The 54,163-nt window shown below is 65.5% G+C and carries 49 protein-coding genes and 1 pseudogene; 26 read left to right on the forward strand and 24 right to left on the reverse strand.

The window, feature by feature from the left end:
- The first annotated feature begins 392 nt into the window (after window positions 1–392).
- Together rhtA and NJF35_RS21490 are read left to right on the forward strand one after the other, a co-directional pair.
- A complete protein-coding gene (rhtA, locus tag NJF35_RS21485; RefSeq protein WP_225790422.1) occupies window positions 393–1,280 on the forward strand; it encodes a threonine/homoserine exporter RhtA in 888 nt (295 codons plus the stop codon).
- A gap of 191 nt (window positions 1,281–1,471) precedes the next feature.
- Window positions 1,472–1,753: a hypothetical protein gene (locus NJF35_RS21490; protein WP_225790423.1), complete on the forward strand. Its 282-nt coding sequence runs from the start codon at window positions 1,472–1,474 to the stop codon at window positions 1,751–1,753.
- Window positions 1,754–1,788: 35 nt separating this feature from the next.
- On the opposite strand, the gene NJF35_RS21495 is transcribed toward NJF35_RS21490, so the two are convergent.
- The 4 genes from NJF35_RS21495 to proX form a co-directional block, all read right to left on the reverse strand.
- Complete coding sequence (locus NJF35_RS21495) at window positions 1,789–3,597, reverse strand: aminopeptidase P family protein (RefSeq protein ID WP_253081662.1); 1,809 nt, start codon at window positions 3,595–3,597, stop codon at window positions 1,789–1,791.
- Between the two features lie 70 nt (window positions 3,598–3,667).
- Complete coding sequence (locus NJF35_RS21500) at window positions 3,668–4,639, reverse strand: DMT family transporter (protein ID WP_225790425.1); 972 nt, start codon at window positions 4,637–4,639, stop codon at window positions 3,668–3,670.
- Window positions 4,584–5,513 carry an ornithine cyclodeaminase family protein gene (locus NJF35_RS21505; protein WP_225790426.1) on the reverse strand — a complete coding sequence of 310 codons (930 nt, stop codon included), beginning with the start codon at window positions 5,511–5,513 and terminating at the stop codon, window positions 4,584–4,586. Before NJF35_RS21505 ends, NJF35_RS21500 begins: the two co-directional genes overlap by 56 nt.
- 49 nt (window positions 5,514–5,562) lie before the next feature.
- On the reverse strand, window positions 5,563–6,591 hold the full coding sequence (gene proX / locus NJF35_RS21510; protein WP_225790427.1) for a glycine betaine/L-proline ABC transporter substrate-binding protein ProX: 1,029 nt from the start codon (window positions 6,589–6,591) through the stop codon (window positions 5,563–5,565).
- A gap of 305 nt (window positions 6,592–6,896) precedes the next feature.
- Here proX and NJF35_RS21515 point away from each other — a divergent pair, with 305 nt between their 5' ends.
- Both NJF35_RS21515 and NJF35_RS21520 read left to right on the forward strand, forming a co-directional pair.
- A complete protein-coding gene (locus tag NJF35_RS21515; protein WP_225790428.1) occupies window positions 6,897–8,009 on the forward strand; it encodes a DUF3182 family protein in 1,113 nt (370 codons plus the stop codon).
- The gene (locus tag NJF35_RS21520; RefSeq protein WP_225790429.1) at window positions 7,993–8,763 is read left to right on the forward strand and encodes an alpha/beta hydrolase family protein; all 771 of its coding nucleotides are present in this window, start codon (window positions 7,993–7,995) and stop codon (window positions 8,761–8,763) included. The genes NJF35_RS21515 and NJF35_RS21520 overlap by 17 nt, the downstream gene beginning before the upstream one ends.
- Here NJF35_RS21520 and NJF35_RS21525 read toward each other — a convergent pair.
- A complete protein-coding gene (locus tag NJF35_RS21525) occupies window positions 8,742–9,122 on the reverse strand; it encodes an antibiotic biosynthesis monooxygenase (RefSeq protein ID WP_225790430.1) in 381 nt (126 codons plus the stop codon). The genes NJF35_RS21520 and NJF35_RS21525 overlap by 22 nt on opposite strands.
- An 86-nt stretch (window positions 9,123–9,208) precedes the next feature.
- On the opposite strand from NJF35_RS21525, the gene soxR reads away from it, so the two are divergent.
- Window positions 9,209–9,685: a redox-sensitive transcriptional activator SoxR gene (gene soxR, locus NJF35_RS21530; protein WP_225790431.1), complete on the forward strand. Its 477-nt coding sequence runs from the start codon at window positions 9,209–9,211 to the stop codon at window positions 9,683–9,685.
- A 92-nt stretch (window positions 9,686–9,777) separates the two neighbouring features.
- Here the strand turns inward: soxR and NJF35_RS21535 are convergent, their stop codons facing one another.
- A complete protein-coding gene (locus NJF35_RS21535) occupies window positions 9,778–10,761 on the reverse strand; it encodes a GlxA family transcriptional regulator (RefSeq protein ID WP_253081656.1) in 984 nt (327 codons plus the stop codon).
- A gap of 82 nt (window positions 10,762–10,843) precedes the next feature.
- On the opposite strand from NJF35_RS21535, the gene NJF35_RS21540 reads away from it, so the two are divergent.
- Window positions 10,844–11,401: a cysteine hydrolase family protein gene (locus tag NJF35_RS21540; protein ID WP_253081655.1), complete on the forward strand. Its 558-nt coding sequence runs from the start codon at window positions 10,844–10,846 to the stop codon at window positions 11,399–11,401.
- Between the two features lie 4 nt (window positions 11,402–11,405).
- Here the strand turns inward: NJF35_RS21540 and NJF35_RS21545 are convergent, their stop codons facing one another.
- The gene (locus NJF35_RS21545; protein WP_253091462.1) at window positions 11,406–11,969 is read right to left on the reverse strand and encodes a helix-turn-helix domain-containing protein; all 564 of its coding nucleotides are present in this window, start codon (window positions 11,967–11,969) and stop codon (window positions 11,406–11,408) included.
- An 84-nt stretch (window positions 11,970–12,053) separates the two neighbouring features.
- Between NJF35_RS21545 and NJF35_RS21550 the strand changes: the two genes are divergently transcribed.
- From NJF35_RS21550 to NJF35_RS21580, 7 genes are all read left to right on the forward strand, one after another.
- A complete protein-coding gene (locus NJF35_RS21550) occupies window positions 12,054–13,004 on the forward strand; it encodes a DMT family transporter (RefSeq protein WP_225790435.1) in 951 nt (316 codons plus the stop codon).
- Between the two features lie 150 nt (window positions 13,005–13,154).
- Window positions 13,155–16,070, forward strand: coding sequence for a monovalent cation/H+ antiporter subunit A (locus NJF35_RS21555; RefSeq protein ID WP_225790436.1), 2,916 nt, complete (start codon window positions 13,155–13,157; stop codon window positions 16,068–16,070).
- On the forward strand, window positions 16,070–16,414 hold the full coding sequence (locus tag NJF35_RS21560; RefSeq protein WP_225790437.1) for a Na+/H+ antiporter subunit C: 345 nt from the start codon (window positions 16,070–16,072) through the stop codon (window positions 16,412–16,414). Before NJF35_RS21555 ends, NJF35_RS21560 begins: the two co-directional genes overlap by 1 nt.
- Entirely contained in the window at window positions 16,411–18,090 is a 1,680-nt protein-coding gene (locus NJF35_RS21565) for a monovalent cation/H+ antiporter subunit D (RefSeq protein WP_225790438.1), read from the forward strand. The genes NJF35_RS21560 and NJF35_RS21565 overlap by 4 nt, the downstream gene beginning before the upstream one ends.
- Window positions 18,087–18,575 carry a Na+/H+ antiporter subunit E gene (locus NJF35_RS21570; RefSeq protein ID WP_225790439.1) on the forward strand — a complete coding sequence of 163 codons (489 nt, stop codon included), beginning with the start codon at window positions 18,087–18,089 and terminating at the stop codon, window positions 18,573–18,575. The genes NJF35_RS21565 and NJF35_RS21570 overlap by 4 nt, the downstream gene beginning before the upstream one ends.
- Complete coding sequence (locus NJF35_RS21575; protein ID WP_225790440.1) at window positions 18,572–18,850, forward strand: K+/H+ antiporter subunit F; 279 nt, start codon at window positions 18,572–18,574, stop codon at window positions 18,848–18,850. Before NJF35_RS21570 ends, NJF35_RS21575 begins: the two co-directional genes overlap by 4 nt.
- A complete protein-coding gene (locus NJF35_RS21580; protein WP_225790441.1) occupies window positions 18,847–19,212 on the forward strand; it encodes a Na+/H+ antiporter subunit G in 366 nt (121 codons plus the stop codon). Before NJF35_RS21575 ends, NJF35_RS21580 begins: the two co-directional genes overlap by 4 nt.
- A 68-nt stretch (window positions 19,213–19,280) precedes the next feature.
- Here NJF35_RS21580 and NJF35_RS21585 read toward each other — a convergent pair whose 3' ends face one another.
- The 12 genes from NJF35_RS21585 to NJF35_RS21640 form a co-directional block, all read right to left on the reverse strand.
- Window positions 19,281–19,487, reverse strand: a complete 207-nt coding sequence (locus tag NJF35_RS21585; RefSeq protein ID WP_225790442.1) for a hypothetical protein — start codon at window positions 19,485–19,487, stop codon at window positions 19,281–19,283.
- On the reverse strand, window positions 19,484–19,954 hold the full coding sequence (locus NJF35_RS21590) for a hypothetical protein (protein ID WP_225790443.1): 471 nt from the start codon (window positions 19,952–19,954) through the stop codon (window positions 19,484–19,486). Before NJF35_RS21590 ends, NJF35_RS21585 begins: the two co-directional genes overlap by 4 nt.
- 379 nt (window positions 19,955–20,333) lie before the next feature.
- On the reverse strand, window positions 20,334–20,528 hold the full coding sequence (locus NJF35_RS21595; protein WP_225790444.1) for a hypothetical protein: 195 nt from the start codon (window positions 20,526–20,528) through the stop codon (window positions 20,334–20,336).
- A gap of 187 nt (window positions 20,529–20,715) precedes the next feature.
- Window positions 20,716–21,120 (reverse strand): TraR/DksA family transcriptional regulator, encoded by a 405-nt coding sequence (locus tag NJF35_RS21600; protein WP_225790445.1) that lies wholly within the window; start codon window positions 21,118–21,120, stop codon window positions 20,716–20,718.
- A gap of 393 nt (window positions 21,121–21,513) precedes the next feature.
- Window positions 21,514–22,287 (reverse strand): enoyl-CoA hydratase, encoded by a 774-nt coding sequence (locus NJF35_RS21605; protein ID WP_225790446.1) that lies wholly within the window; start codon window positions 22,285–22,287, stop codon window positions 21,514–21,516.
- Window positions 22,288–22,300: 13 nt separating this feature from the next.
- Window positions 22,301–23,428: an acyl-CoA dehydrogenase gene (locus tag NJF35_RS21610; protein WP_225790447.1), complete on the reverse strand. Its 1,128-nt coding sequence runs from the start codon at window positions 23,426–23,428 to the stop codon at window positions 22,301–22,303.
- Window positions 23,429–23,437: 9 nt separating this feature from the next.
- Complete coding sequence (locus tag NJF35_RS21615; protein WP_225790448.1) at window positions 23,438–24,631, reverse strand: acetyl-CoA C-acyltransferase; 1,194 nt, start codon at window positions 24,629–24,631, stop codon at window positions 23,438–23,440.
- Between the two features lie 13 nt (window positions 24,632–24,644).
- A complete protein-coding gene (locus tag NJF35_RS21620; protein WP_225790449.1) occupies window positions 24,645–25,412 on the reverse strand; it encodes an SDR family NAD(P)-dependent oxidoreductase in 768 nt (255 codons plus the stop codon).
- A 12-nt stretch (window positions 25,413–25,424) separates the two neighbouring features.
- The gene (locus NJF35_RS21625; RefSeq protein ID WP_253091463.1) at window positions 25,425–27,071 is read right to left on the reverse strand and encodes an AMP-binding protein; all 1,647 of its coding nucleotides are present in this window, start codon (window positions 27,069–27,071) and stop codon (window positions 25,425–25,427) included.
- 90 nt (window positions 27,072–27,161) lie between these two features.
- Window positions 27,162–31,658: an NEL-type E3 ubiquitin ligase domain-containing protein gene (locus NJF35_RS21630; RefSeq protein WP_253091464.1), complete on the reverse strand. Its 4,497-nt coding sequence runs from the start codon at window positions 31,656–31,658 to the stop codon at window positions 27,162–27,164.
- Between the two features lie 88 nt (window positions 31,659–31,746).
- Window positions 31,747–32,766, reverse strand: coding sequence for an AraC family transcriptional regulator (locus NJF35_RS21635; RefSeq protein ID WP_253091465.1), 1,020 nt, complete (start codon window positions 32,764–32,766; stop codon window positions 31,747–31,749).
- Window positions 32,767–32,923: 157 nt separating this feature from the next.
- Complete coding sequence (locus tag NJF35_RS21640; RefSeq protein WP_225790453.1) at window positions 32,924–33,787, reverse strand: LysR substrate-binding domain-containing protein; 864 nt, start codon at window positions 33,785–33,787, stop codon at window positions 32,924–32,926.
- A 113-nt stretch (window positions 33,788–33,900) separates the two neighbouring features.
- Here NJF35_RS21640 and NJF35_RS21645 point away from each other — a divergent pair, with 113 nt between their 5' ends.
- Together NJF35_RS21645 and phnX are read left to right on the forward strand one after the other, a co-directional pair.
- A complete protein-coding gene (locus NJF35_RS21645) occupies window positions 33,901–35,007 on the forward strand; it encodes a 2-aminoethylphosphonate--pyruvate transaminase (protein WP_253081576.1) in 1,107 nt (368 codons plus the stop codon).
- 38 nt (window positions 35,008–35,045) lie between these two features.
- Window positions 35,046–35,873, forward strand: a complete 828-nt coding sequence (gene phnX, locus NJF35_RS21650) for a phosphonoacetaldehyde hydrolase (RefSeq protein ID WP_253091466.1) — start codon at window positions 35,046–35,048, stop codon at window positions 35,871–35,873.
- Between the two features lie 51 nt (window positions 35,874–35,924).
- Here the strand turns inward: phnX and NJF35_RS21655 are convergent, their stop codons facing one another.
- Window positions 35,925–36,482, reverse strand: coding sequence for an NADPH-dependent FMN reductase (locus NJF35_RS21655; protein WP_253091467.1), 558 nt, complete (start codon window positions 36,480–36,482; stop codon window positions 35,925–35,927).
- Window positions 36,483–36,637: 155 nt separating this feature from the next.
- Between NJF35_RS21655 and NJF35_RS21660 the strand changes: the two genes are divergently transcribed.
- Window positions 36,638–36,856: a hypothetical protein gene (locus NJF35_RS21660; RefSeq protein ID WP_225790457.1), complete on the forward strand. Its 219-nt coding sequence runs from the start codon at window positions 36,638–36,640 to the stop codon at window positions 36,854–36,856.
- On the opposite strand, the gene NJF35_RS21665 is transcribed toward NJF35_RS21660, so the two are convergent.
- The 4 genes from NJF35_RS21665 to NJF35_RS21680 form a co-directional block, all read right to left on the reverse strand.
- Window positions 36,840–39,101 carry an Orn/Lys/Arg decarboxylase N-terminal domain-containing protein gene (locus NJF35_RS21665; protein WP_253091468.1) on the reverse strand — a complete coding sequence of 754 codons (2,262 nt, stop codon included), beginning with the start codon at window positions 39,099–39,101 and terminating at the stop codon, window positions 36,840–36,842. The genes NJF35_RS21660 and NJF35_RS21665 overlap by 17 nt on opposite strands.
- 183 nt (window positions 39,102–39,284) lie before the next feature.
- Entirely contained in the window at window positions 39,285–40,028 is a 744-nt protein-coding gene (dnaQ, locus tag NJF35_RS21670) for a DNA polymerase III subunit epsilon (protein ID WP_225790459.1), read from the reverse strand.
- A gap of 138 nt (window positions 40,029–40,166) precedes the next feature.
- The gene (gene rnhA / locus NJF35_RS21675) at window positions 40,167–40,613 is read right to left on the reverse strand and encodes a ribonuclease HI (RefSeq protein WP_225790460.1); all 447 of its coding nucleotides are present in this window, start codon (window positions 40,611–40,613) and stop codon (window positions 40,167–40,169) included.
- 42 nt (window positions 40,614–40,655) lie between these two features.
- Window positions 40,656–41,414 (reverse strand): class I SAM-dependent methyltransferase, encoded by a 759-nt coding sequence (locus tag NJF35_RS21680; protein ID WP_253081582.1) that lies wholly within the window; start codon window positions 41,412–41,414, stop codon window positions 40,656–40,658.
- An 84-nt stretch (window positions 41,415–41,498) separates the two neighbouring features.
- On the opposite strand from NJF35_RS21680, the gene gloB reads away from it, so the two are divergent.
- From gloB to NJF35_RS21730, 10 genes and pseudogenes are all read left to right on the forward strand, one after another.
- Window positions 41,499–42,278: a hydroxyacylglutathione hydrolase gene (gene gloB, locus NJF35_RS21685; RefSeq protein WP_253091469.1), complete on the forward strand. Its 780-nt coding sequence runs from the start codon at window positions 41,499–41,501 to the stop codon at window positions 42,276–42,278.
- A gap of 100 nt (window positions 42,279–42,378) precedes the next feature.
- Window positions 42,379–43,797: a lytic transglycosylase domain-containing protein gene (locus NJF35_RS21690; RefSeq protein WP_225790463.1), complete on the forward strand. Its 1,419-nt coding sequence runs from the start codon at window positions 42,379–42,381 to the stop codon at window positions 43,795–43,797.
- 218 nt (window positions 43,798–44,015) lie between these two features.
- The gene (locus NJF35_RS21695) at window positions 44,016–45,845 is read left to right on the forward strand and encodes an extracellular solute-binding protein (protein ID WP_225790464.1); all 1,830 of its coding nucleotides are present in this window, start codon (window positions 44,016–44,018) and stop codon (window positions 45,843–45,845) included.
- Window positions 45,842–47,686 (forward strand): extracellular solute-binding protein, encoded by a 1,845-nt coding sequence (locus tag NJF35_RS21700; RefSeq protein WP_253091470.1) that lies wholly within the window; start codon window positions 45,842–45,844, stop codon window positions 47,684–47,686. Before NJF35_RS21695 ends, NJF35_RS21700 begins: the two co-directional genes overlap by 4 nt.
- Window position 47,687: 1 nt before the next feature.
- Window positions 47,688–48,761 carry a microcin C ABC transporter permease YejB gene (locus NJF35_RS21705; protein WP_225790466.1) on the forward strand — a complete coding sequence of 358 codons (1,074 nt, stop codon included), beginning with the start codon at window positions 47,688–47,690 and terminating at the stop codon, window positions 48,759–48,761.
- 1 nt (window position 48,762) lies between these two features.
- Window positions 48,763–49,782, forward strand: coding sequence for an ABC transporter permease (locus NJF35_RS21710; protein WP_225790467.1), 1,020 nt, complete (start codon window positions 48,763–48,765; stop codon window positions 49,780–49,782).
- A 1-nt stretch (window position 49,783) separates the two neighbouring features.
- Window positions 49,784–51,394, forward strand: a complete 1,611-nt coding sequence (locus NJF35_RS21715; RefSeq protein WP_225790468.1) for an ABC transporter ATP-binding protein — start codon at window positions 49,784–49,786, stop codon at window positions 51,392–51,394.
- Window positions 51,395–51,908: 514 nt separating this feature from the next.
- Window positions 51,909–52,178, forward strand: a complete 270-nt coding sequence (locus NJF35_RS21720; protein ID WP_225790469.1) for a DUF3077 domain-containing protein — start codon at window positions 51,909–51,911, stop codon at window positions 52,176–52,178.
- Window positions 52,179–52,532: 354 nt separating this feature from the next.
- On the forward strand, window positions 52,533–52,874 hold the full coding sequence (locus NJF35_RS21725; RefSeq protein ID WP_253081575.1) for a hypothetical protein: 342 nt from the start codon (window positions 52,533–52,535) through the stop codon (window positions 52,872–52,874).
- Window positions 52,867–54,163: pseudogene (locus NJF35_RS21730) on the forward strand (hypothetical protein); the annotation flags it as partial. The gene NJF35_RS21725 and the pseudogene NJF35_RS21730, both read left to right, overlap by 8 nt.

Below are 54,163 nucleotides of genomic sequence, written 5' to 3' on the forward strand. Positions count from 1 at the left end.
AAGTTTTTCGTTTCACTTCAACCACTTGACTCGCTGCGATCGCTCGTAGCGGGAGGCGAATCATACAGCGTTACCGCCTGCTGTCAACTGCCTTTTGCACCGCTGCCGATCTAGGGACCGAAGCCCTTCCGATACTACCTGAAGCGTTCAACTCGTTGAATATCAAGGAGTTTTTCGTTTCGACTACGTCGGAAGTGGGGCGCATTATAAGGGGATTCAAAACCCCGTCAACCGTTACTTTCATAAATCCTTAATAAACTTCAACAATGTGCCCGAGCGCATCACCAGCAAGCCCGCTTCCACAAGCACCGGGCCGCTGTCCCCACTTGCGAGCTGCCCCACCTATTGCGCACTATAGTGCTCACCCGATCCAAGGACAGCCCCCCCCTGAAATGAACACCCACCCCCGCAGCCTGGCCGCTACCCTCTTCCCCATCGGCCTGCTGCTGATCGCCATGGCCTCGATCCAGTCCGGCGCCTCCCTGGCCAAGAGCATGTTCCCCATCGTCGGCGCCCAGGGCACCACCACCCTGCGCCTGGTGTTCGCCAGCATCATCATGTTGCTCCTGCTGCGACCATGGCGGGTACGCATGACCGCCAACACCCTGCGCAGCGTGATCATCTATGGCATGGCGCTGGGCGGCATGAACTTCCTCTTCTATATGTCCTTGCGCACGGTCCCGCTGGGCATCGCTGTCGCCCTGGAGTTCACCGGCCCCTTGGCCGTCGCGATCCTCGCCTCGCGCCGGGCCCTGGATTTTCTCTGGATCGCCCTGGCCGTCGCCGGGCTGTTGCTGCTGATTCCGGTGGGCCAGACCGGCAGTGCCATCGACCTGCTCGGCGCCGGCTATGCCCTGGGTGCCGGGGTGTGCTGGGCACTCTACATCCTCTTTGGCCAACGAGCAGGCGCGGAGCACGGTATACAGAGCGCTGCCCTCGGCGTGGTGATCGCGGCGCTGTTCGTCGCCCCCATCGGGGTCGTCCATGCTGGCAGCGCGTTGCTCACTCCAGCTTTGATCCCGGTCGCCCTGGGTGTCGCCATCCTGTCGACGGCACTGCCCTACAGCCTGGAGATGGTGGCGCTGACGCGCATGCCGGCACGAACCTTCGGTACCTTGATGAGCATCGAGCCAGCATTCGGCGCCCTGTCGGGCCTACTGTTCCTGGGCGAGGTCCTGAGCCTGACGCAATGGCTGGCGATTCTCGCCATCATCAGCGCGTCGGTAGGTGCCACTCTGTCGATGCGACGGGAGAGCCCGCCTCCGGTAGCGGCCGATTGATATGAGAAATATTTTCATTTGAACCGCTATAAACCATTGTCCCCACTCGCCGGGCTGATTAAGCTGTCACACGACCATAATCTTTACGCTATCTACTGTGCCGAACACGGATGCAAGGAAAGTTTCAGGAAGAAACGAAGCGACGACATCGGGGTCAGGCATGCTGGTCGGCTCCGTATTTAAGGACAGGAATGAAACGTATTTTGCTCATCCTGGCCATCTTGGCCATTGCTGGATGCGCCGCCACCGCCAAGACCGAGGTGAAGCGGGGGAAAAAAGGCCTGCACATCAACTGCTCGGGGCTCTCCTCCTCGTGGGAGAAGTGCTACAGCAAGGCAGCCAGCGCTTGTGGCAACCGCGGCTACAAGGTCGTCGCCCGCTCCGGCGATGCGGACGAGGAGCCCGGGGACTACCTGTTCGGTATCAATCCCGCAGGCTATACCAGCCGCAGCATGATCGTCCTCTGCAAGTGACCCCGTAAAGTCGGTCGCTGCCCTCCCCGCCAGGCTCAAACCGGCGCGGTGCGCGTCTCCAGCCAGGCCAGGGCCTCGCCCTTGAGCAATGGCGCCAACCGTTCCCGCACCATGGCGTGATAGCCATTGAGCCACTGGATGTCCTGTGCCCCGAGCAACTCGGGCAGCAGGCAGCGGGTATCGATCGGACACAGCGTCAAGGTCTCGAAGGCCAGAAAGTCGCCGAACGCACTCTTGCCAGCCTCGCGGTTGACCACCAGGTTCTCGATGCGCACGCCCCAGGCGCCCGGGCGATAGGTACCAGGCTCGATCGAGCTGATCATGCCCGGCTGCATGGCGGTCTGTGGCAAGGTCGCCGCCTGGTAGGCGATGACCTGCGGCCCTTCGTGGACATTCATGAAATAACCCACGCCATGCCCGGTGCCATGCCCATAGTCGACCTGGTCGGCCCATATCGGCGCCCGGGCGATGGCATCGAGCAACGGCGAGGCAATACCGCGAGGGAATGTGGCCCGCGACAGCGCGATCATGCCCTTGAGCACCCGCGTGCAATCCTCGCGCTGTTCGCGGCTGGGATTGCCGATCGGCACCATCCGGGTGATGTCGGTGGTACCGCCCAGGTACTGACCACCAGAATCGATCAGCAGCAGTCCATCACCCTCGATCACCGCATGCGACTGCTCGGTGGCCCGGTAATGCGGCATGGCGCCATTGGCGTTGAAGGCCGCGATGGTGGAGAAACTCAGTGACACGAACCCCAGACGGCGGGCACGCGCCGCGCTCAGGCGTTCATCGACGGTCAGCTCGGTAATGACTTCCTTGCCCAGGTTCGCCTCGAACCAGGCAAAGAACTCGCACAGCGCGGCGCCGTCCTGCTCCATGACCTGGCGAACATGCACCAGCTCCTCCTCGCCCTTGCGCGACTTGCTCAAGGTGGTTGGGTTGAGCCCTTCGAGCAGTTGCACCTGCTCGTCGAGGTTGTCCAGCAGCCCACAAGTCACCCGTGCCGGATCCACCAGCAGGCGGCTGCCCGGTGTCAGTGCCGCCAGGGCCGGCCCAGCCTCGGCGTAATCACGCACCTCGATGCCATCGACTTGCAATACCTGGCGCAGATGATCGTCGATCTTGTCCAGGCCGACGAACAGGGTCGCTTGCGTCTGGCCGACCAAGGCAAAGGAAACGAACACTGGGTTATAGGACACATCGCTGCCACGCAGGTTGAACAACCAGGCGATGTCGTCGAGGGTGGCGATGAAGTGCCAGTCGGCCCCCTGCGCCTGCAATGCCTGGCGTAATCCGGCCAGTTTCTGCGCACGGTTGACGGTCGCATGGGGTGGCAGGTGCTGGTAGACGGGGTTGCCGGGCAGGGCCGGCCGCTCGTCCCATACCTGCCCCAGCAGATCCAGGTGAGTCAGCAAGCGCACCTGCCTGGCCTCCAGGCGCTCGCGCAGTTGGCGTGCCGAAGCCAGCGCCATGGCCGCGCCATCCACCGCCACGACGCCGTGGTGTTCGACATGCTCGCCGAGCCATTCCAGCGCGCCTGGCTGGCCAGGCAGCAGTTTCATCAGTTCGATGCCACTGCCCTCCAGTTCCTTCTGCGCCTGCTCCCAGTAACGGCTGTCGACCCACAGTCCAGCGAAGCGCGCCATCACCACCAGGGTGCCCACCGAGCCATGGAAGCCGGACAGCCATTGCCGCCCCTGCCAGTGGCCAGGCAAGTATTCGGACAGGTGCGGGTCGGCCGAGGGCACCAGCAGGGCATCCACCCCTTCCCTGGCCATCACCTCACGCACGCGCGCCAGGCGGGCCGGAACGCTTTCCTGAATCGGGGACTGACTATTCATGCGCACTCCTGCGGACACATCATCGTTGACCATTCCAGACCGTCGATAATGGAGTAGCGCGCATGCCCTGTCACCCCACCCCCTTCTGCCGCCGGACCGAAAACATCCCGCCCAGGACGACCAGCCCCGCGCCCACGACGAGGAACACATCGAGCAGTTCCCCGAACCAGACGACACCGATCAACGAAGCGAACACCAGCAACGAATAGTTGAACGGCTGCAAGGTCACCGCAGGCGCGAACTTCAGCGCCTGCAGCAGCAACAGTTGTGCTACCACCCCCGTCATCGAGAGCACCAGCATCAGGCCGAGCTGCACCGGGGAAGGCGCAACCCATTGGGGAAGGCCGATAGCGGTCGACGCGACGGCGCCCCAGAACCCCATGTACAGCATGTTCGTGGCGAAGGAGTCGGCCGTGCTGATCTTGCGCGTCAAGATGTTGAACGACGCGAACATCAAGGCCGCCAGCAGGGGGATCAACGAGGCCAGGCTGAACACCCCAATGCCAGGCTTGAGGATGATCAAGGTTCCGCCAAAGCCGACGATCGCCGCCAGGCACTGGCGCAGATTGACATGCTCACGCAGCACGACGGCGGCCAAGGCCATCGTCAGCAAGGGGAAGATGGCGTAGATCGCATGGGTTTCGGCGAGCCCCAGGTACCGCAACGCCAGGCCGAACACGGCGATCTCGAAGACGCCGAGCAATGAGCGCGCCATCTGCAGCCAGGGATGGGCGCTCCTGAGCGCATTGCCCACCCCGCCCTTCATCGACACGAAGCACACCGCGAACAACAGGAAGCACCAGTAACGCACCATGACCATCTGTGCGATCGGCAGGTCCTTGACCAGTATCTTGGTGATCCCGTCCTGGGCTGCGAACACGAACATCGAGAGCAGACACAGGCCGATACCGATCCGTGTGCCCCTCGCCTGGTCAACCGCACTCAGGCGTTGCGCCGCTGTATTCATCTTGCGCGACGCCCTGGTCTCAGCCCTTGAGGAGACGTAGCACATGCTGGCATACAGCCAGATCCAGGTGCGCACCACCGGCGTTCTTGTACAGCGTGATGTCGTCGGCCCTGCGCAAGATCGAAGGCGCCTGGCAGAGTTCGAACAGATCGGCCTCGATGCTGGCTTCGCTGATCAGGCCCGCTTGCAGCGGTACCTGCAGGTCGCCGGCCTCGAGCGCACTGTTACGGTCGTCCACGAACAGGCGTGCGGCCGCCACCGCAGCGCTGTCGGCCTCCCGCATGTCCGGGCGGAAGCCACCCACCAGGTCGATATGGCTCCCAGGACGCACATGCAGCCCCTTGACCAAGGGCTGCGCAGCGCTGGTGGCGCAGACGATGATGTCGGCGCGGCCAACGGCCTCGTCCAGTTGCGTGACGAGGCTGGCCTCGATGCCTCGATCCTGCAGTTGCGCGACGCTCTGCTGGAGTTTCGAGGCGGTGCGGTTCCATAGCAGCACCTGGCGGATACCGGGACGGATATGCAAGTAGGCCTCGACCAGCGCTCGGGCGATCGGCCCAGCCCCCAGCACCAACAGCACGGCGCTGTCCGGCCGGCTCAGGCGCTCGGCCGCCAGCGCCGAGTCTGCGGCCGTCTTCCAGGCAGTGATGGCCGGGCCATCGAAGATGGCGCTGATGGCCTTGGTACGCTCATCGACCACCACGAAGGCCGCCTGCTCCGAGGGCAAGGGTGGCCTCGCGTCGAGGTTGGCAGGAAAGATCGAGGCGATCTTCACCCCCGCGCCCTGCCCCGGCAGCACCACTCCCCGGCTGAACAGCCCATACTCGCTGTCGCCGAGGAAATAGGCGCCGCTGACCGGACGTGGCCCCAGGTGCACCCGGCGAAGCGCATCGAGCACGCCTCCCCAGCCCAGCACGGCGTTTATCTGTTCGGCGCCAATGATCTGCATGTGAGGGATTTCCCTGTATTGCTGGTAGATGAACGATGCCCCGGCAGGCTCAGTTGCGGGCCTGGGTGGCCGCGGCCCTTGCAGCCTGCAGCCATTGGTCGAACTGCTGGCGGTGAGCGGCGATCCACGCCTTGGCGTGGCGCTGGATGTCGGCGGGGCTCTTCTCACCCTGCTGCATCTTCAGGTTCTGCGCGCTCTCGTCGGCGGCGCTGATCTGCATCAGCGAGAGGAACTTCAGCGCCGCCGGGTTCTTGTCGGCGAAGTCCCGGTTCAGCACGGCTTCGACCTTGTCCACGGCAAAGCCCAGATTCTTGCCTTGGTAGGTAGTGTCGACCGCGTTGTCGCCACCCGGCAGGTCGGTCCTGGGCACCTCCAGCCAGACCACGTCGCGGCCTTCGACCAGCACACCGGCGACCCACTGAGGTACCCAGGTGTAATAGAGCACCGGCTTGCCCTCCTTGAAGCGCGTGATGGTGTCGGCCATCAGTGCGAAGTACGAGCCTTGGTTGACGTGCACGGTCTTCTCCAGGTCGTAGGCCTTCATGTGGTGGGCGATCACCAGCTCGCAACCCCAGCCCGGGTTGCAACCGGTCAGGTCGGCCTTGCCATCGCCGTCGGTGTCGAACAGCTTGGCGATCTCTGGCTTCTTCAGGTCGGTGATGTACTTGATGCCGTGCGCATCGGCGGTCTTCTTGTCGATCAGGTAGCCCTGCAACACACCCGGCAGGATGTCACCGGCCTTGACCATCTTCTGGTCGCCCCCGGCCTTCTCGTAGAAGCTTTCGTGCAGCTTGTCCCATAGGTTCACGGAGAAGTCGGCATCGCCGTAGCCGACCGCCAGCACCATGGTGGCGTATTCGGTTTCCTTGGGTTTCTGCACCTTGTAGCCCAGCTCGCGCAGGCCCTGCATGGCGATCTCGCCGCGAAAGCGCTCCTCTTCGACCGAGGGGAAGGCCGGCGTGATCTTCACCCCCTCCCCCGGCTTGTCCGCCGAAGCGCTGGCAGACAGGGAAGCCACGGTGAACAGCGCGGCTGACGCATAGCGAACGAAATGGCGGGTGAACCTGGACTCGTGCATCTTCGCGTACCTTTTCTTGTTATTGAGTGTGCGACGCAATGGACGGTAAGCCTCGGACAGCCTTGTGCCGCCCGGCGCGGGTTGCAAAGGGCGTCATCATCGGAGGGCTTGGCGCACTGTAGCCCCCTCTACAGCGCGGAAATAGGATGGGAGCGTCAATTTATGGTATCCCGGTGCACCAGGTTCACAGCCTCGAGCCCGGCAGGGCGCAGGCTCCGAACGCCGGCAACCACCGATCAATTGCGCTGAACTTCGCCGCCCGGGCGGCTTCACACCCCATACACCCACAGCGCAAAGGCACGCCCATGCCCCACTCCCGCGAGCCGAAAACCGCCGTCGTACTGCTCGATACCCGCGAGCACAGCCCGGACCATGAACATGCGGTCCACCTCAAGCTCGCCGACTGCCTGGCCCAACTGCTGGGTATCGACCGTGCAGAACCCACCAGGCCACCTACCGCCGCCGACCGCTACTACTACCTGCCGACCGACACCCTGGTCGACCCGCAGCGCTATCGTCGCCTGGGCATCCTCGATGAACAGGACCTGTTCGGCGGCCTGGTGGCGCACCCCTACATGGCGACCAAGGCGATTTCCCATCCCTTGCTCGCCGGCGCCAGCTTCCCTGTGGGTTGGACCGATGCCTTCGCCCACCAGGCAGGCGATGCCCTGCTGCGCGGCTATACCGTGTTCAGTCGGGTCGATGCGCGCCGCGCGGCGCAAGCGCTGCTGCGCGAGGGCCCCGTACGGGTCAAGCCGGTACTGGCCTGCGCCGGGCGCGGCCAGCAGGTCGTCGCCCATATCGACGAACTGGAGCCGGCGCTCGCGCAGCTCGACGACCAAGCCTTGGCCACCTGTGGCCTGGTGCTGGAGGAGCACCTCGACGACGTGCAGACCTTCAGCGTTGGCCAGGTCCACGTCGCGGGCCTGGTCTGCAGCTACTACGGCACCCAACAGCTGACCCACGACCACCAGGGTACCGAGGTCTATGGCGGCTCTGACCTGCTGGTGGTGCGCGGGGGCTACGAGGCGCTGTTGCAGTTGCCCCTGGAAGACCACCTGCGCCTGGCGATCACCCAGGCCATGACCTATGAACGCGCGGCGCAGCAGCACTTTCCCGGCTTCATCGCCTCGCGTCGCAACTATGACATCGCCCGCGGCCTGGATGCGCACCAGCACCTGCGCAGCGGCGTGCTGGAGCAATCCTGGCGCCTGGGTGGCGCCAGCAGTGCCGAAGTCCTGGCCCTGCAAGCCTTCGCCGACGACCCGGCGCTGCAGCGGGTACGCGCCTCGAGCCATGAAGTGTTCGGCCCCGTCGAGCTGCCCGCCGATGCCACACTCTTCTATCAGGGACACGACAGTGAACTTGGACAACTCAGCAAATTTGCGCGGATTCGCCACCATGACCATCGAGAGTGAAACCGTTGAACTGCAGGTCGAGGACGACCGCATCTGCGGCACCCTGGTGAGCCCTGGCAGCAAGATGCCAGGGATCCTCTTCGTCCACGGCTGGGGCGGCAGCCAGCAGCGCGACCTGGCCAGGGCCCGGCACATCACCGGGCTGGGCTGCGTGTGCATGACCTTCGACCTGCGCGGCCACGAAAAGACCGAGAGCCAGCGCCTGACCGTCACCCGCGAGCAGAACCTAGGCGACCTGGTTGCCGCCTATGACCGGCTGGCCAGCCACCCTGCGGTGGACCCCAGCGCCATCGCCCTGATCGGCAGCAGCTATGGCGGCTACCTGGCGACCCTGCTGACCCTCCAGCGCCCCGTGAAGTGGCTGGCCCTGCGCGTGCCGGCCCTGTACTGGGACGACGACTGGGACACCCCCAAACAGGCCCTCGACCGCCAGCGCCTGAACGTCTACCGCCAGCGCATCCTCGGGCCGGGCGACAATCGTGCCCTGGCAGCCTGCGCGGAGTTCGGCGGCGATGTGCTGCTGGTGGAGTCGGAGCAAGACGACTATGTGCCGCACAACACCCTGATGAGCTACCGCTCGGCCTTCGTCGGGGCGCACTCGCTGACCCACCGCATCGTCGACGGTGCCGATCATGCGTTGTCCAGCGAGGAAAGCCAGAAGGCCTACAGCTCGATCCTCGCCGCCTGGATCGGCGAAATGGTGATCGGCGCGCGGTTGGACCGCTACCCGCACTATGCGCCCTGGTATGCTTGAGACTCGCCGACCTGGCAGTGCAGGCCGCCATCGGCGCCGCGCACCAGGCTGCGCAGGGCCTGGTAGGCAGCGAAGTTCACGCCACGCGCCTGGTGCTGGCACAGCAGTTCGAGAAAGGGCTCCTCGACGAAGCGCTCCGCCGCCGCGGCCCATTCACGGCGCGACTGCCACTGCAGGTACTGCAGCACCCGGCAGCCATCGTCGCTGGCCTGGATGCTGACGGACAGCAGCCCGTCGCAGCGCGCAGCCAGCTCCTCGCTGCGCAGCACCAGCGCCTGGGCCAGCGCCTCCTGCCGGGATGCCGGCACCTCGTACTCGATCATCTGGGTGAACCACAGGGAATGGGCCTTGGCCGTCATGGACAGTCTCCTTGCTCCGGGTACTTGCAGCGTGTTGGCCAGGAGGGTAAAACCTCGAGTTAAGTCAAGGTCAAGGACTTTTTACCATGCCGAGCAAGACGCCCTCCTCCCACCCCCAGGACCGGTTGCTGAGCGTCGGCCAACTGGCAGCGCGCAGTGGGGTGGCGGTCACCGCCTTGCATTTCTACGAGGCCAAGGGGCTGATCCACAGCACCCGCAACGCTGGCAACCAGCGCCGCTATGCACGGGCCATGCTGCGTCGGGTGGCGGTGATCAAGATGGCTCAGCGCCTGGGTATCGCCCTGGCGGACATCGCACTGGCCCTCGACACCCTGCCCAAGGACCATACCCCCACCGCCGAGGACTGGGGCAGGCTTTCTGCCCGCTGGCGCGAGGACCTGAGCCGGCGCATCGATGAATTGACCCTGCTGCGCGACCAACTGGACGGCTGCATCGGCTGTGGCTGCCTGTCGCTGAAGGAATGTCCCCTGCGCAACCACCATGATCGCCTGGCCGACGAAGGGCCAGGGCCCCATCCGCCCGAACCGCCTGTTCACTCATAAGAGCGATACGGAACCTGTGGGAGATTACCCAGCCTTTGGGCTGCGCTGTCACGCAGAGAACTGATAGTGGCTTTACGCGGCCCCCAAATGCATCACCCCGCCACAGCGAACTGTCGCCGATAGTCACTGGGCGTAAGGCCGGTGATGCGCTGGAACACCTTGCGAAACGCCCCCGGGTCCTGGTACCCCACGCCCCAGGCGATCTGGTCGACGCTGCGCCGGGTGAACTCCAGTAGGCGGCAGGCCCGTCCGACCCGGACCTGCTGGCAGTACTCGGTCGGCCGCAGACCAGTGGCGGCGCGGAAACGACGCAGGAAGGTACGTTGCTCCAGGCCCGCGCAGCTGGCCATGGTCGCCAGGCTGGCCTCCAGCACACCGTTGCCCTGCAGCCAGTGCTGGACCTTGAGCACAGCCTCGTCGCCATGGTCCAGGCGGGGGTTGAACTGCGCGCCAGGCAATGCCGTGGCCATCGGCTCCACCGCCAGGTAGCGAGCGGTCTCCCTGGCCAGGGTCGCGCCGAGAAAACGCTCCAGCAGGCGCAAGCCAAGCTCGGTCCAGGCCATCAGCCCGGCGGAAGTCATGATGTCGCCGTCGTCCAGCAGCGGCTGACCGGCCTCGACCCGGACCTTGGGAAAGCGCTCTGCCAAGGCCTGGGCATAGTTCCAGTGGGTGCACGCCCCGCGCCCATCGAGCAGGCCGCTGGCGGCGATGAAGAACACCCCGATGCACACCGAGGCGAGCACCGTGCCCTGGCCGTGCCACTGGAGCAACTGGGCCCGATGTCGCTCGAGCAGCGGCGCTGCCGGCACCGACTCCAGGCTTGGCGGGATCACCAAGGCTCGGACCTGGTGGCTGGCCTGGGGCTGGCTGTCGTGGATCACCTGCAGGTGCCCATGCGCATCGACTTGCCAATGGCTCACGCGCAGCGGCGGCAGGTCGCCCGCGCCCAGCTCGGCGGCGACCCGATTGGCCACCCGGAACAGGTCGGTCAACCCATGCACCGCCGCGCTCTGGGCCCCCGGATAGACCAGCACGCCGATTTCCAGGGTGCCAGTGCTGTCAGTTCTTGCCGTCATTCTGTCGATCGCGCCAATCCCAGGGAAGATCGCCCAAGCCTATAACTATCCGCATCCAACCACTACTGCCACAGGAGGCAGCATGAGCAAGCAGGCCCTGGTCATCATCGACATCCAGAACGACTACTTCCCCGGCGGCAAATGGACACTCGACGGCGCCGACGCAGCGGCCGACAACGCCGCCCGGCTGCTGGCCGCGGCCCGCGAACGGGGCGACCTGGTGGTGCACGTGCGGCATGAGTTCGACAGCGCCGAAGCCCCCTTCTTCGCCCCGGGCTCGGAAGGCGCGCAGATCCACGCCAAGGTCGCCCCGGCGCCAGGCGAGCCCGTGGTGCTCAAGCACCAGGTCAATGCCTTCCGCGATACCGACCTCAAGGCCTTGCTCGACCAGCACGCCGTCCAGGCCCTGACCATCGTCGGCAGCATGAGCCACATGTGCATCGACGCCGCGACCCGCGCCGCCGCCGATCACGGCTACCAGGTCGCGGTGGCCCACGACGCCTGCGCCACCCTGCCCCTGGACTTCGCCGGCCAGCAAGTGCCGGCCGCCCAGGTGCAGGCGGCCTCCATGGCCGCGCTGGCCTTCGCCTACGCCCGGGTCGAGAACACCGATACCCTGCTCGGCGAATACGGCCGCTGAGCGCTCAGATCACCACGTTGCGCACGAAACGCGTGGGCTCGCGGGCGTCGTTGCGATAGGCGTACCGGCAATTGCTGGGGAACACGTGGAACTCGCCAGCCCGCAGGCTATGTTCACACCCTTCGATGACCAGCGTCAGGCAGCCCTCGGCCACGTAGATCTGCTCGCTCCAGCCCTCGGCATCGGCCTCGCTGACATAGCATTCGCCCGGTGCCAGGGTCCACTCCCACAGCTCGACTTCACGCCGGGCCAGGCTGCTGCCCAGCAGTACCGCCCGACTGCCGGGATGCTCGCCGGCCCAGGCCAGTTCGTCGATACGGCTGGAGTCGCGCTGCTCGGGGGCCTGGATCAGCGTGCTGAAAGCCACACCGAGCGCTTCGGCGATCAGGTCCAGGGTGGTGAGGCTGACGTTCTTCTCGCCGGCCTCGATGGCCACCAGCATCCGCCGGCTGACGCCGGAACGCTCGGCCAGGGCGGTCTGGCTCAGCCCGGCGGTATTGCGCAGTTGGCGAACGTTCTGGCTGACATGCTGGAGCACCGAGGCGCGGTAGGTGGAATCTTTGTGCACTATATTGCTCACGGGTAGGGGTTGCGCAGTATACTGCCCACTTTTGCGGCGATTGTGCGCCGCCCCCTCCGAGTGTGCAAGACCATGAGCCGATCCAACCCTACGCCGCAGCCGTCCGTTTCCTTCCGCCTGAGCAAGGCCGAGGTGGTGCTGGTGTTCATCACCATGCTCTGGGGCGGCACCTTCCTGCTGGTGCACAACGTCATGACCGTGAGCGGCCCGATGTTCTTCGTCGGCCTGCGCTTCGCCGCGGCGGCGCTGTTCGTCGGCCTGGTCTCGGCACGGGCGCTGGCGGGGCTGACCTTCACCGAACTGAAGGCCGGCATGCTGATCGGTGTAACGATCATGCTCGGCTACGGCTTGCAGACCATGGGCCTGCAGACCATCAGTAGCAGCCAGTCGGCGTTCATCACTGCACTCTATGTGCCCTTCGTGCCATTGCTGCAGTGGCTGGTGCTCGGCCGCCGCCCCGGCCTGATGCCCACCCTGGGGATCTGCCTGGCCTTCGTCGGCCTGGTGCTGCTGGCTGGTCCGGAAGGCGGGGCCTTGCACTTCAGCGAAGGCGAGCTGGTCACCCTGGTCAGCGCCGTGGCCATCGCCGGCGAGATCATCCTGATCAGCCGCTACGCCGGCCAGGTCGATGTGCGCCGGGTCACCGTGGTACAGCTGGCGACCGCCTCGGTGCTGTCGTTCCTCATGATCGTCCCGACCCAGGAGCGCCTGCCTGATTTTTCCTGGCTGCTGCTGACCAGCGCCATCGGCCTGGGCGCCATGAGCGCGGTGATCCAGGTGGCGATGAACTGGGCGCAGAAATCGGTATCGCCGACCCGGGCCACCCTCATCTATGCCGGCGAGCCGGTCTGGGCCGGGATCGTCGGGCGCATCGCCGGAGAGCGTCTGCCGGGCGTGGCGCTGCTGGGCGGCCTGCTGATCGTCGTCGCCGTGGTGGTCAGCGAACTGAAGATCCGCCGCGCCAGCGAAGCGTCGCCAGTGCAGGAAGAGGCCGAGCCTCGTGAGCGTGAAGCGGGCCTGTGAAGCGTCGAACAGCGACTATGCTCTGAAAAAAACTGTTATAAAAAAACAGCTTGTCACGCCACATTTGTAGGATTCTGCGACAGCTTGCGTGTTGGTGATCAACAGCTCGGCACGTATGATCCTTGGCAAATTTCTCCAGATTAGAACGCTATGTCATTGATAGTGCTATTGCTTCTGCCCTTCGTGGGCAGTTGCCTGGCAGCCGCCCTGCCGCACAACGCACGTAATGCCGAGTCCATTCTCGCCGGGCTCGTCGCCCTGGTCGGTACCGTCCAGGTCGCCCTGTTGTACCCGCAGGTCGCCCATGGGGGCGTCATCCGTGAGGAATTCCTCTGGTTGCCCAGCCTGGGGTTGAACCTGGTGCTGCGCATGGACGGCTTCGCCTGGCTGTTCTCCCTGCTGGTGCTGGGCATCGGCACCCTGGTCTCGCTCTATGCGCGCTACTACATGTCGCCGCAGGACCCGGTGCCGCGCTTCTTCGCCTTCTTTCTGGCGTTCATGGGCGCCATGCTCGGCCTGGTGATCTCCGGCAACCTGATCCAGCTGGTGTTCTTCTGGGAGCTGACCAGCCTGTTCTCCTTCCTCTTGATCGGCTACTGGCACCACCGCGCCGACGCCCGCCGCGGCGCCTACATGGCGCTGATGGTCACCGGTGCCGGCGGCCTGTGCCTGCTGGTGGGCGCGCTGCTGCTCGGCCACGTGGTCGGCAGCTACGACCTGGACAAGGTCCTGGCAGCCGGCGAAACGATCCGCCAGCATGCGCTGTACCCGGTGCTGCTGCCGCTGATCCTGATCGGCGCCCTGAGCAAGAGCGCCCAGTTCCCCTTCCAGTTCTGGCTGCCCCATGCCATGGCGGCGCCTACCCCCGTCTCCGCCTACCTGCACTCGGCGACCATGGTCAAGGCCGGGGTATTCCTGCTGGCGCGCCTGTGGCCGGTGCTGTCGGGCAGCGAGGAGTGGTTCTGGATCGTCGGCGGTGCCGGCGCCCTGACCCTGCTGCTGGGCGCCTTCGCCGCCATGTTCCAGAACGATCTCAAGGGCCTGCTGGCCTACTCGACCATCAGCCACCTGGGCCTGATCACCCTGCTGCTCGGCCTGAACAGCCCGCTGGCGGCAGTGGCCGCGGTGTTCCACATCCTCAACCACGCCACCTTCAAGGCCTCGCTGTTCATGGCCGCCGGCATCATCGACCACGAGAGCGGCACCCGCGACATCCGCCGCCTGAGCGGGCTGTTCCGGCTGGTGCCGTTCACCGCCACCCTGGCCATGGTGGCCAGTGCCTCGATGGCCGGGGTGCCACTGATGAACGGATTCCTGTCCAAGGAGATGTTCTTCGCCGAAACGGTGTTCATCTCCTCCACGGCCTGGGTCGAGGCCACCCTGCCGGTCATCGCCACCCTGGCCGGTACCTTCAGCGTGGCCTACGCGTTGCGCTTCACCGTCGACGTGTTCTTCGGCCCCACCGCCCAGGACCTGCCGCACATCCCCCACGAGCCACCGCGCTGGATGCGCGCGCCAGTGGAACTGCTGGTACTGACCTGCCTGGTGGTGGGCATCTTCCCGGCCCAGTCGGTCGGCCCGCTGCTGGCCGCCGCTGCCCTGCCGGTGGTCGGCGGCACCCTGCCGGAATACAGCCTGGCCATCTGGCACGGCTGGAACGCCCCGCTGATCATGAGCCTGATCGCCATGAGCGGCGGCATCGTGCTCTACCTGCTGCTGCGCAAGCAACTGCGCCGCGGCCGCTTCCCCCATCCGCCGCTGATCGAGCGCTTCAACGGCAAGCGCCTGTTCGAACAGGGCCTGGTGCGCCTGATGCTGCTGGCCCGGCGCATCGAGGGGCTGCTGACCAGCCGACGCCTGCAGAGCCAGCTGTTCATGCTGGTGGTCGCCGCGTTCCTGGCCGGCCTGCTGCCCATGCTGTACAGCGGCATCACCTGGGGCGATCGCCCGAAGATCCCGGGCTCCGGGGTGTTCGTCGCGCTCTGGCTGATCGCCATCGCCTGCGCCATCGGGGCTGCCTGGCAAGCCAAGTACCACCGCCTGGCGGCGCTGATCATGGTCAGTGTCTGTGGCCTGATGACCTGCATCACCTTCGTCTGGTTCTCCGCTCCGGACCTGGCCCTCACCCAGTTGGTGGTGGAGGTGGTGACCACAGTGCTGATCCTGCTCGGCCTGCGCTGGCTGCCACGGCGTATCGAAGGCGTATCGCCCCTGCCCGGCAGCCAGGACCGCGCCCGTCTGCGGCGCCTGCGCGACCTGTTGCTGGCGGTGTTGGTCGGCGGCGGCATGGCGCTGCTCTCCTATGCCATGCTGACCCGGCCGACGCCCAACGACATCTCGTCCTTCTACTTGAGCCGGGCCCTGCCCCAGGGCGGCGGGACCAACGTGGTGAACGTCATGCTGGTGGACTTCCGCGGCTTCGACACCCTGGGCGAGATCACCGTGCTGGTGGCCGTGTCCCTGACCGTGTTCGCCCTGCTGCGACGCTTCCGCCCTCCGAAGGAAAGCATGCAGTTGCCTGCCCAGCAGCGCCAGTTGGCGCCAGACCTGGTCACCGACCTGATCAACCCGCGCCACGCCACCGACACCGCGCTGGGCTTCATGATGGTGCCGGCCGCGCTGGTGCGCCTGCTGCTGCCGATCGCCTTCGTGGTGTCGATGTACCTGTTCATGCGTGGCCACAACCAGCCGGGTGGCGGCTTCGTCGCCGGCCTGGTGATGTCGGTGGCGTTCATCCTCCAGTTCATGGTCGCCGGCACCCAGTGGGTCGAGGCGCAGATGAGCCTGCGCCCGCTGCGCTGGATGGGCACGGGCCTGCTCTGCGCGACCCTGACCGGCGGCGGCGCGATGGCCCTGGGCTATCCGTTCCTGACTACCCACACCGCCCACCTGCACCTGCCGCTGCTGGGTGACGTGCACGTGGCCAGCGCACTGTTCTTCGACGTCGGCGTCTACACCGTGGTGGTCGGTGCCACCCTGCTGATCCTCACCGCCCTGGCGCACCAGTCGGTGCGCGCCCACCGCCCGGGCACCGCGCCCAAGTCCAGCCAAGCAGGAGCCGCCTGATGGAAGAAGTCATCGCAATCGCCATCGGTGTCCTGGCCGCCTCCGGGGTCTGGCTGGTCCTGCGCCCGCGCACCTACCAGGTGATCATGGGCCTGTGCCTGCTCTCCTACGGCGTCAACCTGTTCATCTTCAGCATGGGCAGCCTGTTCATCGGCAAAGAGCCGATCATCAAGGACGGCGTGCCCCAGGACCTGCTGCACTACACCGACCCGCTGCCCCAGGCCCTGGTGTTGACCGCCATCGTCATCAGCTTCGCCATGACCGCGCTGTTCCTGGTGGTATTGCTCGCCTCGCGCGGCCTCACCGGTACCGACCATGTCGACGGCCGGGAGCGTGAGGAATGAGCGGGATGAACCAACTGATCATCGCCCCCATCCTGCTGCCGCTGGTGACCGCGGCCCTGATGCTGCTGCTCGGCGAAAAGCACCGCCCGCTCAAGGCGCGCCTGAACCTGCTGTCCACCCTGGCCGGTCTGTGCATCGCCATCACCTTGCTGCTGTGGGTACGCAGCCAGGGTCAGGCCGAGTCGATCGGCGTCTACCTGCCGGGCAACTGGCCGGCGCCCTTCGGCATCGTGCTGGTGCTGGACCACCTGTCCGCGCTGCTGCTGAGCCTGACCGGGATCATCGGCGTCAGCGCACTGTTGTTCGCCCGAGCCCGCTGGGATGGCGCCGGCGCCAGCTTCCATGCGCTGTTCCAGATCCAGCTGATGGGCCTGTACGGCGCCTTCCTGACCGCCGACCTGTTCAACCTGTTCGTGTTCTTCGAAGTCCTGCTGGCGGCCTCCTACGGCCTGCTGCTGCACGGCTCGGGGCGGGCACGGGTCAAGGCCGGCCTGCACTACATCGCCGTCAACCTGTTCGCCTCGTCGCTGTTTTTGGTGGGGGCCGCCATGCTCTACGGCGTGACCGGCACCCTGAACATGGCCGACCTGGCCCTGAAGATCCCCCTGGTACCGGAGGCCGATCGCGGCCTGCTGCACGCCGGCGCGGCGATCCTGGCCATGGCCTTTTTGGTCAAGGCCGGCATCTGGCCGCTGAACTTCTGGCTGGTGCCGGCCTATGCCTCGGCCAGCGCGCCGGTCGCGGCGCTGTTCGCCATCATGACCAAGGTCGGCCTGTACGCGGTGCTGCGCCTATGGACCTTGCTGTTCTCCGGGCAGGCCGGCGCCTCGGCGCACTTCGGTGGGCAGTGGCTGGTCTATGGCGGCCTGGCCACCCTGGCCGTCGCGGCGATCGCCATTCTCGCCGCCCAGCGCCTGGAGCGCCTGGCCGCCCTGAGCATCCTGGTTTCCGCCGGCACCCTGCTGGGGGCCATCGGTTTCGGCCAACCGATCCTGACCGGCGGTGCGTTGTTCTACCTGGTGAGCTCGAGCCTGGCCCTGTGCGCCCTGTTCCTGCTCGCCGAGCTGATCGAACGTTCGCGCTCGGCCAACGAGGCGCCGCTGGACGATGAGGAAGACGCGATCCCGCCACCGCTGGAATCGCTGCACCCGCCCAAGGGCATCAACCTGGACGACGAGCAAAAGGCAGTGATCGGCCAGATCATTCCCTGGACCATGGCGTTCCTCGGCCTAAGCTTCATCGCCTGCGCCCTGTTGATCATCGGCATGCCGCCGCTGTCGGGCTTCATCGGCAAACTGAGCCTGATCAGCGCCCTGTTCAACCCACAAGGCCTGGGCATGCCGGCCGGACAAGCGCTGTCGCTCTCCGGCTGGGGCCTGGTGGCGCTGTTGATCCTCTCGGGCATGGCCTCGATGATCGCCTTCGGGCGAGTGGGCATCCAGCGCTTCTGGAAACCCGAGGAGCGCCCCTCGCCCCTGCTGCGGCGCTACGAGTGCCTGCCGATCGTGATCCTCCTGGGCCTGTGCATGGTCCTGAGCGTGCGGGCCGAACCGCTGCTGCGCTACACCCAGGACACGGCAGCCAGCCTGCAGGCACCCGACGCCTATATCCGGGCGGTGATGGCCACCCGCCCGGTACCCGGCCCTACCACGCTCGACGAACAGGTGCAGCCATGAGACGACTGTTCCCCGCCCCGCTGCTGTCCCTGTCGCTGTTCGCGCTGTGGTTGCTGCTCAATCTCTCGGTCAGCCCCGGCAACCTGCTGCTCGGCGCTGCACTGGGCTTTCTCGCCCCGCTGCTGATGGCGCCGCTGCGGCCAAAGCATGCCCATGTGCGGCGGCCCTTGGTCGTCGCCCGCTTGATCTGCCTGGTCGGCCTCGACGTGATCCTTTCCAACCTGCAGGTCGCCCGTGGCGTGCTGTGCGCCAAGCGGCGCCCGCCGCGCTCTGCCTTCGTCCACATTCCCCTGGCCCTGCGCGATGCCCACGGCCTGGCGGCGCTGTCGATGATCACCACGGTGGTGCCCGGCACGGTCTGGTCGGAGCTGGCCCTGGACCGCAGCGTCCTGCTGATCCATGTGTTCGACCTGGAGGACGAAGCGGCCTTCATCGAGCATTTCAAGAACACCTATGAACGCCCGCTGATGGAGATCTTCGAATGACAGGCCTGCTTGCCAATGCCGTCCTCGCCAGCCTGTTCATCTTCGCCAGCGCCATGGCCCTGGCGCTGGTCCGGCTGTTCCGCGGTCCCTCCGCCCAGGACCGAGTCCTGGCGCTGGACTACCTGTACATCCTGGCCATGCTGATGATGCTGGTGCTGGGCATCCGCTATGCCAGCGACACCTATTTCGAAGGCGCCCTGCTGATCGCCCTGTTCGGCTTCGTCGGCTCCTTCGCCCTGGCCAAGTTCCTCCTGCGTGGCGAGGTGATCGAATGAGCGAAACCATCGAACTACCCTTCTGGCTGGAGCTGGCCACGGCCGCGCTGCTGCTCACCGGCAGCCTGTTCGCCCTGATCGGCGCCATTGGCCTGGTTCGCCTGAAAGACTACTTCCAGCGCATGCATCCACCGGCACTGGCCTCGACCATCGGCGCCTGGAGCGTCTGCCTGGCGTCGATCCTGTATTTCTCATGGCTCAAGCAAGGGCCGGTGCTGCATGCCTGGCTGATCCCCGTGCTGCTGTCGATCACGGTGCCGGTCACCACCTTGCTGCTGGCCCGGGCGGCGCTGTTTCGCAAGCGCACCGCGGGCGAAGATGTGCCTGCGGAGGTCAGCAGCGGGCGCAATGGTGGGAGCTGAACGATGTGGGTGTGGGCTTAGGACCGCCAATAGGCCAGCCCTGGCACTGCAACGATGCGCTGGCAACCCTATCCCTGGCTCAGGCGCTGCAATTCGCGCCGCACCATGGCCGCATATTCGGGCGGGCTGAGCCGATACAGCTGGCCGGCTACCCAGGCCAGCCAGGTGCTGCCCAGCGCCTCACGCTGCGCCAACAGTCGCTCGGCCAAGGCGGTCGCCTGGGCCTGGTGCCGGCGATGGAAGGCCGCCCGCCCCACAGGCAACTCGTCGCTCATTCGCTGGCCTTGAAGGTGGTCAACTCGCCCTTGCGCCACTTGGCGACCTTGCCCGTCACCGCCTTGAGCAGTTTGCCCAGGCCTTCCTGCACCTGCTGCCGGGCCGCGAACACCAGCATCACGCCGTGGCCTTCACGGAACACGATGCCCTCACCCTCCGGCACCGAGACGAAGGCATAGTCGCCAACACCGTAGACATTCAGCTTTATTTCACGAAAACGCAGCTCCAGCTTGCCACCTTCACGGCTGGGCAACACCGCGGCGCGGAAGTGATCGCCCACCTTGAGCTCCAGGCGCTGCTTGTCATCGACCACCAAGGCACTGCCCGTATCGATCTCAGCCATGTACAGGCCATCGGGTCCCTGCTCGGTGACATACACGAAACGCCCTTGGAACAGCTTGACCAACTTGGCCCGCAAATCGCCCAGGGCAAACAATGCGTGGGTATCCAGAGTACTGACTGCCAATGAAGAGTTCCTCAAATCGGTTACACGCGCCCACCCGAACGCCGGGGAGACACACTCATTTCAAGTCGTTGTCTGAAAAGACTAATGAAGCGATGCGCGAAACGTCTGTGCAGGCAGGCGACGCGACAGGCAGGAATCGTTACTCCAGCGTGCCAGCCAAGGCCTCAAGACGGTTTTTCGGCTGTTTCCCAACCGGGACACGTAATAACTGACAACCGAACTGCCAGAAAAGATGCAATAGAAAGTTCCAGGCCCCTCGGCAGAATGGGTCCGGTATTCATCAGCGCATTACAGGGGAAGGAATATGCACGAAAACACCGAAATCCGTCGAGAGGCCCAACACATTTCTTGCCTCTGGCACGCAACCTAGGGCCTCGACTCAGGCCGCCTGCCCTTTTTCCAGCTGTGCCAACCAGGCCGCCTGGCACTCCAGTGCCTCCCCGCGCGTGGCGAACGCCGTACCACGGCGCTCGCCATCGACCAGCACGACCCAGCAGACGCGCTTGCCCAGGGCCTGCAGGGTGGCAGGCACGCCAGAGCCAATCATCACGGCGACATCGATTCGGCTACTCATCATCCCCTCCGGAATTTAATTAGCTGCCTAACTATGTCATCATCATACGCCTGCCCAGATCGCGGAAAAATCCTACTTGGGTATAGCTGTATTGCATCCACGGCAATAAAGGCCGAAGCCTGATGCAGGCATCGGAAACGCAAAGGCCCCACGGATCGCTCCGTGGGGCCTGGCACCGGGGTGTCGGTCAGATCTGGCGCTGGTGGCGGTCGAGCTGCTCGTGACGCTCCTGGGCTTCGATGCAGTACTTGGTGATCGGGCTGATCAGCAGGCGCTGCAGGCCGATCGGCTCGCCGCTGTCGTCGCACCAGCCGAAGCTTTCATCGGCGATGCGGCCCAGGGCCATCTCCAGCTGCGGCAACAGGCGCTGGTCGCGCTCGATGGCATTGACCAGCCAGTGGCGTTCTTCTTCCACCGAAGCCACGTCGGCCGGATCCGAAGGGGTATCCAGGCTCTCGATGGTATTGCGGCTCAGCTCGATGCGCTCCTGGGTCTCGACTTTCATCGCCTGCAGCAGCTCAGCGAAGAACGCCAGTTGATCGGCGTTCATGTAGTCATCGGCCGACATGGCCAGCAACTGTTCCTTGGTCATCGATTTCTCTATGAAAATATGTGCATTTGGGCGATTCGGGTGCCGCCGGCGATGGCTCGCCGGCAGCGGAATTCTTCAAGCGCCAACCGGCACTTTTCTACAGGGGGCGGCAGTCTAAGACGCTGCGTCGCATGGGGCAACAGGCACGACGGGGGAATTTGACCGAAATGGCCTGGATTCCGCCCATCGGCAGTCTACGGGGCGGCGAATGGGCGTGGGGTAAGCGTGCCTTGGGCTTTCTCGCCCCGCAGGGGAGCGCAGCCCTTTCGCGACACAAGGCCGCCCCACATCTACGGCGCTGTTCTACAATCGAGCGCCATAGATGTGGGGGCGGCCTTGTGTCGCGACAGGGCCGTGTAGCGGCCCCAGTGTTCATTTACCCGCGCCGTGACCTCAACGGTCCTTGAACTGCGCCTCACGCTTGGCGATGAAGGCGGCCATGCCTTCCTTCTGGTCCTCGGTGGCGAAAGCGGCGTGGAACACCCGGCGCTCGAAGCGCACACCCTCGCTCAGGGTGACCTCGAAGGCGCGGTTGACGCTTTCCTTGACCATCATGCTCACCGGGATCGACTTGCTGGCGATGGTCGCTGCGACCTTCAACGCCTCCTCCAGCAGTTCGGCCTGGGGCACCACGCGGGCCACCAGGCCGGCGCGCTCGGCTTCCTCGGCGCCCATCAGGCGACCGGTCAGGCACAGCTCCATGGCCTTGGCCTTGCCCACCGCGCGGGTCAAGCGCTGGGTACCACCCATGCCCGGCAGCACGCCGAGGTTGATCTCCGGCTGGCCGAACTTGGCGTTGTCGGCGGCGAGGATGAAGTCGCACATCATCGCCAGCTCGCAGCCACCGCCCAGGGCGAAGCCGGATACCGCGGCGATGATCGGCTTGCGCCGGTTGGCGATGCGGTCGGCGTCGCTGAACAGGTCATCGACATAGATCTGCGGATACTTGAGCTCGGCCATCTCCTTGATGTCGGCACCCGCGGCGAACGCCTTGGCAGAACCGGTGATGACCACGCAGCCGATGTTCGGATCACGTTCGAGCTGGTCCAGGGCCTGGTTGATCTCGCCGACGATCTGCGCGTTCAGGGCATTGAGCGCCTGGGGCCGGTTGAGGGTGATCAGGCCGACCTTGCCGTGGATGTCCAACAGGATGGTTTCGAATGCCATGCAGACTGCTCCTTCAAAGATTGCGCGCAATGACCATGCGCTGAATGTCGCTGGTGCCCTCGTAGATCTGGCAGACCCGGACGTCGCGGTAGATCCGCTCCAGCGGGAAGTCGCTCAGATAGCCATATCCGCCGAGGGTCTGCAAGGCGTCCGAACAGACCTTTTCGGCCATTTCCGAGGCGAACAGCTTGGCCATGGAGGCTTCCACCAGCGCCGCACGCCCAGCGTCGCGCAGCGCCGCGGCATGCAGCACCATTTGCCGGGCCACGGCGATGCGCGTGGCCATGTCGGCCAGGCGGAAGGCCACGGCCTGGTGTTCGATCAGCGGCTTGCCGAAACTCTGCCGCTCGTTGGCATAGTCGCGCGCCACCTCGAAGGCAGCGCGGGCCATGCCCACCGACTGGGCAGCGATGCCGATGCGCCCACCTTCGAGGTTGGCCAGGGCGATCCTGTAGCCCTCGCCCTCATCGCCCAGGCGGTTGGCCACCGGCACGCGCACCTCGTCGAAGACGATCTGGCAGGTGTCGGAGGCATGCTGGCCAAGTTTGTCCTCGACCCGCGCCACCTGGTAGCCGGGCGAGTCGGTCGGCACGATGAAGGCGCTGATGCCACGCTTGCCGGCATCCGGGTCGGTGACGGCGAAGACGATCACCACGCCAGCGTTCTGCCCGGAGGTGATGAACTGCTTGCTGCCGTTGAGCACGTAGTGGTCACCGTCCAGACGCGCCCGGGTCTTCAGGCTGCTGGCATCGGAGCCGGCCTGGGGCTCGGTCAGGGCGAAGGCACCGAGCATCGCGCCGCTGGCCAACGGGGCGAGGAAGGTCGCCTTCTGCTGGTCGCTGCCAAAGCGCAGGATCGGCACGCACCCCACCGAGTTGTGCACGCTCATGATGGTCGAGCAGGCGCCGTCGCCCGCGGCGATCTCTTCAAGGGCCATGGCATAGGCCACGTAGCCGGTGTCGCTGCCGCCCCACTGCTCCGGCACCAGCATGCCGAACAGGCCCATATCGGCCATTTCCCGGATGGCCTCGCGAGGGAAGCTGTGCGCCTTGTCCCATTGCTCGGCGAACGGTTTCAGGCGCGCCTGGGCGAAGGCGCGAACGGCGTCGGCGATCTGTTGTTGTTCGTCAGATACCAGCATGGTCTCACCTCAATACAGGCATTCGACGGCCATGGCCGTGGCCTCGCCACCGCCGATGCAGATGGCCGCCACGCCACGGCGCAGGTTGTTCTGGCGCAGGGCCGAAAGCAGGGTCACCAGGATCCGTGCACCCGAGGCGCCGATCGGGTGGCCCAGGGCGCAGGCGCCGCCGTGGATGTTGACCTTCTCGTGGGGCAGGTCGAGGTGCTTCATCGCGGCCAGGGTGACCACGGCGAAGGCCTCGTTGATCTCGAACAGGTCCACCTGCGACAGGTTCCAGCCGACGCGCTTGACCAGCTTGTCGATGGCTCCGATGGGGGCGGTGGGGAACAGCGCCGGTGCGTCGGCGAAAGCCGCATGGCCGTGGATCACCGCCAGAGGCGTGAGGCCACGCTGCTCGGCGTGCGAGCGGCGCATCAGCACCAGCGCCGCGGCGCCGTCGGAAATGGAGCTGGAGTTGGCCGCCGTGACCGTGCCGCCTTCGCGAAAGGCCGGGCGCAGTTGCGGGATCTTGTCCAGGCGCGCCTTCGGTGGCTGCTCGTCATCCTTGACGATGCGCTTGTCCTTGCCTTCGGTGACTTCCACCGGGACGATCTCGGCGGCGAAACGGCCGCTGCTGATCGCCTCCTGGGCGCGGGTCAGCGAGGCGATGGCGAACTGGTCCTGGGCCTGGCGGCTGAAGCCGTTGGCCTGGGCGCAATCCTCGGCGAAGGTGCCCATCAGGCGACCCTTGTCGTAGGCGTCCTCCAGGCCGTCCATGAACATGTGGTCGATGATCTTGCCATGGCCCATGCGGTATCCGCCACGGGCCTTGTCCAGCAGGTAAGGCGCGTTGGTCATGCTTTCCATGCCGCCGGCTACCACCACCTCGGCACTGCCGGCCAGCAGCAGGTCATGGGCCATGATCGCCGCCTGCATGCCCGAGCCGCACATCTTGTTCAGGGTGGTGCAGGTGGTGTGCTTGTCCAAGCCCGCGCCCAGGGCGGCCTGGCGCGCCGGTGCCTGGCCGAGGCCGGCCGGCAGCACGCAGCCGAACAGCACCTGCTCGACGCTGCCGGCGTCGATGCCGGCACGCTCGACCGCGGCACGGATGGCGGCGGCGCCCAGTTGCGGGGCGCTCAGGCTTTTCAGGTCGCCCTGCAGGCCACCCATGGGCGTGCGCACGGCGCTGACGATGACGATCGGGTCGTTGGCGAGAGTCATGTTCGCTTACTCCTTACTTGGCAGCCATGCGCAGGGCACCGTCGAGGCGGATCACCTCGCCGTTGAGCATGCTGTTCTCGATGATATGACGGGCCAGCGCGGCGTACTCCTGCGCACGGCCCAAACGCGGCGGGAACGGTACGCCGGCGGCCAGGGAGTCACGCACCTCCTGGGGCATGCCAGCCATCATCGGCGTCTCGAAGATGCCTGGGGCGATGGTCATCACGCGGATGCCGAAACGCGCCAGCTCCCGCGCCACCGGCAGGGTCAGGCTGGCGATGGCGCCCTTGGAGGCGGCATAGGCAGCCTGGCCGATCTGCCCGTCGTAGGCGGCGATGGACGCGGTGTTGATGATCACGCCGCGCTCGCCCTCCTCGTCGGCCGCGCCTTCGGCCATGGCCGCCGCCGCCAGGCGCAGCAGGTTGAAGCTGCCCAGCAGGTTGACATTGATGACCTTGGCGAAACTCGCCAAGCCATGGGGTCCTTGTTTGCCCAGAACCTTCTCGGCGCCGACGATGCCGGCGCAGTTGACCAGCCCGTGCAGGCTACCGAACGCGCTGACGGCGGCATCCACCGCCGCCTGGGCGGCCTGTTCGTCGCTGATGTCGGCCACGGCGAAACGCGCCTGTTCACCCAGCTCGCGGGCCTTGGCCTCGACTGCCGCAGCATTGAGGTCGACCAGCATCACCTTGGCGCCGGCCTCGACCAGCATCTGCGCGGTGGCAGCGCCAAGCCCGGAGGCCGCGCCGCTGACGATGAAATGTTTGTTGGCTATCTGCATGATGTTTTTCCTTCAGGCGCTGGCGCGCGGGGCCGGCGCGTCCTGTTGTTTGGCGATTTCCTGGTTGCGCAGGATGAAGCGTTGCAGCTTGCCGCTCGGGGTCTTGGGCAAGTCGCTGACGAATTCGATTTCCCTGGGATAGGCGTGGGCATAGAGGCGCTGGCGGACATGCTGGCGCAGGGTCTCTTCCAGCTCGGCGCTGCCGACATGGCCCGGGGCGAGCACCACGAAGGCCTTGATCAGCTCGGTGCGCTCCGGATCGGGCTTGCCGATCACCGCCGCCTCGATCACCGCCGGGTGCTCGATCAACGCACTTTCCACATCGAACGGCCCGACCCGGTAGCCAGAGGTGGTGATCACGTCGTCGCTGCGGCCGACGAAGCTGATGCTGCCGTCATCGTTGAGCTCGACGGTATCGCCGCTGAGGTAGTACTTGCCGACGAAGGCCTTGGTCGGCAGCCCGTGGTAACCCGCGAACCAGCACAGCGGCGATTGCTCGCGGTCCACCGCGAGGATGCCCGGCTGCCCGGCGGACAGTTCGTTGGCCTGCTCGTCCAGCACGACGATGCGGTGGCCGGGAATGGCGAAGCCGGCCGAACCCAGGTGGACCGGGTGCTTCAGGCCATGATGGTTGCACAAGACCATGCCCAGTTCGGTCTGGCCGTAATGGTCATGGATGGTCACCCCCAGCTCGTCGGCGAACCAGCGGATCACTTCCGGGTTGAGCGGCTCGCCGGCGCTGCTGACCACCCGCAGGCGGCCCTTGATCGGTGTCGAGAACTCGCTGCCGGCGGCGATCAGCAGACGGTAGGCGGTAGGCGATCCGGCCAGGTTGCTGATGTTCAGCTTGTCGATGATCCGCGCGCAGCTCTCGACGTTGAACGGCCCGTCGTAGAAGGTGGTGGCGTGGCCCAGGGACAACGGGCCGGTGACGGCGTAATAAAGCCCGTAGGCCCATCCCGGGTCGGCCAGGTTCCAGAAGTTGTCCTCGGGACGCAGGTCGATGGCATCGCGCATGTAGCCCTGGAAGGCGACGATGGCCTTGAGCGGTACCTCGAGTGGCTTGGCAGGCCCGGTGGTACCCGAGGTGAACATCAGCAGGAAGGGATCGTCGCCCTTGCGCGGCACGGGCTCGCATGTGCTGTCAGCACTCTCCAGCGCCTGGTGGAAGTCCAGCTCGCCAGCGCTGGCCCCGACGGTGATGAGGGTCGGGCACCCCGTGACCTGGTCGAGCTTGTGGCGGTTGCCGCGGTCGGTGACCACCACGCGCGCATGGGACTGTTCGAGCCGGTGCTCGATGGCCTTGGGGCCGAAGGCGGTGAACAGCGGCTGGTACACCGCACCCAGGCGCCAGGTGGCAAGGATGGTCACCAGCAGCTCTGGAGTGCGTGGCATGAGGCCGGCAACTCGGTCGCCGGGGCCTACGCCTTGCTGGCCAAGCACATTGGCGAAGCGCGCCGCCAGCCCTTGCAGTTGCTCGAAGGTGTAGCGTGCGCTGTTACCCTCGCGGTCTTCCCAGATCAGCGCGACCCGGCCACTGCCGGCATGGCGGTCGCAGCATTCGACACAGGCATTGAGCGCGTCCAGCGTGCCATGCAGTGCCGCCTCGACGGCACTGCGATGGTTGAACGAACGGACGGCCTCGGCGTAATCGCGCATCGTCAGACTCCTGGTTTCTTATTGTTGGAGTGGCACCCTCGGTCTGACGATGTTCGCGCCGGTCGGCGCTGGGGGCAATGGCCAAAGCTGTCAAACGGCTTGAGCGAATTGGCCTGCCTCGGGCACGCCCTCCTCCAGGGCCTCACGGGTCAGTTGCAGGACCAGGCGATGCTCGGCCGATTGCCGCTCCATCATCAGTACCTGCCATCGATCCGTGTAGTCCTGGCTCGTCAGGGCCGTGCTCAGGCTGTCGAGCTCGGAACCCCGCGCGGCGAAGTCCTCGCCGATCGCAGCGAAGGCTGCCGCGTGCCGTCGCTCCAGGTAGGTACGCCAGAAGTCCCGTTCAGCGATGCTTTCGGCCAGGGCATCGGTCGCCTCCGCGCCCCGGACCGAGGCGAGCGCTGCCTGCTCGAGTTCGGGAGTGATTTCGGCAAGGCGCTCGAACCTCATCGTACGCGGCTGGGAAGGCAGGTCGAGGGCATGGGCCAGACGTACCCGGTAGCCGAGGATGACCTCCAGGACATCGGTATCCGGGTCGCTCGCCAGCCGCTGCGCGGCATCCTGGTGAGCGAAGCCTTCCAAGGCCTCCAGGCGAAACAGACGCCGCCCCAGGTCCAGCAATCCTTGCCCCGATCGTCCGGCAGCGCCCTGCAGGTTGGCGTTGTGCACCAGGATCTGCAGTTGCACGCGGCTGAAGCGCTCCGCGGTACTGTCATGGCAACCCAGTTGCTCGCGAGCGTGGGCGAACACCGCCTGGCGAAGGTCGGTATCCTGTTCCACGGCGTCAAGCACACCCCAGACTTGCTCGGTGAGGTAGGCCCTGGCGTGGGTGAAGTCGCTGGTTTGGGTGAGATTGGCCAGCAACTGCAGCAGGTCCGTGCTGTCGGGGTCTTGCACCAAGCGGTTCCACAGCGCCGAACGTGCCGCGAACTGGCCGGGATCGCCGACGGCAAGCCACAGGCTCCGGGCGCTGGCCACGTCCACTTCGCTGGCCCGGACAGCGTCATACGGGTCGCTCGTATACAACCGCGCGTACTCCTGGTGCGCCAAGGGATTGCGCAGCAGGTTGAAGCGGCTTCTGAAAGACCAGGGCGCTTGCAGCAGCTCAGGTGGCAATGTATCGATCTCGTTGTCGCTGAGGTCGACGACCGTCAACAGCCTGCACCGCTCCAGCCCCCTGGGCACGCTGATCAACCGGCAGTGTTTCAAACGCAGTACCGACAGGTTGGGCAACGACTGGAAGCGCAGTGCCGCTGAACGCAAAGGGTTGCGACTCAGGTCGAGCACGCGCAGGTTCGGTAACGCAGACAAGGCATCGGCGCCAGAGGGGCTCATGCGGATTCGATTGGACATCAGGCGCAACGTACGCAATTGGGTCAGTTGGCCAATGGCCGAGGGGATGGAGGTCAAACGGTTGTTGCCCAGGCTCAAAGTGCGCAAGGAGGTGAAGCACTGCAGGAAACCCGCGGGAACCTCTTCCAGCGCCGCCCCCGCCATCACCAATTCGGTGATATGGGAAAAGTCGCTGCCCGCCGGTAATTCCGGCAACTGGCCAATGTGCCAACCGCTCAGCTCCAGGGTCATGTCGCTGGCCAGCCCACCGGCCCCCTCGTAGCGCCACGCCGCCAGCAGGCGAGCCGCGAACTGCCGCCGCGAGGCATACCGCTCCGCTGTGCGCCCATCCGCCATCCACTGCGACAAGGCACTTTCGAGCTGCGCGTAGTTGCGCTCCTGGGCAAGCAAGCTCTCGAAAGGCGAGCCACTTTGCAACAGCAGCCTTTCCAGGTAGCGATCGACCTCCCGGTCATTGAGCCGTGGGTAAAGGGCACGGATGCGGCCCCTGAGCACACTGGTAGAGGTTTCCCGTCTCGATACATTGCCGCCGAGCGGATAACCCACGCGCCCATCGGGCAGGCGCTTGCCGGGGCTGAACCAAGGCGTGCCGTCGCGCCAGCCAAGCAGGTTCAGAATATCCTTGCGTTCGCCGGGCAAGCCTTCGATCAGCTTCAACCGCAAGCCTTCTGCCGGGTCGTCGCCAGAAAGGCCCAACCGCTGCAGGTCGGTCGGGCGCAGCAGTGCCACCAATGCCTGGAAGATGCCCGCAGGCTCGCCTACCTGCGCTTCATGCTCCAGCCCATGGCTGTCGTAAAGGTGGAAGCGGCCTTGCCGGTGAACCAGGACCACGCGCCCCTCGGGTGCGCCTTGAGGGTTCAGTACGGCCAAAAGACGGCCACTCTCCGACCCTTCACGCAACTCGAGGTTGATCGCGCGCGGCCATCTGGACAGTCGCCGCAGCAAGGCGATGACCAGTTCCCCGGTGCCATTGGTGTAGGTGCTGCGCAGGAACAGGCCCTCCAAGGCGCGGTTCACCCTGGCCAGCCGCAGCAGGGTCCGTGCCTTCCTGGCGACCGCCAGAGGCACACGTGCCTCGACCTGGGCCACTTCGCGCAGAGCGGGATCCACGTCACGTACCGCCTCCCGGGCATAGCGCTCGGGGAGCCCGGGGAAATCGCGCCGAACCAGCGTCACCAAGGCGTCTTGTGCCGACAGAGGCGCCGCCAGGTGCTCCAGCAATTCACCTCGCAGGTGCGAGGCGTCCTCCCGTAGCCAGGCGCCCAGTGCCTGCTCGTCCAGCCCTTGCGCTTGCGGATGCGCCACGCACCACTGGCGAATGGCCGGATCCTGGATAGCTCCGCCGGATTGATCGAGGGCATCGAGCTCGCGGCTGATCCGGGCATCCGCAGCGAATCGCAGCAAGGTGTCACGCAGGTTGAACGGCGCAGGCCGCATCTCCACCAGCACACCCCGCAATTCCTCCTTGTCGACGCCCGCCACACGCAACACCTGCTCGGCCCGGGCTGGAGCCAAGGGCGGGTCCTGCGGCCACAGGCGATCGAGCATGTCGGCACGGTCATCCCACTGCCTGGGCTGCTCGAGGCGAAGACGCCAGGCACGCTCGCCATTGAACGCGAGCTGCGGCCCGAAGGCGTCGTCGCCTCGCGGATGGCGCAAACGCCAGGCCTGGTGCTCGTCGGGGCGATGGGCCTCGTAGTAGCATTGGTCCACACGCAGCCAGCGGCGCGTATCGCTGGCATAGAGCCCATCATCCCCAAGGGTGGCGTCTTCCGGGGTCGACGCGTAGACCTGCAAGTCACGATGCCACAGGCGCGATGACTCCTCCCCGGTGCCCACCGGCTCCAGCGCATCGACGAAAGCACTGCGGGCGAACCCGCGCGCCACCAGGCTCACACCAGCGACCGTCGCCGCCGTGACGACGACGGCCTCCGCGACCCCGAGCATATGCTCCAGCGCCTCGTGCTGGTGCCCCTCATGCCAATCGACGGCCCCTTCGTAGACGTGGCCGAGGGTCTGCACGACCAACTCGCCGAACAGCACCATGCCCACCGCAGGAATGGCCAGACCGGCCAGCCCCAGCGCGACCAGGCCGATCTCCTTCCATTGGTTGAGCCGTGCTTCGGCGGCGAGATGATCGGCATCCGCGCTCGAAACGAGCTGCAGGCGGACATCGTCCTCGATGCGTTTGACCTGGCTTGCCGCCAGTGTGGCGAAGATATCGCCATGGACCACCGTACCTTCCAACTGCAGGTCGGGCTCATCGTCGAGCAGGCGCTTGTCGAGCGTCCCCAGGAACCCTGGGCGGTCCTTCAAGGCGATCAGTCGTGCGAAACGTTGGCGGCCATCCGCCTTGAGCAACTCGGCCGCCAGGAAATCGTTCATCCCTGACACCGAGTCGAAATGGCGAAGGGGCTGTTCAGTGTCACTCGGCAGGTAGAGCACGACCCCGAGACTATCCCCATCGGCACTGCGCAACTGGATCTTCAAGCTCTGCGCAACGGAGGCCCCCAACATGTGCAGCTCACCGGCATACGCCTGTGCGAGCCCTTCCTCCTGGCCAGCCCCATCGTCCAGCAACCGCCGCAAGGCGGCCAGGTGCACCGTCTCGAGCTGTGCCTTGAGCGAGGCGAACTCGCATGCCAGGGCGAAGGCCGTACGCTGGTGGCGGGCCAGGGCCCGCTGGGCCACCGGGGTGAACAGACGCTCGAGCAGGTCGTGGTACTGCTTGCCCACGTCCTCGGCATGGCAACGTTGCGTGAAATCCTCCAGCGAGCTGAAAAGCACGGTCTCTTCGCCCTTCTTGACAAGGCCGCTGCCCTCGTAGAAAGGGTTGCCCGAGGGAAAGCCCTGCATCAGTCGCAACAACGCCGGGAAGCGGACATAACGCGGCTCATCCTCGGGCAGGCCACCGCCCGGGCTCACCGTGAAGCGACGCCTTACATCCAGCCATTCAAGATCATCGAGGGAGAACCCCGGCGGGATATCGGCCGCCAACAGGGCCGTGAACCGCTGGGCAGCGAACTGCCGTGGCGATACCAGGCCGGCGGTTGCCGCCGCCACCTGCGCCTGGCTATGGCGGTGGGCCTCGAAGCAATCGCGCAATGCATTGATCTGTGCGGCGGATGCGCGTTTCAACCAGTCCGGCAGTTTCGCGGCGATGAAATCATCGGTGGCGGAAGCCAGCTTGCTGGCAAGCGCTGGCGGAAGTGAAGGTGGAGTGGGTTGCGTCATGTCTGCATCCTCGCAGGTCGAAGGAGGCTCGACACTGATGCAATCGCCCACTGCGCAGCAGAGGGAAAGGGAACATCCTCGGCCAGGCCTAGGGCGCAGTCCCCTGCAGGATCACATGACGGTAGTGGCCAGGATTGCAACCGAACCACTTGCGAAAGGCCTTGTAGAACGAGCTGCTGTCGGCGAAGCCGAGACGCTCGGCGATCTCGGTAAGCCCCAGGTCGACATCGGCCAGCCAGGCGATGGCCAACTCGCGCCGCACGCTGTCCTTGAGCCCTTGGTAGGTCTGGCCTTCCTCGCCCAGGCGACGGCGCAGGGTCGAGACCGAGATGCACAAGGCGCTGGCCTGGCCTTCGGCATCGGGCCAGGCGCCTGGGTCGGCGCGCCGCAGTTGCTCACGGATGCGCCAGGCCAGGCTGGCCGGGTCGCGGTACTTGACCAGGATGTTGCCAGGCGCCTCGGCGAGGAAACGCTGCAGCTCCTCCTGGGTGCGCCGCAGCGGCAGGCCCAGGCAGTCGGCACTGATGATCATGCGTGTGCGTGGGCGGTCGAACTGCAGGTTCTCGGAAAACATCACCCGGTAGTCGTCGCAGAACGGCGGCTCGGCGCAACGCAGGTCGATGGCGAGGATCGGGATACGGCGCCCGGCCAGCCAGCAGGTCACGCCATGGATGATCATCCACAGGGTGAAGTAAGTGAAAGCGCGGCGCGGCGTATCGCGAGGCTCGCCGATGACGATCTCGGCCAGGCTCTGTTGGCGCACCAGGCTTGGCTGCAGGTCCTCGAGCATCAGCGAGAGAAACGCCAGGGCCGTTTCCAGGCCCTCGCCGAGGGTCGCTTGGGCCATGCTCGCACGGCACAGGAAGGCCAGGCTGCCACTGCGCAGGCCACGCGGGTCCATGGCGAAGAATTCGTCATTGCAGCGCCGCGCCAGCAAGCGCCAGAGCCGGGCATAGGCCTCGGCGCTCACCCGCGCCTCGGGCAGGTCGAGCAGGGATGCATCAATGCCCGCCCTGGCCAGCAGCGGCGCATCGGCTTGCCCCGCCGGGCGGGTCTGCAACAGGGCTTCACGCACCAGTTGCATTGAAATGGTGTCTTTCTCGCTCATCGGCCATCCAGCGCCAGTGGTTTCAGCCGGCCATCTTAGGCCCGCCATGGAAAAACGCCAGCCGGTGAGTGTTTTGGAGCCGTGCCATTTGGGGCCGCTTCGCGCCCCAGTGTCACTCATTGAGGCAAGTCCACTCACACACGCTCTTGCAGGCACCTCACAGGCTGGCAGCCAACCCCAGGAACGTCTGGATCAAGCGCAGTTCACGACGCCGCTCCAGGCAACCGATCATGTGCCGGTTGACCAGCCCATCGCCCGCCAGCGGCCGCGCCACCACCCGCGGATCATGGGCCACCTCCACCGACGAGACGATGCCGATGCCGAGCTGCGCCGCCACCGCCTCGGTGACCGCTTCGCGGCTGTCCAGCTCCAGCAGCACCCGCGGCTGCACCTTGGCCAGTGCGCAGGCCTGGTCGAAGGTCCGCCGGGTGATGGAGCTGGGCTCGCGCAACACCATGATCTGCCGGTCCAGCTCAGCCATGGGCAGGTCGCCCGTCTCGCTCGCCCAGGGATGCCCGACCGGCAGTTGGGCACACAGGCGCGACTCGCCCAGGCTCTGCAGGTACAGCCCCTTGCGCGGCTCGGCCTCGGTCAGCACGGCCACGTCGGCATGCTCCGAAAGCAATGCGGCCAGGGTCTCCTGGGCATTGCCCAGGCGCAGGTTGACGGTGATGCCCGGGTAACGCGCCCGCAGCAGGCCGAGCATCGACATGATCCAGTGCGGGCCATCAGCGGCGACTTCCAGGCGTCCGGTGAGCAATTGGCGATTGGCCTCGAGCATGGCCTGGGCCTCCTCGGCCAGGCTGAACATGGCGCGGGTGATGGCCGCCAGCCGCGTACCCTCTTCGGTAAGCTCGACCCGGCGCGCGGTGCGCCGCAGCAAGGTGATCTGGTAGTGCTCTTCCAGGGCCTTGACGTGCCCGGTCACCGCCGGCTGGCTGATGAACAAGCGCGCCGCAGCGCGGGTGAAGCTGCCCTCGCGGGCCACGGCATCGAAGGCACGCAACTGGAACAAGTTCATATCTATCGGCCTGACTTATGGCTGGCATAACGACAAACAATTTGAATGATGGGGCGGCAAATTGCAACTTACACACCGTAGATTCAGCCCACCCGCTTGCGAGGAAAAACGGAATGAGCAATGCCCCGATCCTGCTGACCCCCGGCCCACTGACCACCTCGTCCCGCACCCGCCAAGCCATGCTGGTGGACTGGGGTTCCTGGGACCGCGACTTCAACCAACTGACCGCCAGCGTCTGCGAGCAGTTGCTGGCCATCATCAACGGCAGTGCCAGCCACCACTGCGTCCCCCTGCAAGGCAGCGGCACCTTCGCCGTGGAAGCGGCGATCGGTACCCTGGTACCGCGTGACGGCAAGGTCCTGGTGCTGATCAACGGTGCCTACGGCCAGCGCCTGGCGAAGATCTGCAAAGTCCTGGGCCGCGCCTACAGCACCTTCGAGACCGCCGAGGATCAACCCACCACCGCTGCCGACGTCGACCGCCTGCTGGCCGCCGACCCTGCCGTGACCCACGTGGCTCTGATCCACTGCGAGACCAGCACCGGCATCCTCAACCCGCTGCCCGAGATCGCCCAGGTAGTCCAGCGCCACGGCAAGCGCCTTGTCATCGACGCCATGAGCTCCTTCGGCGCCCTGCCGATCGATGCCCGCGAGGTGCCGTTCGAGGCGCTGATCGCTGCCTCCGGCAAATGCCTGGAAGGCGTACCGGGCATGGGCTTCGTCTTCGCCGAGAAGAACGCGCTGGCCGCCGCCGAAGGCAACGCCCACTCCCTGGCGATGGACCTGCAGGACCAGCAGGCGTACATGGCCAAGACCGGCCAGTGGCGCTTCACCCCGCCGACCCACGTGGTCGCCGCCCTGCATGAGGCCCTGCTGCAGTACAGCGAGGAAGGCGGCCTGCCGGCCCGCCACCAGCGCTACGCCGACAACTGCAAGACCCTGCTCGACGGCATGGCCCAGCTTGGTCTGCGCAGCTTCCTGCCGGCCGAGATCCAGGCCCCGATCATCGTCACCTTCCATGCCCCGCGCGATGCCCGCTACCAGTTCAAGGACTTCTACGAGCGGGTCAAGGCCAAGGGCTTCATTCTCTATCCGGGCAAGCTGACCCAGGTGGAAACCTTCCGCGTCGGTTGCATCGGCGTGGTCGGGCCCGATGGCATGCAGGCCGCCGTCGATGCCGTGGCCGAAGTGCTGCGGGAAATGGAAGTACTGGACATCTGAATTTCGCCCTCGACCCGAACCCCAAGGAAATCGCGCACATGAACTACAGCAACCCCACCCAGCTGCAAGCCGCCATCCTCGACTGGGCCGGCACCGTGGTCGACTTCGGCTCCTTCGCCCCGACCCAGATCTTCGTCGAGGCCTTCGCCGAGTTCGATGTCGAAGTCTCCATCGACGAAGCTCGCGGCCCGATGGGCATGGGCAAGTGGGACCACATCCGTACCCTGTGCAACCAGCCGGAAATCGCCGAACGCTACCGCAAGGTGTTCGGCCGCACCCCGACCGACGATGACGTCACCGCCATCTACGAACGCTTCATGCCCTTGCAGATCGAGAAGATCGCCGTGCACTCGGCGCTGATCCCTGGCGCCCTGGAGACCCTCACCGGCCTGCGCAAGGACGGCCTGAAGATCGGCTCCTGCTCGGGCTACCCGAAGGTGGTGATGGACAAGGTGGTGGAACTGGCCAAGCAGAACGGCTATGTCGCCGACCACGTGGTGGCCACCGACGAAACCCCGAACGGCCGCCCTTGGCCGGCCCAGGCCCTGGCCAACGTGATCGCCCTGGGCATCGACGACGTGGCCGCCTGCGTCAAGGTCGACGACACCGTGCCGGGCATCCTCGAAGGCCGTCGCGCGGGCATGTGGACTGTGGCCCTGGTGTGCTCGGGCAATGCCCTGGGCCTGACCTGGGAAGGCTACCGGGCCCTGAGCGCGGAAAAACTGGAGAGCGAGCGCAAGCGCATCCACGCGCTGTTCGAAGGCTCGCGCCCGCACTACCTGATCGACACCATCAATGAGCTGCCCGAGGTGATCGCCGACATCAACCGGCGCCTGGCCAAGGGCGAGATGCCGCAGGCGTCGTAAGCGTCGCAAGGCATGCCGGGGCCGCAAAGCGGCCCCAGCAGCCTGAGCCAGTCAGACCGCGCGATTGAGCTTCACCCAGGCTGCGAACTTGTCGATGAACGCCTGCAGGAACGGCCGGGTCTTGTCGTTGAGCTTGCCGGAATCCTCGAACAGGCTGGCCGCCCCACCAATGTACGCCTCGGGCATCTGCATGCACGGCATGTCTAGGAACACCAGCGACTGGCGCACGGCATGGTTGGCACCGAAACCGCCAATGGCGCCCGGCGAGACACTCACCACCGCCGCCGGCTTGCCGCTCCAGGCACTCTGCCCATAGGGTCGCGACCCCACGTCGATGGCGTTCTTCAGGCCCCCGGGTACGGAACGGTTGTATTCGGGCGTGACGAACAGCACCGCGTCGCTGCGGCGGATCTCCTCGCGAAAACGCTTCCAGGCATCGGGCGCATTGGCCTCGACATCCTCGTTGTACAGCGGCAGGTCGCCGATCTCGACGATTTTCAGGGCAAGGCTGGAGGGTGCAAGCTCTGCAAGGGCGCGGGCGACCTTGCGGTTGTAGGAGTCCTTGCGCAAGCTACCGACGACGACCGCTACCGAATAGACCTGACTCATGGCGATTTGCAACCTCTGCTGGAAATAAGACGTTGTAGTTATAGATGACTGCGTCCTGCCCCCAGAGTTTTTTTCCTGATTGCGGAAAACTTCCCCCCTGCTCCGCTGGTCTATGCCTACAGATATTTCCCCAAATTTCAGAGGTTTTCGCTCAAATGGCAGCAATACTGGTCGGCCAATTCCACGCACGTGACGCCGAAGGTCGGATCTATCCCGTGCATGAATACCAGGAGTCCACCCTCCAGGCCGACGGTAGCTGCCTCGGCGAGCCGATCGTGACCTACCGCCTGCCTGTCGGTGACCGGGTCAAGCACCTGGGCGATGACCGCTTCGAGCTGGCGCACAGCGGCGTGGAGCTCATCCGCATTCCTTGATGCAATCGACGGTGTAGACCCGCCCCTGGCCATGATCCTCGCTCTGCAGACCATGGACATCGGCGACGAAGCCCGGGAAGCCGCTGTCGAAGGCCCGGGCGAAGGCCAGGTAGTCGATGATCGAACGGGTGGCCTCGGTAAAGCGCTCGCCCGGCATGATCAAGGGAATGCCCGGCGGATAAGGCACCAGCATCACCGCCGCGACCCGGCCCAGCAGGGCCTCGATCGGCACCGCCTCCACCTCGCCACGCACCAGGCGGTCATAGGCCTGGGCTGGGCTCATGGCCACCTCCGGCAAACGCGTGAACAGGCGCTTGAGCTGCTTGGCCGTGGCATTGGCCCGGTAGCAGTCGTGCAACTGCTGGCACAGCTCGCGCAGCCCCAACCCCTGGTAACGCAGCGGGTCCACCGCCATCACACTGGGCAGGCACTGGGCCAAGGCGGTATTGCCATCGTAGTGTCGCTTGAACTCCAGCAATTCGGTGAGCAAGGTGCTCCACTTGCCCTTAGTGATGCCCATGGAGAACAGCACCAGGAAGCTGTAGAGCCCAGTCTTCTCCACCACCAGCCCACGCTCCCAGAGGAACTTGCTCACCACGGCCGCCGGGATGCCGTGCTCGCCCAACGCCCCATCCGCCGTCAACCCAGGCATCACCAGGGTGACCTTGAGCGGGTCTAGCAGCACGTAGTCCTGCTCCACATCACCAAAGCCATGCCATTCGGCGCCCGGCTGCAACAGCCAGTCCTGCGCCGACAGGCGATGGACCCCTTCCGTCGCAGGCGGCTGCCAGATACTGAACCACCAGTCATGCGCGGCAATGTGTTCGCGCAGGTTGGCCAGGGCACGGCGAAAGCTCAGGGCCTCGTCGAACATCTCCTGCAGCAGCGAGCGCCCGGCCGGCCCTTCCATCATGGTCGAGGCCACATCCAGCGAGGCCAGGATGCTGTACTGCGGCGAGGTGGAGATATGCATCATGAACGCTTCGTTGAAACGATCGCGGTCCAGTTGCCGCTGACTGCCGTCCTGCACGTGGATCATCGACGCCTGGCTGAACGCCGCCAGCAGCTTGTGGGTGGAATGGGTGCTGAACAACAGTGGGCTGTCGTCACTGCGCGCGGTGCCCATGGCGTAGCGATCGGCAAAGAAGTCATGGAACGCCGCATAGGCGAACCAGGCCTCGTCGAAATGCAGCACCTCGACGCTGCTGCCGAGCATCTGCTTGATCAACCCGGCGTGATAGCACAAGCCGTCGTAGGTGGAGTTGGTCACCACCGCCATGCGGATCCGCGGCTTACGCCCACGGGTCAGCGGATTGGCGTCGATCTTCGCCTGGATCGATACCGGGCTGAACTCGCTGAGCGGGATCGGCCCGATGATGCCCAGCTCGTTGCGTTCCGGGCACAGGTAAAGAGGGATGGCGCCGGTCATGACGATCGCGTGGACCACCGACTTGTGGCAGTTGCGGTCCACCAGCACCAGGTCGTCGCGGCCGACCATGGCATGCCAGACGATCTTGTTGGCCGTGGAGGTGCCGTTGATCACGAAGAAGGTGTGGTCGGCGCCGAAGTTGCGCGCCGCCCGGGCTTCGGCCTCGGCCAGGGGGCCTGTGTGGTCGAGCAGCGAGCCGAGTTCGGGCACCGACACGGACAGGTCCGAGCGCAGGGTGTTCTCGCCGAAGAACTGGTGGAAGGCCTGGCCCACCGGGCTCTTGCGGTAGGCCACGCCACCGCCGTGGCCCGGCGTGTGCCAGGAATAATTGGATTGCGCGGTGTGCTGCACCAGGGCCTTGAAGAACGGCGGCAGCAGGCCGTCCAGGTAGTTGTGCGCGGCCCGGGCCACCTGGCGGGCGAGAAAGGGCACGGTGTCCTCGAACAGGTAGAGGATGCCGCGGAGTTGGTTCAGCTCGCTCATGGCCTCGGCGGGCGCGTTTTCCAGGGTCACCTGCTCGCCCAGGGCGAAGATCGGCAGGTTCGGTGCGCGCAGGCGGGCCAGGCGGATCAACTCCGCCATGTTCTGCAGCAGGTGGGTGTTCTCGCCGGCGCCTTCGGCAGCGATCAGCATGCAGGCCAGCCCATGGTGGGTGGCAGCCACCAGGCGCGCCTCGGCATGGTCCGCTGCGGCGAGGATGGCGAAGCCGTCCTGGGCCAGCTCCTCGGCGATGCCACGCACCCGCTCACCGGCGACGCTGTCGGCCTTGATCGCACGATGCACGATGAGGATAGGAAACTTCAGGTCCTTGTACATGGCTCGGCATTACCTCCGAAGGACGGGTCCGTCCTTTCAGGGTAGAAGCTGCAGGGCGCGGGTGCGTTTTTTTGCCGTGGTTGCTCCACAAGTTCGGCGCCGACCTCAAGAGCAGAGCAATCTGTGGAAGCCGGCTTGCCGGCGATGGGCCGCGAAGCGGCCCAATGCGGCCATCGAAGCAGGTCAGCCCTCGCTCAACGCCTGCCACATCGCCGGCGCCCCCGCCGACTTGGCGATCGCCGCCAAGCGCTCGGCATGGGCCTCCAGCTCTTCGGCCGAAGCCAGGATGACCCGGCCCGGCTGGCGCCCGACGATGCGGCGGATCTCGCTGCCGGTCCCGCCTTGCCCGTCTTCCTCGTCGGCACCGTGCCCAGCCAGCGACAGGCTGGTCTGGCCGCCAGTCATCGCCAGGTAGACGTCTGCCAGCAGCTCCGAGTCGAGCAAGGCGCCGTGCAGGTCACGGCCGGAGTTATCGATGCCGTAGCGTTTGCACAACGCGTCGAGGCTGTTGCGCTGCCCCGGGTGGCGAGCCCGGGCGAGCATCAGGGTATCGAGGATGGTGCAGTGTTGCGAGATGTCGGCGCGGTCGTGCTGGCCCAGCAGGGCGAACTCGTTGTTGATGAAGCCGACGTCGAACGCCGCGTTGTGGATGACCAGCTGGGCACCGCGGATGTACTCGAAGAACTCCTCGGCGACATCGGCGAAGCGCGGCTTGTCGACCAGGAAGGCATCGGTGATGCCGTGGACGCCGATGGCGCCCTCGTCGCTCTCGCGGTCCGGCTGCAGGTAGACGTGGAAATTACGCCCGGTCAGGCGCCGGCCGATGACCTCGACGCAACCGATCTCGATGATCCGGTGGCCTTCGCTGACTGGCATACCGGTGGTTTCGGTATCCAGAACGACCAGTCTGTTGTTCTGCTGCTCCACGCGGGGGCTCCAACTTTGCATCTATCTAAGGGAAAGCGGGGATTGTAACTCAAGCGACAAGCTTCAAGCGGCAAGAAAAAGCACCGACGCACTGGCGCACGCCCTGTTCTTACTTGCAGCTTGTAGCCGCCCTCCCCATCACCGCTTGGCGCGGACCTCGTCGACGCCTCGGTTGGCCAGTTGGTCGGCACGCTCGTTGCCGGGGTGGCCAATATGCCCGCGCACCCATTTCCAGGTCACCTTGTGACGGTTGACCTGCTCGTCGAGCTGCTGCCAGAGGTCGGCATTCTTCACCGGCTCCTTGGCGGCGGTCTTCCAACCACGCTTCTTCCAGTTGGCCATCCACTCGTTGATGCCCTTCATCACGTACTGCGAGTCGGTGACCAGCAGCACCTCGCATTCGCGCTTGAGGGCCATCAGCCCCTGGATCGCCGCCATCAGTTCCATGCGGTTGTTGGTGGTCTCGCGCTCGCCGCCCCACAGCTCCTTCTCGACGCCCTTGTAGACCATCAGCACCCCCCACCCACCTGGGCCGGGATTGCCCTTGCAGGCACCATCGGTGTAGATCTCGACGCTATCGCTCATGTACCGCCTTTTCGCTCTGTATTATCGACCGTGGATGACGGCTCACGGCTCGCTGCGCCGACGGTTGACCTTGGCCAGCGGCAACGGCAGCAGCTTGCCCATCGGCTCGCGGCGTTCCAGGCGCAGCGGCCGCAGGCCGACCACCATCTTGCGCGCCACCAGCAGGTAGACACCGCCGCCAGCACCTTGCCAGCCCGCGGCCATCCGCTCCCAGCCAGCCAGGCGCTGTTGCCAGGCCGGCGAGGCAAGCGGCGGACGATAGCACCCGAAGCGGCGTTTCTCCAGCGCGAAGCCCAGCAGGTTGAGCCAGTCGCCAACCCGCGACGGCGAGATGCAGCGCGCCTTGCGCAGGGCCCCGTGGCTGAAGAAATGCCGCATGCCCCAACTGCTCCAAGGGTTGATCCCGACGATCAGCAGGTGCCCGCCGGGGCGCACCGCGCTGGCGGCCTCGCGCAACAGGCCGTGGGGCGACAGGCTGAAGTCCAGGCCATGCTGCAGCACCACCACGTCGGCGGCATGCTCGGAAAGCGGCCAGGCCTGCTCCTCGCAGACGATCTCCACCCCCGGCAACGGCGCACCCAGGCGCACGTTGCGCTGCACCTGGGGAGCGCTGGGAGGCACCTGCGCGCAGGGGCCATAATGCACCAGGAAGCCGCCGAAGAAGCGGCCCAGCTCGTCCTCGAGCAGCGCTTGCTCCTCACGCAACATCAATTGCCCGAGCGGTCCGTCGAACCACTCGCGGGCCAGGCTGATCAGTTCGACCCAGTCGGGATCGGCCTGGGCAAAGGCTTTGTCGGTCATTGCGATCTCCCTCGAAGGTTCTCCGCCCGCGCCATCGCGGCTAAGATGCCTTCATGTCCACGCCAGGCGATTCGGTTCCGCACCATGATACAGATCGATGCTCTTCCCGCTTTCTCCGACAATTACATCTGGCTGTTACAGGATACTGCCAAACGCCGTTGCGCGGTGGTCGATCCGGGTGACGCCCGCCCCGTGCTGGATTGGCTCGCAGCCAATCCCGGCTGGGTGCTCGAAGACATCCTCGTGACCCACCACCACCACGACCACATAGGCGGTGTGGAAACGCTCAGGCACGCCACCGGCGCGCGGGTCTGCGGCCCGGCCAACGAGCGCATCCCCGCCCGCGACCTGGCGCTGGACGATGGCGCGCAGGTCCGGGTACTGGGCCTGGATTTCGAGGTCATCGCCGTGCCCGGCCATACCCTCGGCCACATCGCCTACTACTGCGGCCAGGCCCAGCCCCCGCTGCTGTTCTGCGGCGACACCCTGTTCGCCGCAGGCTGCGGGCGCCTGTTCGAAGGCACGCCGGAGCAGATGCACCACTCGCTGCAGCGGCTGGCCGCGCTGCCGGCCGCGACCCAGGTGTTCTGCGCCCATGAATACACCCTGGGCAACCTGCGTTTTGCCAAGGCCGTCGAGCCGGACAACCCGCACGTTGCCCAACGGTTCGCCGACGTTACTCGATTGCGCGCGCAAGATCGCATCACATTGCCATCAACGATCGGCCTCGAGTGCCTCACCAACCCCTTTCTGCGCACGACTGAAACATCCGTTAAACAAAAAGCAGACGAATGGAAGGGGTATTCCAATACCGGCCAAGCCGCTGTTTTTGCTGCCTTGAGGTCTTGGAAAGATAGTTTCTGATAACCCCAAGATATATCGCAAAGGGTGATCAAAGGTTGACCGAGGGGGGACCGGTTTCTAGAATCGCGAAAATTTTTTGCCTGGAAACCTGTCCCAGCCGATGTCTTCCCGTAGCCGCAGAACCTCTCATTCCGTTGCCCTGACGCGCCTGGCCCAGGTCGGTGCGCTGGCCCTGGCCACCACCCTGGTGGGCTGCCAGAGCACCCGTCAGCTCGACGCGTCCGACAGCGTTCGCGCGCACAACTACCAGGCGCGGATCAAGCCCAAGCCCGCCCCGCTGGTGGTCAAGCCGGTCGAGCAGGCGCCCGAGGATGTCTGGGACCGCATGCGCCAGGGCTTCGCCCTGCAGGACAGCATCGACGTCAACCCGCGCATCGAGCAGCAGCGCCTGTGGTTCGCCAGCAACCCGTCGTTCCTGGAGAACGCCGGCGAACGCGGCAGCCTCTACCTGCACTACATCGTCGAGCGCCTCGAAGAACGCGACATGCCGCTGGAGCTGGCCCTGCTGCCGGCCATCGAGAGCGCCTACAACCCGATGGCCTACTCCCGCGCCCACGCGGTCGGCCTGTGGCAGTTCATCCCGTCCACCGGGCGTCACTTCAAGCTGCGCCAGACCAATTTCTACGACGGCCGCCGCGACATCACCGCCTCGACCAACGCCGCGCTGGACTACCTGAGCCGCCTGCACGACATGTTCAATGGTGACTGGCTACTGGCCCTGGCGGCCTACAATGCCGGCGAAGGCACCGTCAGCCGGGCCATCGAGCGCAACGAGCGCCTCGGCCTGCCCACCGACTACTGGAACCTGCCCCTGCCCCAGGAAACCCGCGACTACGTGCCCAAGCTACTGGCCCTGTCGCAGGTGGTGATGACCCCGCAGGCCTATGGCGTGAACCTCAACCCGATCGCCAACGAGCCCTACTTCGAGGCCGTCGCCATCAATGACCGCCTGGACCTTTCGCGGGTCGCGGCCTTCGCCAATATCGACGAGGACGAGCTGATCCAGCTCAACCCGGCGTTCAAGAAACGCATGACCGTGGACGGCCCCAAGCAGTTGCTGGTGCCGACCGCCAAGGCGCAGTTGCTGTCCGACAGCCTGTCCAACCTCAAGCCCGAGCAACTGCTCAGCCTGCAGCCGAACAAGGCCGTGTTCCAGGCCGCCCTGGCCGAGGCCAAGGCACCGGCGGCACGCAGCTACCGGGTCAAGCGTGGCGACAACCTGAGCAGCATCGCCAGGGCGCACCGGGTCTCGGTGCGTGACATCCAGCGCTGGAACCGCCTGTCCGGTACTCGCCTGAAGGCCGGCCAGGTCCTCGCCCTGCGCGGCGGCAGCGCATCGGCCAACCGGGTGGCGGCGTCCAAGCAGCGCTCGACCCAGTACAAAGTGCGCAAGGGCGACTCGTTGTACCTGGTGGCCAAGCGCTTCAACGTCGAGATGAAGCACCTCAAGCGCTGGAACCCGCGCAGCGGCCATGCCCTCAAGCCGGGCCAGACATTGACCGTCTACCTGCCACATTGATCCGACGCATCATTGGGGCTGCTGTGCAGCCCCCAAGACGCCGCTCAAAGACCGACCTGAAGCCCGCCTGCCCCCGCCACGAAATATGGCCTCTGCACGCCTGCGCAAGCGCATACTTGCCCCGTAACCAGGCCGTCTGCTTCCCACTCTTTTTCCATCCCTGACAAGCTGTTACTGTAGCCCGACCAAAGCCCAACGCCCCTGGATCGGATGCCGACTTGATACGTCCCCTCCTGCTGTCCCTCAGCCTGGCCTTGAGCTTTCCCGCAGGCGCGATGGTGAGCGAAAGCCACGGTTACGCGCAGTTCGGCACGCTCAAGTATCCAGCTACATTCACCCACTTCGACTGGGTCAACCCGCAAGCGCCCAAGGGCGGCACCTTGCGGGCCATGGCATTCGGCACCTTCGACACGCTCAACCCCTATACCTTCAAGGGCACCAGCCCGGTGACCACGCCGAACTTCCTCCAGTACGGGGTCAACGAGCTGAACGAGCCGCTGATGGTCGGCACCGGCCAGTACGACCCGTCCGGCGACGAGCCGACCGCCAGCTACGGCCTGATCGCCCGCTCGGTGGAGTACAGCGAGGACCGCAGCTGGGTCGTGTTCAACCTGCGCCCCGAGGCACGCTTCCACGATGGCCGGCCGATCACTTCGGCGGACGTGGCCTTCTCCTACCGCACCCTGCTCAAGGACGGCCACCCCATCTACCGCACCAACCTGCAGGAAGTGCAGCGGGTCGACATCCTCGGCCCGCTGCGCATCCGCTTCGTCTTCAAGCGCGCCGGCAACCCGCTGCTGATCCTGCGCCTGGGCGAGATGCCGGTGCTGCCCAAGCACTACTGGCAAGGCCGCGACTTCAAGGCCACCACCTTCGAACCGCCCCTGGGCAGCGGCCCCTACCGCATCGCCGAGGTGCAGCCGGGCAGGCGCCTGGTGTTCGAGCGGGTGAAGAACTATTGGGGCAAGGACCTGGCAGTCAACCGCGGCAAGTACAACTTCAACCGGGTCGAGTACGAGTTCTACCGCGACGCCACGGTGGCCTTCGAAGCGTTCAAGGCCGGCGAATTCGACATCTACATCGAGCACCAGGCCAAGAACTGGGCCAACGGCTACAACTTCCCGGCGGTACGCCGTGGCCAGGTGATCAAGGTGCAGATCCCGCACCGCATCCCGACCCAGACCCAAGGCCTGTTCATGAACAGCCGCCGCACCAGCTTCAGCGACCCACGGGTGCGCCAGGCCCTGGGCCTGATGTTCGACTTCGAATGGACCAACCGCGCCCTGTTCAGCAGCGCCTATCGCCGCTCGACCAGCTACTACCCCAATAGCGAGTTCGCCGCCACCGGCCTGCCCACGGGCAAGGAATGGTTGCTGCTGGCGCCCTTTCGCGATGAGCTGCCGGCCAAGCTGTTCACCGAACCCTACCAGGTCAGCCACACCGAGGGCCGTGGCATCAGCCGCCAGACCTTGCGCCAGGCCCTGGCCCTGCTCGCCCAGGCTGGCTGGAAGCTCGACGGCCAGCGCCTGGTGGATGCCAAGGGCCGGCAGTTCCGCCTGGAACTGCTGCTGGTCAACCCCAACCTTGAGCGCATCCTCCAGCCGTACGTGGAAAACCTGGTCAGCATCGGTATCGACGCGCGCCTGCGCACCGTGGACCGCGCACAGTACAAGCAGCGCCTGGACCAGTTCGACTTCGACATGATCCTCATGACCCTGGGCCAGACCCTCAGCCCGGGCCTGGAGCAGTGGCTGTACTTCCACTCCAGCCAGGCCTCGACCAAGGGCAGCAAGAACTATGCAGGGGTCAAGGACCCGGTGGTCGACCACCTGCTCGACACCCTGCTGGCCGCCCGCACCCGCGACGACCAGGTGGCCGCCGCCCGCGCCCTGGACCGGGTGCTGCTCTGGCAGCACTACATGATCCCCAACTGGTATCTCGACAATCACCGCCTGGCGTATCGCAACCGATTCGCCTTCGTCACCACCCCGCCCTACACCCTGGGCCTGAACACCTGGTGGCTCAAGTCTTCGGAGAAAGCCAAATGATGCCAACGCACCGCCTGCGCCTGGCCTGCGGCCTGCTGCTCGCCTGCCTGAGCCTGCCCGCCCTCGCCGCGCCGCAACATGCCCTGACCCTGTACGACGAGCCGCCGAAATACCCGGCCGACTTCAAGCACTTCGCCTACGTCAACCCGGACGCCCCCAAGGGTGGCACCTTCCGCCAGTCCAGCTTCGGCGGCTTCGACAGCCTCAACCCGTTCATCAACAAGGGCGTGTCGGCCGAGAACGTCAGCATCATCTACGACACCCTGATGCGCCAGAGCCTGGACGAGCCCTTCACCGAGTACGGCCTGGTGGCCGGCAAGATCGAGAAGGCACCGGACAACAGCTGGGTGCGCTTCTACCTGCGCCCGCAAGCACGCTTCCATGATGGCCACCCGATTCGCGCCGAGGACGTGGTGTTCACCTTCGAGACCTTGATCAAGCAAGGGGCGCCGCTGTACCGCCAGTACTACGCGGACGTTGCCGAGGTGGTCGCCGAAGACCCACTGCGCGTGCTGTTCAGGTTCAAGCACAAGAACAACCGCGAGCTGCCGCTGATCCTCGGCCAGTTGCCGGTGCTGCCCAAGCACTGGTGGGAGAGCCGCGATTTCACCCGTGGCAACCTGGAGATCCCGCTAGGCAGCGGCCCGTACAAGATCGCCCGGGTCAAGGCCGGCCGCTCGATCCGCTACGAGCGGGTCGAGGACTACTGGGCCAAGGACCTGCCCATCAACCGGGGCTTCTACAACTTCGACGTCATGACCTTCGACGCCTACCGCGACAACACCGTCGCCCTGGAGGCGCTCAAGGCCGGGCAATTCGACTACTGGCTGGAGACCAGCGCGAAGAACTGGGCCACCGCCTACAACGTGCCTGCCGTGCGCGACGGCCGGCTGATCCGCGAGGAACTGCCCAACGGCAACCCCACCGGCATGCAGGGCTTCATCTTCAACCTGCGCCGGCCGGTGTTCCAGGACGTGCGTGTGCGCGAGGCACTGAGCCTGCTGCTGGACTACGAGTGGACCAACAAGCAACTGTTCAACGGCGCCTACACCCGTACCGGCAGCTACTTCGAGAACTCCGAGATGGCTGCCCGCGGCCTGCCCAGCGCCGAGGAGCTGAAGATCCTCGAGCCTTTGCGCGGCAAGATCCCCGAACAGGTCTTCAACGAAGAATTCCGCAACCCGGTCAGCGACGGCAGCGGCATGATCCGCGACCAGCAGCGCAAGGCCTACCGGCTGCTGCAGGAGGCCGGCTGGAAGATCGTCGACGACAAGATGACCGACACCCAAGGCAAGCCGGTGTCCATCGAGTTCCTCCTGGCCCAGACCGAGTTCGAGCGCATCCTGTTGCCGTTCAAGCGCAACCTCGCCGACCTGGGCATCGACCTGAACATCCGCCGGGTCGACGTTTCCCAGTACATCAACCGCCTGCGCTCGCGCGACTTCGACATGATCGTCAGCGGCTTCCCGCAGTCCAACTCGCCGGGCAACGAGCAGCGCGAGTTCTGGTCCAGCGCCGCCGCCGACAATCCCGGCAGCCGCAACTTCATCGGCCTGCGCGACCCGGCCATAGACCAGTTGGTCGAGGCACTGATCAACGCCGACTCGCGCCAGAGCCTGATCGCCCACACCCGCGCCCTGGACCGCGTGCTGCTATGGGGTTACTACGTGATCCCCAACTGGCACATCAAGACCTGGCGCGTGGCGTACTGGAACCACATCGGCCATCCCGAGGTATCGCCCAAGTACGACATCGGCATCGACACCTGGTGGATCAAGCCCGAGGTCAAGCCCGCCACGCCGGTAGCGAGCCAAGACCCGGCACAGGACGAGGCCAACTGACATGCTGGCCTACATCCTGCGGCGCCTGCTGCTGATCGTGCCGACCCTGTTCGGCATCCTGATCATCAACTTCATCATCGTCCAGGCCGCGCCCGGCGGCCCAGTGGAGCAGATGATCGCCAAGCTCGAGGGTTTCGAGGGCGCCACCAGCCGCATCGCCGGCGGCGGCGCCGAAGTCTCGGTGGCCGGTTCCAACTACCGGGGCGCCCAGGGCCTGGACCCGGCGCTGATCGCCGAGATCGAACGCATGTACGGCTTCGACAAGTCGGCGCCGGAACGCCTGTGGATCATGATCAAGAACTACGCCCACCTGGACTTCGGCGAGAGCTTCTTCCGCGATGCCAAGGTCATCGACCTGATCGCCGAGAAAATGCCGGTGTCCATCTCCCTCGGGCTATGGAGCACGCTGATCATGTACCTGGTGTCGATCCCCCTGGGGATCGCCAAGGCCGTGCGCCATGGCAGCCACTTCGACGTCTGGACCAGTTCGGCGATCATCGTCGGCTATGCCATCCCTGCGTTCCTGTTCGCCATCCTGCTGATCGTGCTGTTCGCCGGCGGCAGCTACTTCGACTGGTTCCCGCTGCGCGGGCTGACCTCGAACAACTTCGACGAGCTGTCCACCACCGGCAAGATTCTCGATTACTTCTGGCACCTGGTATTGCCGATCACCGCGCTGGTGATCGGCAACTTCGCCACCATGACCCTGCTGACCAAGAACAGCTTTCTCGACGAGATCAACAAGCAATACGTGATCACCGCCAAGGCCAAGGGCCTGAGCCGGCAACGGGTGCTGTACGGGCACGTGTTCCGCAACGCCATGCTGCTGGTCATCGCCGGCTTCCCCTCGGCGTTCATCGGCATCTTCTTCACCGGCTCGCTGCTCATCGAGGTGATCTTCTCCCTCGACGGCCTGGGCCTGATGAGCTTCGAAGCGGCGATCAACCGCGACTATCCGGTGGTCTTCGGCACCCTGTTCATCTTCACTCTGCTGGGGCTGGTGGTGAAACTGATCGGCGACCTGACCTACACCCTGGTTGACCCGCGCATCGACTTCGCCAGCCGGGAGCACTGACATGGCCCTGTCCCCTCTCAATCGCCGGCGCTTCGAGCGCTTCAAGGCCAACCGCCGCGGCTGGTGGTCGCTGTGGATCTTCATCGTGCTGTTCGGCCTGAGCCTGGGCGCCGAGCTGATCGCCAACGACAAGCCGATCGCCGTGCGCTACGACGGCCAATGGTACTTCCCGGCGTTCAAGCGCTACCCAGAAACCACCTTCGGCGGCGAGTTCCCGTTGGAGGCCAACTACAAGAGCCCGTACATCCGCGAGCTGCTGGCGCAGAAAGACAGCTGGGTGCTATGGGCACCGATCCCGTTCAGCTACCAGAGCATCAACTACGACCTCAAGGTCCCGGCCCCGGCGCCGCCCTCGGCGGACAACTGGCTGGGCACCGACGACCAGGGCCGCGACGTGCTCGCACGGGTGATCTACGGGTTTCGCGTGTCGGTGCTGTTCGCCCTGACGCTGACCGTGCTCAGCTCCATCGTCGGCGTCATCGCCGGTGCCCTGCAGGGGTTCTACGGCGGCTGGGTGGACCTGGCCGGCCAGCGCTTCCTGGAAATCTGGTCGGGCCTGCCGGTGCTGTACCTGCTGATCATCCTGGCCAGTTTCGTGCAGCCGAACTTCTGGTGGCTGCTGGGGATCATGCTGCTGTTCTCCTGGATGAGCCTGGTGGACGTGGTGCGCGCCGAGTTCCTGCGGGGCCGCAACCTGGAGTACGTGCGTGCCGCCCGGGCCCTGGGCATGCGCAACGGAGCGATCATGTACCGGCACATCCTGCCCAACGCCATGATCTCGACCATGACCTTCATGCCCTTCATCCTCACCGGTGCCATCGGCACCCTCACCGCCCTGGACTTCCTCGGCTTCGGCCTGCCCCCGGGCGCACCGTCGCTGGGCGAGCTGGTGGCCCAGGGCAAGTCCAACCTGCAGGCCCCCTGGCTGGGCATCAGCGCCTTCGCCGTGCTGGCGATCATGCTGAGCCTGCTGGTGTTCATCGGCGAATCCGCCCGCGATGCCTTCGACCCGAGGAAATGACATGAGCGAACAGAACCTGATCGAAGTCCGTGATCTGGCGGTGGAGTTCGTCACCGGCGAGCAGGTCAATCGCGTGGTCGACGGCATCAGCTTCGACATCCGCCAAGGCGAGACCCTGGCCCTGGTCGGCGAGAGCGGCTCGGGCAAGTCGGTCACCGCCCACTCGATCCTGCGCCTGCTGCCCTACCCCCTGGCGCGCCACCCCAGCGGCAGCATCCGCTACGCCGGCAAGGACCTGCTGCAACTGGGCGAGAAGCCCATGCAGCATATCCGCGGCAACCGTATCGCGATGATCTTCCAGGAGCCGATGACCTCGCTGAACCCGCTGCACAGCATCGAGAAGCAGATCAACGAGATCCTCCTGCTGCACAAGGGCCTGACGGGCAAGGAAGCCACCGCACGCACCCTGGAACTGCTCGAGATGGTCGGTATCCCCGAGCCGCGCAAGCGCCTCAAGGCCCTGCCCCACGAACTGTCCGGCGGCCAGCGCCAGCGGGTGATGATCGCCATGGCGCTGGCCAACGAGCCAGAACTGCTGATCGCCGACGAGCCCACCACGGCGCTGGACGTCACCGTGCAGCTGAAGATCCTCGACCTGCTCAAGGAACTGCAGGCACGCCTGGGCATGGCCCTGCTGCTGATCAGCCACGACCTCAACCTGGTACGGCGCATCGCCCACCGGGTGTGCGTGATGCAGAGCGGCAAGATCGTCGAGCAGGCCGATTGCGCCACCCTGTTCGGCGCGCCCCAGCACCCCTACACGCAGATGCTGATCAACGCCGAACCCAGCGGCGGCCCCGCGGACAACCCGGTCGGCGCACCGCTGCTGGAAGTCTCTGACCTGCGGGTGTGGTTCCCGATCAAGAAAGGCCTGCTGCGGCGCACCGTCGACCATGTGAAGGCCGTGGACGGCATCGACTTCAGCCTGCCCCAGGGCCAGACCCTGGGCATCGTCGGCGAAAGTGGTTCGGGCAAGTCCACCCTCGGCCTGGCCATCCTGCGGCTGATTTCCAGCCAGGGCGGCATCCGCTTCCACGGCCAGGCGCTGGAAGGGCTGAACCAGAAGCAAGTGCGGCCGCTACGCCGTGAAATGCAGGTGGTGTTCCAGGACCCGTTCGGCAGCCTCAGCCCGCGCATGTGCGTGGCCGACATCGTCGGCGAGGGCCTGCGCATCCACCGCATCGGCACACCGGCGGAGCAGGAGGCAGCGATCATCGCGGCGCTCGAGGAAGTGGGGCTCGACCCGCGCACCCGCCATCGTTACCCCCATGAGTTTTCCGGCGGCCAGCGCCAGCGCATCGCCATTGCCCGCGCCCTGGTGCTCAAGCCGGCGCTGATCCTCCTCGACGAACCCACCTCGGCGCTGGATCGCACGGTACAGCGGCAGGTGGTGGAGCTGCTGCGCAACCTGCAACGCAAGTACAACCTCACGTACCTGTTCATCAGCCATGACCTGGCGGTGGTCAAGGCGCTGAGTCACCAGTTGATGGTGATCAAGCATGGGCATGTGGTGGAACAGGGGGATGCGCAGGCGATCTTTCATGCGCCCCAGCATCCGTATACCCGGCAGTTGCTGGAAGCGGCGTTCTTGGAGCCGGAGTCGATTGCTTAAGGGTGGGGATTTGGAAACCAGTGAGGGTGTGTTTGGGATTGACGTTTTATAGGGTAACGGCCGAGCGCTGCTTGATAGTTAGGGCTTGCCGAAGGACCGGTGTGAAACAGTAAAAAATCAGATTTAACACCTTCCCTGTAGTCCATTTCCCAAACATACTCCTGCCGCCTTTTTTCCGTTGCGGTCGCCCTGGCAGCGCTCTAGTCTCGGCGAGTCGTTGCACATCAACGATACAGCTTTGACAGGCTGTGACGGAAATCGTATACGGCTCGCCCTTTATGGCGGCTGTACGTGCGGGCACGCTTGCGTGCGCCGGAATTTTACGATTTTCGCCGGTCTGTCAACCCACGTACAGCTGCCACCCTTCTGTTTGACAGCAGGCAGGTGGCCGCGTCATAGAGGAAAAATCGTGATGTTGAAGATCGTCCCCGACCCACCCCGCCCCCACTCTCTCGAAAACATGATCATCCCAGCGATGGAGGATGAGCACCGGCCATTTCAGGGAGATTGAGCGATGACCACAGATGACACCAGGGCCAAAACGACTGTCGGCAAGACAAAGTTCTATCAGGGCAAAGGCCTGACAGACCCGCTGTTTTGCATCGAACCCGGTATCCCTTGCCGATATGCCCGCGAGCAGGCTTCGGAGTTGATGGGGTACGTGCGCGATATGACCATCACGGGGGTAATGGAAGACAAGCCCCAGCTGATTTGGGCGTCGTATTACCTGGCAGCGCTGGCCAAGGCGCTGATGGACGATGCGGAGCTGGGAATGATGCGCTGAATTCGAAGGTGCCTGGGCCGGCGCCATCGATGGCAAGCTGGCCCACAGGTACTGCGCATTAGGTCGCGCTGGCTTACCCGCACAGCAGACACCATCACCGCACTGAGCAAGTGTGCACGTTCATGCGTGCACACCGCCCCGCCTTTGAAAAATCCAGACATTAAAAACAGAGAAGTTTCCTACGCACTCTTGGGAAGTTAATGGCACGTCCATTGGGACTTCGCCGCCTAGTATTCGAGCCTTCAGCCATGCCAACCCTGAGATTGGCTTGGACATTTCGACCGGCACGCCTCCGCAATAGGGAACCTCTGCGGAGCACGCTCGGTACCTCGAAACGGCGGACAAGGACTTCGCATGCCCAGCCAACCCGACCTGCATTACAGCTGCCAGCCACTCATTGGCTCGGCCGCCTTCGAAGTGCTGCCCTTCCCCCTCGACGAGGGCCTGAGCGCCCCGTTCCAACTCAGCCTTGAGCGGATTAGCGAAGAAGACGGCTTCGTCTTCGGCCAACTGCTCGAACAGCCCGTGCTGTTCATGCTCTGGCGCCCCAACCCAAGGCTGCGGCACATCCTGCTGCCGATCACTGTCGGGCGCCACTTCTACCTCAAGCCGTTGTTCGCCACTTGGGTCACGTCGCAGGGCCAGCAACTGGCCGCTCATCAACGCGCACTCGAGGACACACCTTCGCATGTCTGAACCCCTTTTACCCCCCGGTCTGGAAAGGCTGCGCCAGGGCGTGCGCAACGGTGCGCTGCCCGTGCCCCCTACCCTCTGCGTGCCCTGCTCCCTGCCCGGCGCGCTGTTCTCCCTCGACGGCAACGACGGCTGCGACCACCTGCTGGGCATCCCCTCCCGCGACGGCGTCGGCCCTGAGTGGTTCCACCGTAACCCGTGGATCCGCGACAAGACGCGCAATCAGCGCGACACCTTCCTGCAACGGGTACTGGAACACGCCGGCAGCACGCTAGGCGATGCCTGGCTCGCCGAGTTCCATGCCTTCGCCGCCACCGAAAAGCTTGAACTGGTGTGCGTCGATGACCAGTTGCAACTGGACGACCTGGCGCCGCCAGTGCTCGACCACATGGGCATGCGCACCCACCAGGGGCTGGGCTTCGAGCTGCAGCGCAACTTCTTCTTCAGCGATCACAAGATCTACTTCGCCACCTTCACCCACGCCCGCTGGGCCGAGGCGCCGCGCGAGGAGTACACCGACGAGAACGGCGAGCATCGGATCAGCCCGCCCTATACCTGGCATACCCCCACCGGGCTGTACCCCGTCGAACTGGCCAGCGAGCAACTGGCCCGCCACTTCGCCGAGGCCAAGGCCAGGTCACGCGCCTGGGAGGGCGTCAAAGGCGCCGGCGAGCTCGCCCTCGGCGTGCTGGCCTTCGTGCCGGTGGTGCGCGGCATCACCGGCGCCGCCTCGGTCGGGCGCTACGTCTTCGTGGCCCTGGAAGCGGCCCTGGCCGCCGATGCCATGGTCGATGGCAGCCACCGCATGATCACCGGCGAAGGCCTGAGCATCGGCGAACACTTCTTCACCGAACTGGCGCGGCTGGCCAACCCCGCCACCGCCGAGGACCGCGGCAAGCAGGTGTTCATGGCCATCAACCTGGCCTTGTTGCTGCCCGTGGCCCTGGGCGGTGCGCGCTGGCTGATGCACAAGCTCCTGCCTGGCGGCGTGACCACGGTCAGGCTCGACAATGCCGCTCTTACCCAGGAGGAAGTCCGTCGCCTGGGCAAGCGCAGCGCCGGCGAAGTCACCGTGCTCGAAACCCGCATCGAGCGCCCCGCCCGCGACGGCGGGCTACCGGTACGGGCCAGCGAACTACACGCGGTGGACCGCAACGCCAGCCTGGTTTCCCTGGACGTCGCCGGCGGCAAGGCCGACTACGCCTACATGGCCACCACCCTGCGCGACCGGCTGGTGGCGCTGATCCAGCACAGCGTGGGGCCGGTGCGCATGGGCGGCAGCTTGACGCGGG

The sequence above is a fragment of the Pseudomonas guariconensis genome (genome assembly GCF_024127895.1).
Lineage (GTDB): Bacteria > Pseudomonadota > Gammaproteobacteria > Pseudomonadales > Pseudomonadaceae > Aquipseudomonas > Aquipseudomonas guariconensis_B.

Excerpts from the sequence above, each read along its gene's own strand:
- rhtA (WP_225790422.1), top strand. The coding sequence starts at position 393 with ATGAACACCCACCCCCGCAGCCTGGCCGCTACCCTCTTCCCCATCGGC.
- NJF35_RS21490 (WP_225790423.1), top strand. The coding sequence starts at position 1,472 with ATGAAACGTATTTTGCTCATCCTGGCCATCTTGGCCATTGCTGGATGC.
- NJF35_RS21495 (WP_253081662.1), bottom strand. The coding sequence starts at position 3,597 with ATGAATAGTCAGTCCCCGATTCAGGAAAGCGTTCCGGCCCGCCTGGCG.
- NJF35_RS21505 (WP_225790426.1), bottom strand. The coding sequence starts at position 5,513 with ATGCAGATCATTGGCGCCGAACAGATAAACGCCGTGCTGGGCTGGGGA.
- proX (WP_225790427.1), bottom strand. The coding sequence starts at position 6,591 with ATGCACGAGTCCAGGTTCACCCGCCATTTCGTTCGCTATGCGTCAGCC.
- NJF35_RS21515 (WP_225790428.1), top strand. The coding sequence starts at position 6,897 with ATGCCCCACTCCCGCGAGCCGAAAACCGCCGTCGTACTGCTCGATACC.
- NJF35_RS21520 (WP_225790429.1), top strand. The coding sequence starts at position 7,993 with ATGACCATCGAGAGTGAAACCGTTGAACTGCAGGTCGAGGACGACCGC.
- NJF35_RS21525 (WP_225790430.1), bottom strand. The coding sequence starts at position 9,122 with ATGACGGCCAAGGCCCATTCCCTGTGGTTCACCCAGATGATCGAGTAC.
- soxR (WP_225790431.1), top strand. The coding sequence starts at position 9,209 with ATGCCGAGCAAGACGCCCTCCTCCCACCCCCAGGACCGGTTGCTGAGC.
- NJF35_RS21535 (WP_253081656.1), bottom strand. The coding sequence starts at position 10,761 with ATGACGGCAAGAACTGACAGCACTGGCACCCTGGAAATCGGCGTGCTG.
- NJF35_RS21540 (WP_253081655.1), top strand. The coding sequence starts at position 10,844 with ATGAGCAAGCAGGCCCTGGTCATCATCGACATCCAGAACGACTACTTC.
- NJF35_RS21550 (WP_225790435.1), top strand. The coding sequence starts at position 12,054 with ATGAGCCGATCCAACCCTACGCCGCAGCCGTCCGTTTCCTTCCGCCTG.
- NJF35_RS21555 (WP_225790436.1), top strand. The coding sequence starts at position 13,155 with ATGTCATTGATAGTGCTATTGCTTCTGCCCTTCGTGGGCAGTTGCCTG.
- NJF35_RS21560 (WP_225790437.1), top strand. The coding sequence starts at position 16,070 with ATGGAAGAAGTCATCGCAATCGCCATCGGTGTCCTGGCCGCCTCCGGG.
- NJF35_RS21565 (WP_225790438.1), top strand. The coding sequence starts at position 16,411 with ATGAGCGGGATGAACCAACTGATCATCGCCCCCATCCTGCTGCCGCTG.
- NJF35_RS21570 (WP_225790439.1), top strand. The coding sequence starts at position 18,087 with ATGAGACGACTGTTCCCCGCCCCGCTGCTGTCCCTGTCGCTGTTCGCG.
- NJF35_RS21575 (WP_225790440.1), top strand. The coding sequence starts at position 18,572 with ATGACAGGCCTGCTTGCCAATGCCGTCCTCGCCAGCCTGTTCATCTTC.
- NJF35_RS21580 (WP_225790441.1), top strand. The coding sequence starts at position 18,847 with ATGAGCGAAACCATCGAACTACCCTTCTGGCTGGAGCTGGCCACGGCC.
- NJF35_RS21585 (WP_225790442.1), bottom strand. The coding sequence starts at position 19,487 with ATGAGCGACGAGTTGCCTGTGGGGCGGGCGGCCTTCCATCGCCGGCAC.
- NJF35_RS21595 (WP_225790444.1), bottom strand. The coding sequence starts at position 20,528 with ATGAGTAGCCGAATCGATGTCGCCGTGATGATTGGCTCTGGCGTGCCT.
- NJF35_RS21600 (WP_225790445.1), bottom strand. The coding sequence starts at position 21,120 with ATGACCAAGGAACAGTTGCTGGCCATGTCGGCCGATGACTACATGAAC.
- NJF35_RS21605 (WP_225790446.1), bottom strand. The coding sequence starts at position 22,287 with ATGGCATTCGAAACCATCCTGTTGGACATCCACGGCAAGGTCGGCCTG.
- NJF35_RS21610 (WP_225790447.1), bottom strand. The coding sequence starts at position 23,428 with ATGCTGGTATCTGACGAACAACAACAGATCGCCGACGCCGTTCGCGCC.
- NJF35_RS21615 (WP_225790448.1), bottom strand. The coding sequence starts at position 24,631 with ATGACTCTCGCCAACGACCCGATCGTCATCGTCAGCGCCGTGCGCACG.
- NJF35_RS21620 (WP_225790449.1), bottom strand. The coding sequence starts at position 25,412 with ATGCAGATAGCCAACAAACATTTCATCGTCAGCGGCGCGGCCTCCGGG.
- NJF35_RS21625 (WP_253091463.1), bottom strand. The coding sequence starts at position 27,071 with ATGCGCGATTACGCCGAGGCCGTCCGTTCGTTCAACCATCGCAGTGCC.
- NJF35_RS21630 (WP_253091464.1), bottom strand. The coding sequence starts at position 31,658 with ATGACGCAACCCACTCCACCTTCACTTCCGCCAGCGCTTGCCAGCAAG.
- NJF35_RS21635 (WP_253091465.1), bottom strand. The coding sequence starts at position 32,766 with ATGAGCGAGAAAGACACCATTTCAATGCAACTGGTGCGTGAAGCCCTG.
- NJF35_RS21640 (WP_225790453.1), bottom strand. The coding sequence starts at position 33,787 with ATGAACTTGTTCCAGTTGCGTGCCTTCGATGCCGTGGCCCGCGAGGGC.
- NJF35_RS21645 (WP_253081576.1), top strand. The coding sequence starts at position 33,901 with ATGAGCAATGCCCCGATCCTGCTGACCCCCGGCCCACTGACCACCTCG.
- phnX (WP_253091466.1), top strand. The coding sequence starts at position 35,046 with ATGAACTACAGCAACCCCACCCAGCTGCAAGCCGCCATCCTCGACTGG.
- NJF35_RS21655 (WP_253091467.1), bottom strand. The coding sequence starts at position 36,482 with ATGAGTCAGGTCTATTCGGTAGCGGTCGTCGTCGGTAGCTTGCGCAAG.
- NJF35_RS21660 (WP_225790457.1), top strand. The coding sequence starts at position 36,638 with ATGGCAGCAATACTGGTCGGCCAATTCCACGCACGTGACGCCGAAGGT.
- NJF35_RS21665 (WP_253091468.1), bottom strand. The coding sequence starts at position 39,101 with ATGTACAAGGACCTGAAGTTTCCTATCCTCATCGTGCATCGTGCGATC.
- rnhA (WP_225790460.1), bottom strand. The coding sequence starts at position 40,613 with ATGAGCGATAGCGTCGAGATCTACACCGATGGTGCCTGCAAGGGCAAT.
- NJF35_RS21680 (WP_253081582.1), bottom strand. The coding sequence starts at position 41,414 with ATGACCGACAAAGCCTTTGCCCAGGCCGATCCCGACTGGGTCGAACTG.
- gloB (WP_253091469.1), top strand. The coding sequence starts at position 41,499 with ATGATACAGATCGATGCTCTTCCCGCTTTCTCCGACAATTACATCTGG.
- NJF35_RS21690 (WP_225790463.1), top strand. The coding sequence starts at position 42,379 with ATGTCTTCCCGTAGCCGCAGAACCTCTCATTCCGTTGCCCTGACGCGC.
- NJF35_RS21700 (WP_253091470.1), top strand. The coding sequence starts at position 45,842 with ATGATGCCAACGCACCGCCTGCGCCTGGCCTGCGGCCTGCTGCTCGCC.
- NJF35_RS21705 (WP_225790466.1), top strand. The coding sequence starts at position 47,688 with ATGCTGGCCTACATCCTGCGGCGCCTGCTGCTGATCGTGCCGACCCTG.
- NJF35_RS21710 (WP_225790467.1), top strand. The coding sequence starts at position 48,763 with ATGGCCCTGTCCCCTCTCAATCGCCGGCGCTTCGAGCGCTTCAAGGCC.
- NJF35_RS21715 (WP_225790468.1), top strand. The coding sequence starts at position 49,784 with ATGAGCGAACAGAACCTGATCGAAGTCCGTGATCTGGCGGTGGAGTTC.
- NJF35_RS21720 (WP_225790469.1), top strand. The coding sequence starts at position 51,909 with ATGACCACAGATGACACCAGGGCCAAAACGACTGTCGGCAAGACAAAG.
- NJF35_RS21725 (WP_253081575.1), top strand. The coding sequence starts at position 52,533 with ATGCCCAGCCAACCCGACCTGCATTACAGCTGCCAGCCACTCATTGGC.